The 56,199-nt window shown below is 71.0% G+C and carries 54 protein-coding genes and 2 pseudogenes (1 of these 56 only partly in view); 22 read left to right on the top strand and 34 right to left on the bottom strand.

Features of this window, described 5'->3' with window-relative positions; genetic code table 11:
• From ACWC91_RS23865 to ACWC91_RS23845, 5 genes are all read left to right on the top strand, one after another.
• Nucleotides 1–42, top strand: partial view of a carbohydrate ABC transporter permease gene (locus tag ACWC91_RS23865; RefSeq protein ID WP_225074112.1) — the final stretch only. Its footprint begins 903 nt before the window's first position; 42 of the gene's 945 nt are visible here — the last part of the coding sequence; its start codon lies beyond the left edge, outside the window; the stop codon is at nt 40–42.
• Nucleotides 42–905: a carbohydrate ABC transporter permease gene (locus ACWC91_RS23860; RefSeq protein WP_450643851.1), complete on the top strand. Its 864-nt coding sequence runs from the start codon at nt 42–44 to the stop codon at nt 903–905. Before ACWC91_RS23865 ends, ACWC91_RS23860 begins: the two co-directional genes overlap by 1 nt.
• Entirely contained in the window at nt 902–1,891 is a 990-nt protein-coding gene (locus ACWC91_RS23855) for a zinc-dependent alcohol dehydrogenase family protein (protein WP_141362090.1), read from the top strand. The genes ACWC91_RS23860 and ACWC91_RS23855 overlap by 4 nt, the downstream gene beginning before the upstream one ends.
• A gap of 102 nt (nt 1,892–1,993) precedes the next feature.
• The gene (locus ACWC91_RS23850; protein ID WP_450643853.1) at nt 1,994–3,217 is read left to right on the top strand and encodes a TerD family protein; all 1,224 of its coding nucleotides are present in this window, start codon (nt 1,994–1,996) and stop codon (nt 3,215–3,217) included.
• 47 nt (nt 3,218–3,264) lie between these two features.
• Nucleotides 3,265–3,849 carry a TerD family protein gene (locus ACWC91_RS23845; protein ID WP_225074115.1) on the top strand — a complete coding sequence of 195 codons (585 nt, stop codon included), beginning with the start codon at nt 3,265–3,267 and terminating at the stop codon, nt 3,847–3,849.
• A 229-nt stretch (nt 3,850–4,078) separates the two neighbouring features.
• Here the strand turns inward: ACWC91_RS23845 and ACWC91_RS23840 are convergent, their stop codons facing one another.
• Nucleotides 4,079–5,506, bottom strand: coding sequence for a hypothetical protein (locus ACWC91_RS23840; RefSeq protein WP_450643850.1), 1,428 nt, complete (start codon nt 5,504–5,506; stop codon nt 4,079–4,081).
• Nucleotides 5,507–5,819: 313 nt separating this feature from the next.
• Here ACWC91_RS23840 and ACWC91_RS23835 point away from each other — a divergent pair, with 313 nt between their 5' ends.
• Nucleotides 5,820–7,649, top strand: a complete 1,830-nt coding sequence (locus ACWC91_RS23835) for an endonuclease/exonuclease/phosphatase family protein (protein ID WP_450643849.1) — start codon at nt 5,820–5,822, stop codon at nt 7,647–7,649.
• Between the two features lie 34 nt (nt 7,650–7,683).
• On the opposite strand, the gene ACWC91_RS23830 is transcribed toward ACWC91_RS23835, so the two are convergent.
• The 6 genes and pseudogenes from ACWC91_RS23830 to ACWC91_RS23805 form a co-directional block, all read right to left on the bottom strand.
• Nucleotides 7,684–8,409 (bottom strand): SRPBCC family protein, encoded by a 726-nt coding sequence (locus ACWC91_RS23830; protein ID WP_225074118.1) that lies wholly within the window; start codon nt 8,407–8,409, stop codon nt 7,684–7,686.
• Nucleotides 8,410–8,449: 40 nt separating this feature from the next.
• Nucleotides 8,450–9,082 (bottom strand): ArsR/SmtB family transcription factor, encoded by a 633-nt coding sequence (locus ACWC91_RS23825; protein WP_225074119.1) that lies wholly within the window; start codon nt 9,080–9,082, stop codon nt 8,450–8,452.
• Between the two features lie 186 nt (nt 9,083–9,268).
• A complete protein-coding gene (locus tag ACWC91_RS23820; protein ID WP_225074120.1) occupies nt 9,269–9,742 on the bottom strand; it encodes a DUF3618 domain-containing protein in 474 nt (157 codons plus the stop codon).
• A complete protein-coding gene (locus ACWC91_RS23815) occupies nt 9,739–10,221 on the bottom strand; it encodes a phage holin family protein (RefSeq protein WP_374113884.1) in 483 nt (160 codons plus the stop codon). Before ACWC91_RS23815 ends, ACWC91_RS23820 begins: the two co-directional genes overlap by 4 nt.
• A 128-nt stretch (nt 10,222–10,349) precedes the next feature.
• Nucleotides 10,350–11,076: pseudogene (locus ACWC91_RS23810) on the bottom strand (hypothetical protein).
• Nucleotides 11,073–11,294 carry a hypothetical protein gene (locus tag ACWC91_RS23805; RefSeq protein ID WP_376501680.1) on the bottom strand — a complete coding sequence of 74 codons (222 nt, stop codon included), beginning with the start codon at nt 11,292–11,294 and terminating at the stop codon, nt 11,073–11,075. The pseudogene ACWC91_RS23810 and the gene ACWC91_RS23805 overlap by 4 nt, the downstream one beginning before the upstream one ends.
• An 87-nt stretch (nt 11,295–11,381) precedes the next feature.
• On the opposite strand from ACWC91_RS23805, the gene dapA reads away from it, so the two are divergent.
• The 3 genes and pseudogenes from dapA to ACWC91_RS23790 all read left to right on the top strand — a co-directional run bounded on the left by dapA (nt 11,382) and on the right by ACWC91_RS23790 (nt 13,024).
• Nucleotides 11,382–12,287 (top strand): 4-hydroxy-tetrahydrodipicolinate synthase, encoded by a 906-nt coding sequence (gene dapA / locus ACWC91_RS23800; protein WP_450643399.1) that lies wholly within the window; start codon nt 11,382–11,384, stop codon nt 12,285–12,287.
• 94 nt (nt 12,288–12,381) lie between these two features.
• A pseudogene (locus ACWC91_RS23795) lies at nt 12,382–12,665 on the top strand (glycosyltransferase family 2 protein); the annotation flags it as partial.
• A gap of 185 nt (nt 12,666–12,850) precedes the next feature.
• A complete protein-coding gene (locus ACWC91_RS23790) occupies nt 12,851–13,024 on the top strand; it encodes a hypothetical protein (RefSeq protein WP_450726026.1) in 174 nt (57 codons plus the stop codon).
• A gap of 255 nt (nt 13,025–13,279) precedes the next feature.
• Here ACWC91_RS23790 and ACWC91_RS23785 read toward each other — a convergent pair whose 3' ends face one another.
• From ACWC91_RS23785 to ACWC91_RS23775, 3 genes are all read right to left on the bottom strand, one after another.
• A complete protein-coding gene (locus ACWC91_RS23785) occupies nt 13,280–13,615 on the bottom strand; it encodes a DUF6980 family protein (RefSeq protein WP_450643401.1) in 336 nt (111 codons plus the stop codon).
• Nucleotides 13,616–13,877: 262 nt separating this feature from the next.
• Nucleotides 13,878–14,867 (bottom strand): 2,3,4,5-tetrahydropyridine-2,6-dicarboxylate N-succinyltransferase, encoded by a 990-nt coding sequence (gene dapD / locus ACWC91_RS23780; RefSeq protein WP_225074125.1) that lies wholly within the window; start codon nt 14,865–14,867, stop codon nt 13,878–13,880.
• Between the two features lie 53 nt (nt 14,868–14,920).
• Nucleotides 14,921–16,132: an MFS transporter gene (locus ACWC91_RS23775; protein WP_450726024.1), complete on the bottom strand. Its 1,212-nt coding sequence runs from the start codon at nt 16,130–16,132 to the stop codon at nt 14,921–14,923.
• Nucleotides 16,133–16,261: 129 nt separating this feature from the next.
• On the opposite strand from ACWC91_RS23775, the gene ACWC91_RS23770 reads away from it, so the two are divergent.
• Entirely contained in the window at nt 16,262–17,167 is a 906-nt protein-coding gene (locus ACWC91_RS23770; protein WP_281156269.1) for a winged helix-turn-helix transcriptional regulator, read from the top strand.
• 18 nt (nt 17,168–17,185) lie between these two features.
• On the opposite strand, the gene ACWC91_RS23765 is transcribed toward ACWC91_RS23770, so the two are convergent.
• The 9 genes from ACWC91_RS23765 to ACWC91_RS23725 all read right to left on the bottom strand — a co-directional run bounded on the left by ACWC91_RS23765 (nt 17,186) and on the right by ACWC91_RS23725 (nt 24,220).
• A complete protein-coding gene (locus ACWC91_RS23765) occupies nt 17,186–17,506 on the bottom strand; it encodes a DMT family transporter (protein ID WP_225074128.1) in 321 nt (106 codons plus the stop codon).
• Nucleotides 17,507–17,607: 101 nt separating this feature from the next.
• Entirely contained in the window at nt 17,608–17,940 is a 333-nt protein-coding gene (locus tag ACWC91_RS23760) for a metal-sulfur cluster assembly factor (protein ID WP_100569477.1), read from the bottom strand.
• Nucleotides 17,937–18,404: a Fe-S cluster assembly sulfur transfer protein SufU gene (sufU, locus tag ACWC91_RS23755; protein ID WP_225074129.1), complete on the bottom strand. Its 468-nt coding sequence runs from the start codon at nt 18,402–18,404 to the stop codon at nt 17,937–17,939. Before sufU ends, ACWC91_RS23760 begins: the two co-directional genes overlap by 4 nt.
• 16 nt (nt 18,405–18,420) lie before the next feature.
• On the bottom strand, nt 18,421–19,677 hold the full coding sequence (locus tag ACWC91_RS23750) for a cysteine desulfurase (protein WP_225074130.1): 1,257 nt from the start codon (nt 19,675–19,677) through the stop codon (nt 18,421–18,423).
• On the bottom strand, nt 19,674–20,438 hold the full coding sequence (sufC, locus tag ACWC91_RS23745; protein ID WP_141362058.1) for a Fe-S cluster assembly ATPase SufC: 765 nt from the start codon (nt 20,436–20,438) through the stop codon (nt 19,674–19,676). Before sufC ends, ACWC91_RS23750 begins: the two co-directional genes overlap by 4 nt.
• Before the next feature lie 7 nt (nt 20,439–20,445).
• Nucleotides 20,446–20,769, bottom strand: coding sequence for a non-heme iron oxygenase ferredoxin subunit (locus tag ACWC91_RS23740; protein WP_141362056.1), 324 nt, complete (start codon nt 20,767–20,769; stop codon nt 20,446–20,448).
• Complete coding sequence (gene sufD, locus ACWC91_RS23735; protein WP_450643406.1) at nt 20,766–21,950, bottom strand: Fe-S cluster assembly protein SufD; 1,185 nt, start codon at nt 21,948–21,950, stop codon at nt 20,766–20,768. Before sufD ends, ACWC91_RS23740 begins: the two co-directional genes overlap by 4 nt.
• An 81-nt stretch (nt 21,951–22,031) precedes the next feature.
• Complete coding sequence (gene sufB, locus ACWC91_RS23730) at nt 22,032–23,453, bottom strand: Fe-S cluster assembly protein SufB (RefSeq protein WP_450643407.1); 1,422 nt, start codon at nt 23,451–23,453, stop codon at nt 22,032–22,034.
• Nucleotides 23,450–24,220 (bottom strand): helix-turn-helix transcriptional regulator, encoded by a 771-nt coding sequence (locus ACWC91_RS23725; RefSeq protein WP_225074132.1) that lies wholly within the window; start codon nt 24,218–24,220, stop codon nt 23,450–23,452. Before ACWC91_RS23725 ends, sufB begins: the two co-directional genes overlap by 4 nt.
• A 161-nt stretch (nt 24,221–24,381) precedes the next feature.
• Here ACWC91_RS23725 and ACWC91_RS23720 point away from each other — a divergent pair, with 161 nt between their 5' ends.
• Genes ACWC91_RS23720 through ACWC91_RS23705 form a run of 4 tightly spaced genes read left to right on the top strand, consistent with a single transcriptional unit; the run spans nt 24,382 to nt 27,978 of the window.
• Complete coding sequence (locus tag ACWC91_RS23720) at nt 24,382–25,194, top strand: aminoglycoside N(3)-acetyltransferase (RefSeq protein ID WP_376501674.1); 813 nt, start codon at nt 24,382–24,384, stop codon at nt 25,192–25,194.
• A 31-nt stretch (nt 25,195–25,225) separates the two neighbouring features.
• Nucleotides 25,226–26,149: an ABC transporter ATP-binding protein gene (locus ACWC91_RS23715; protein WP_281156271.1), complete on the top strand. Its 924-nt coding sequence runs from the start codon at nt 25,226–25,228 to the stop codon at nt 26,147–26,149.
• Nucleotides 26,150–26,208: 59 nt separating this feature from the next.
• Nucleotides 26,209–26,925, top strand: coding sequence for an ABC transporter permease (locus ACWC91_RS23710; RefSeq protein ID WP_225074459.1), 717 nt, complete (start codon nt 26,209–26,211; stop codon nt 26,923–26,925).
• 45 nt (nt 26,926–26,970) lie between these two features.
• Nucleotides 26,971–27,978, top strand: coding sequence for a COX15/CtaA family protein (locus tag ACWC91_RS23705; protein ID WP_376501672.1), 1,008 nt, complete (start codon nt 26,971–26,973; stop codon nt 27,976–27,978).
• 60 nt (nt 27,979–28,038) lie between these two features.
• Here the strand turns inward: ACWC91_RS23705 and ACWC91_RS23700 are convergent, their stop codons facing one another.
• From ACWC91_RS23700 to ACWC91_RS23690, 3 genes are all read right to left on the bottom strand, one after another.
• Nucleotides 28,039–29,139: an amidohydrolase family protein gene (locus ACWC91_RS23700; RefSeq protein ID WP_281156273.1), complete on the bottom strand. Its 1,101-nt coding sequence runs from the start codon at nt 29,137–29,139 to the stop codon at nt 28,039–28,041.
• 90 nt (nt 29,140–29,229) lie between these two features.
• Nucleotides 29,230–29,562: a hypothetical protein gene (locus ACWC91_RS23695; protein ID WP_141362038.1), complete on the bottom strand. Its 333-nt coding sequence runs from the start codon at nt 29,560–29,562 to the stop codon at nt 29,230–29,232.
• 101 nt (nt 29,563–29,663) lie between these two features.
• The gene (locus ACWC91_RS23690; protein ID WP_225074137.1) at nt 29,664–30,617 is read right to left on the bottom strand and encodes a heme o synthase; all 954 of its coding nucleotides are present in this window, start codon (nt 30,615–30,617) and stop codon (nt 29,664–29,666) included.
• A 374-nt stretch (nt 30,618–30,991) separates the two neighbouring features.
• On the opposite strand from ACWC91_RS23690, the gene tkt reads away from it, so the two are divergent.
• The 5 genes from tkt to pgl are packed head-to-tail and all read left to right on the top strand — an operon-like array spanning nt 30,992 to nt 37,571.
• Complete coding sequence (gene tkt, locus ACWC91_RS23685; RefSeq protein ID WP_225074138.1) at nt 30,992–33,094, top strand: transketolase; 2,103 nt, start codon at nt 30,992–30,994, stop codon at nt 33,092–33,094.
• 34 nt (nt 33,095–33,128) lie between these two features.
• On the top strand, nt 33,129–34,247 hold the full coding sequence (gene tal, locus ACWC91_RS23680; protein WP_225074139.1) for a transaldolase: 1,119 nt from the start codon (nt 33,129–33,131) through the stop codon (nt 34,245–34,247).
• Nucleotides 34,248–34,252: 5 nt separating this feature from the next.
• Complete coding sequence (gene zwf / locus ACWC91_RS23675) at nt 34,253–35,791, top strand: glucose-6-phosphate dehydrogenase (RefSeq protein WP_225074140.1); 1,539 nt, start codon at nt 34,253–34,255, stop codon at nt 35,789–35,791.
• Complete coding sequence (gene opcA / locus ACWC91_RS23670) at nt 35,788–36,792, top strand: glucose-6-phosphate dehydrogenase assembly protein OpcA (RefSeq protein ID WP_450643408.1); 1,005 nt, start codon at nt 35,788–35,790, stop codon at nt 36,790–36,792. Before zwf ends, opcA begins: the two co-directional genes overlap by 4 nt.
• Entirely contained in the window at nt 36,789–37,571 is a 783-nt protein-coding gene (gene pgl, locus ACWC91_RS23665; RefSeq protein WP_225074142.1) for a 6-phosphogluconolactonase, read from the top strand. The genes opcA and pgl overlap by 4 nt, the downstream gene beginning before the upstream one ends.
• A gap of 102 nt (nt 37,572–37,673) precedes the next feature.
• Here pgl and ACWC91_RS23660 read toward each other — a convergent pair whose 3' ends face one another.
• The 5 genes from ACWC91_RS23660 to ACWC91_RS23640 form a co-directional block, all read right to left on the bottom strand.
• On the bottom strand, nt 37,674–38,513 hold the full coding sequence (locus ACWC91_RS23660) for a carbohydrate ABC transporter permease (RefSeq protein WP_225074143.1): 840 nt from the start codon (nt 38,511–38,513) through the stop codon (nt 37,674–37,676).
• A complete protein-coding gene (locus ACWC91_RS23655) occupies nt 38,510–39,880 on the bottom strand; it encodes an ABC transporter permease (RefSeq protein ID WP_281156274.1) in 1,371 nt (456 codons plus the stop codon). Before ACWC91_RS23655 ends, ACWC91_RS23660 begins: the two co-directional genes overlap by 4 nt.
• A gap of 6 nt (nt 39,881–39,886) precedes the next feature.
• Nucleotides 39,887–41,227 (bottom strand): ABC transporter substrate-binding protein, encoded by a 1,341-nt coding sequence (locus ACWC91_RS23650; protein WP_281156275.1) that lies wholly within the window; start codon nt 41,225–41,227, stop codon nt 39,887–39,889.
• Nucleotides 41,228–41,265: 38 nt separating this feature from the next.
• A complete protein-coding gene (locus tag ACWC91_RS23645) occupies nt 41,266–42,897 on the bottom strand; it encodes a glycoside hydrolase family 13 protein (protein WP_450643882.1) in 1,632 nt (543 codons plus the stop codon).
• Between the two features lie 204 nt (nt 42,898–43,101).
• Nucleotides 43,102–44,376 (bottom strand): ABC transporter substrate-binding protein, encoded by a 1,275-nt coding sequence (locus ACWC91_RS23640; protein ID WP_225074147.1) that lies wholly within the window; start codon nt 44,374–44,376, stop codon nt 43,102–43,104.
• A 160-nt stretch (nt 44,377–44,536) separates the two neighbouring features.
• On the opposite strand from ACWC91_RS23640, the gene ACWC91_RS23635 reads away from it, so the two are divergent.
• From ACWC91_RS23635 to ACWC91_RS23625, 3 genes are all read left to right on the top strand, one after another.
• On the top strand, nt 44,537–45,052 hold the full coding sequence (locus ACWC91_RS23635; protein WP_225074148.1) for a PadR family transcriptional regulator: 516 nt from the start codon (nt 44,537–44,539) through the stop codon (nt 45,050–45,052).
• A complete protein-coding gene (locus ACWC91_RS23630; protein WP_100569501.1) occupies nt 45,049–45,804 on the top strand; it encodes an ABC transporter ATP-binding protein in 756 nt (251 codons plus the stop codon). Before ACWC91_RS23635 ends, ACWC91_RS23630 begins: the two co-directional genes overlap by 4 nt.
• A 109-nt stretch (nt 45,805–45,913) precedes the next feature.
• The gene (locus tag ACWC91_RS23625) at nt 45,914–48,196 is read left to right on the top strand and encodes an ABC transporter permease (protein ID WP_225074149.1); all 2,283 of its coding nucleotides are present in this window, start codon (nt 45,914–45,916) and stop codon (nt 48,194–48,196) included.
• A gap of 172 nt (nt 48,197–48,368) precedes the next feature.
• On the opposite strand, the gene pgi is transcribed toward ACWC91_RS23625, so the two are convergent.
• The 7 genes from pgi to gap all read right to left on the bottom strand — a co-directional run bounded on the left by pgi (nt 48,369) and on the right by gap (nt 55,654).
• Nucleotides 48,369–50,021, bottom strand: coding sequence for a glucose-6-phosphate isomerase (pgi, locus tag ACWC91_RS23620; protein ID WP_225074150.1), 1,653 nt, complete (start codon nt 50,019–50,021; stop codon nt 48,369–48,371).
• 66 nt (nt 50,022–50,087) lie between these two features.
• On the bottom strand, nt 50,088–51,368 hold the full coding sequence (locus ACWC91_RS23615) for an MFS transporter (protein ID WP_225074151.1): 1,281 nt from the start codon (nt 51,366–51,368) through the stop codon (nt 50,088–50,090).
• Nucleotides 51,369–51,539: 171 nt separating this feature from the next.
• On the bottom strand, nt 51,540–51,875 hold the full coding sequence (locus tag ACWC91_RS23610) for an RNA polymerase-binding protein RbpA (RefSeq protein WP_073952427.1): 336 nt from the start codon (nt 51,873–51,875) through the stop codon (nt 51,540–51,542).
• Nucleotides 51,876–52,090: 215 nt separating this feature from the next.
• The gene (gene secG, locus ACWC91_RS23605) at nt 52,091–52,327 is read right to left on the bottom strand and encodes a preprotein translocase subunit SecG (RefSeq protein WP_100569504.1); all 237 of its coding nucleotides are present in this window, start codon (nt 52,325–52,327) and stop codon (nt 52,091–52,093) included.
• A 159-nt stretch (nt 52,328–52,486) separates the two neighbouring features.
• Nucleotides 52,487–53,263, bottom strand: coding sequence for a triose-phosphate isomerase (tpiA, locus tag ACWC91_RS23600; RefSeq protein WP_225074152.1), 777 nt, complete (start codon nt 53,261–53,263; stop codon nt 52,487–52,489).
• A gap of 6 nt (nt 53,264–53,269) precedes the next feature.
• Nucleotides 53,270–54,481: a phosphoglycerate kinase gene (locus ACWC91_RS23595; protein WP_281156280.1), complete on the bottom strand. Its 1,212-nt coding sequence runs from the start codon at nt 54,479–54,481 to the stop codon at nt 53,270–53,272.
• A 165-nt stretch (nt 54,482–54,646) separates the two neighbouring features.
• Entirely contained in the window at nt 54,647–55,654 is a 1,008-nt protein-coding gene (gap, locus tag ACWC91_RS23590; RefSeq protein ID WP_225074154.1) for a type I glyceraldehyde-3-phosphate dehydrogenase, read from the bottom strand.
• Nucleotides 55,655–56,199 lie beyond the last annotated feature (545 nt).

The raw sequence follows: 56,199 nt of genomic DNA, 5'->3' as shown, positions 1-56,199 counted from the left end.
CGCGTGGTGTCGTCGCTGTTCCGTGAGGAGGTGTCCCGCTGATGGCCACCGCCACCACCGCCCCGCGGTACGGCAAACCGCGCGGCCGGTTCCGGGGTGCGGCCCTGGGCGTCGTCGCCTGGCTGGCCGGACTCGTGTTCGTGCTGCCCCTGCTCTGGATGGTACTGACGTCCTTCCACTCCGAGGCGGACGCGGCGACCAACCCGCCGTCGGTGGCCGCCGCGCTGACGCTGGACGGCTACCGGCAGTTCTTCGGGCTGACCGGCGGGGCCAGTCCCTGGCCCGCGCTGATCAACTCCCTGACCGCCTCGCTGGTCTCCACCCTGCTGACCCTCCTCCTCGCGCTGCCCGCCGCGTACGCGCTGTCCATCCGGCCGGTGAAGAAGTGGACCGACGTCCTGTTCTTCTTCCTGTCCACCAAGATGCTGCCCCTGGTGGCCGGTCTGCTGCCGATCTACCTGTTCGCGAAGAACACCGGCCTGCTCGACAACATCTGGGCGCTGGTCATCCTCTACACGGCCATGAACCTGCCGATCGCGGTCTGGATGATGCAGTCCTTCCTGTCCGAGGTCCCGGTCGCGATCATCGAGGCCGCCCAGATCGACGGCGCCCGGCTGCCGACCGTGCTGGGCCGCGTGGTCGCCCCGATCGCCCTGCCCGGCATCGCGGCGACCGCCCTGATCTGCTTCATCTTCAGCTGGAACGAGCTGATGTTCGCGCGGGTCCTCACGGGTGTGGTCGCCGAGACCGCCCCCGTGTTCCTCACCACCTTCATCACCAGCCAGGGCCTGTTCCTGGCCAAGGTGTGCGCCGCGTCGCTCGTCATCTCCCTGCCGGTGCTCGCCGCGGGGTTCGCCGCCCAGGACAAACTGGTCCAGGGCCTGTCGTTGGGAGCCGTGAAATGAAGGCCGCCGTCATCGAGTCCGTGGGCCGCGCCGTCGTCACCGAGGTCCCCGACCCGACGCCGGGACCTCGCGAGGTGGTCGTCGAGGTGGCGGCCTGCGGGCTGTGCGGCACCGATCTGCACATCCTCCAGGGCGAGTTCGCGCCCAAGCTGCCGATCGTGCCCGGGCACGAGTTCGCCGGCCAGGTGGCCGCGGTCGGCACACAGGTCACGGAGGTGTCGGTCGGCGACCGGGTGGCGGTCGACCCGTCGCTGTACTGCTACGAGTGCCGCTACTGCCGTGACGGGCACAACAACCTGTGCGAGCGGTGGGCCGCGATCGGCGTGACCACCGCGGGCGGCGCCGCCCGGTACGCGGTGGCCCCGGTCGCCAACTGCGTCAAGCTGCCCGAACACATCCGCACCGAGGACGCGGCCCTGATCGAGCCGCTGTCGTGCGCGGTCCGCGGCTACGACGTGCTGCGCTCGCGGCTGGGCTCGCACGTGCTGATCTACGGCTCCGGGACCATGGGCCTGATGATGCTGGAACTGGCCAAGCGGACCGGCGCGGCCAGTGTGGACGTGGTCGACGTGAACCCGGCCCGCCTCGAGACGGCCCGGCAGCTCGGGGTGTCGGCGTCCGCGGCGAACGCGGACGAGCTGGACCGGCCGCAGGGCTGGGACGTGGTGGTCGACGCGACCGGCAACGCGGCGGCGATCCAGGACGGCCTGGACCGGGTGGCGAAGGCGGGAACCTTCCTCCAGTTCGGGGTGGCCGACTACGCGACCCGGGTGATGATCGACCCGTACCGGATCTACAACCAGGAGATCACCATCACCGGCTCGATGGCGGTGCTGCACAGCTTCGAGCGGGCCGCGGAGCTGTTCGCGGCCGGGGTGCTGGACCCCGAGGTCTTCATCAGCGACCGGATCCCGCTGGAGCGGTACCCGGAGGCGCTGGAGCAGTTCGCGTCCGGGGTGGGGCGGAAGATCGTGGTGGTGCCGTAGCCAGGACCGGCCACGGCCACCGGGGGCGCTTCACCGCTTCACCCGTCTGCCGGGTAAGGGAACGGTAAAGCGCCCTCGGTCGTTACCTCCCACATGACAGCTATGACCCCCGGCTCGAACATCCCTCTGGCCGCCGCGCGTGTGACGGTGGACGTCGCCGCTCCGGTGCGGCTGGACGTATCGGGCCTGCTGCTCACCGCCGACGGCAAGGTGCGCTCGGACGACGACTTCATCTTCTACAACCAGCCGTCCGGGCCGGGCGTGACCTACCGTTCGGGCGGCGGCGGCGCGCCCGACGCGATCATCGTGGACACCGCCGCGGTGCCGCAGGGCATCGAGAAGATCGTGGTCACCGCCAGCCCGGACGCCGCCGGGCAGACCTTCCAGGGCATCGAGCCCACGGCCACCATCCGTGACGCGGACAACGGCTCGGCGCTGGCCACGTTCACCCCGCCGCGGCTCGGCACCGAGACGGCGCTGGTGGTCGTGGAGATCTACCTGCGGAACGGCCAGTGGAAGGCGCGGGCCGTCGGCCAGGGGTACGCCGACGGACTCGCGGGCATCGCCACCGACTTCGGCGTGACGGTGGAGGAACCGGCCCCCGCCCCGGTGGCCCCGCCGCAGCCGGTCGTCCCGCCCCAGCCGCTCACCCCGCCGGCCCCGGTGCCCGGCGCGCAGTACCCGGCCGCCCCTCCGGCTCCCCCGGCTCCCCCCGCCCCGTCGGCCGCCGTCCCCGCTCCCGGTGCCGGGAAGGTCAACCTGGACAAGGGCCGGGTCAGCCTCCAGAAGAACCAGACCGTGTCCCTGGTCAAGGGCGGCCGTCCGCTGCTCGCCCGGGTCAAGATGGGCCTCGGCTGGGAACCGGCGTACCGCGGCGCCGACATCGACCTGGACGCCTCGGTCATCGCCTACGGCCCGCAGCGCAACCACATCGACAGCTGCTACTTCGGCAAACTCACCATCCTGAGCGGCGCGGTGAAGCACTCCGGCGACAACCTCACCGGCGAGGGCGCGGGCGACGACGAGGTGATCGTGGTCGACCTCGGGCGTCTGCCCCAGGAGGTGACCGGCCTGGTGTTCACCGTGAACTCCTTCTCGGGGCAGAAGTTCACCGAGGTCGCCAAGGCCTACTGCCGCCTGGTGGACGCCACCACCGAGGAGGAGCTCGTCCGCTTCGACCTCACCCACGCCCAGCCGCAGACCGGGGTGATGATGGCCAAGCTCGTCCGGCAGTTCACCGGCGAGTGGGAGATGACGGCCATGGGCGACTTCGTCAAGGCCCGCACCGTACGGAACATGGTGAAGCCTGCGGCCCAGGCGCTGTAGGACAGAATTCGCCTGTCGCAGTCATTTCACCGGAGGATGAACCACACATGATCACGCTGACGAAAGAAGACGGCCCGGCGGACCTGGACGGGGTGACCCACATGTCCATCGGCGTGTCCTGGGACCCCACCGGGGGCACGTCCGGCGGGGTGATGGGCGTGCTCCGCCGCAAGATGGGCACCGACCTCGACCTGATCGCCGTCGCCATGCAGGGTGCGGACCCGGTGCGCCTGGCGGGCCTGGACTCGCTGGACCCCATGGGCAACGGCTCGCTGCTGCACAGCGGTGACAACCAGACCGGCCGGGGCGACGGCGACGACGAGACGGTGACGGTCGAGTTCGCCCGGATCCCGCAGAACATCACCTCGATCGTGTTCATCGCCTCGGCGTTCAAGAAGGGCAGTTCCTTCCAGAAGGCGCGCAACATCAGCTTCAAGGTGTACGACGCGACCGGGGGCACCTCCCAGCAGGTCGCCGACATCTGGCCGAGCCTGCTCACCCAGGACAACGGCTGCGCCGTGGCCAAGGCCATACGGGTCGGCGGCTCCTGGAAGCTCGAGGTGATCAACGAGACGGGGAAGATCAAGCAGGGCGACGAGCACGCCCTGATGCGCTTCGCCGTCAGCAAGTGACACAACGCGGCACATGACCAGACGGCCGCGGCCCGCACGGTGGGCGCGGGTCGCGGCCGGTCCATGACCGCGGAACCCGCACCCACAAGGGGAGGACGGTAGCCGCCCCGGCCGGGATCCACGGCCGCACGGCCGCACGGGCGTACGCTCCGCCGCGCGCACGGCCGCCGAACGCGCCGCGTTCCCCCGCCTCCGGCGCCCCGGGGCGCCGCGTGCCCGGCTCCGCCGCTCAACCGCCGTGCGCGGACCGGGCCTTGAACGCCGCCTTGCGTGCTTCCTTGGCGGTCTTCTTGTCCGGGTGCAGCCGTCCCATCGCCTCCAGCACGTCCGCCGTCTGCGGGTGGTCCACCCGCCAGGCCGCCGCGAAGAAGCCGCTGTGCTGCTCGGCGAGCCCCTCGACGAGGGCGTGCAGTTCCTCGGAGTCGCCCTCGGCCGCCAGTTGGGCGGCCACCGTGTCGATGGTCAGCCAGAAAATCATGTCCTGGGACGGCGCCGGCACGTCGGCCAGACCGTGCTCGGTCAGCCAGACCCGGGCCAGCCCGCCGAGTTCGGCGTCGTCGAGCACTTCCCGCAGCGCCGGCTCGGCCTCGGCGCCGACCAGGGACAGCGCCTGCTGGCAGCGCAGCCGCCGCAGCGGCGCGCCCGCGTCCGTGCCGCGCGCCGCGGTGAGCAACTCCCTTGCCGCGGACAGAGGTTCACGGCTCGACAGCCACTGCTCGGTCTCCGCGTGCGTGGCCGCCGGGGGAAACTCGGCGGTGCCGTCGAGCAACGCGTCGGCACCCTTGTCCGCGAGTTCGCCGATCACCGGCGCCCGGCAGCCGGCCTCCAGCAGCCGGGTCCGCAGCCCGTGCAGTCCGAGCGGGGTCAGCCGCACCATGCCGTAGCGGGCGACGTCCACCTCCTCGACCGGCGTCGACGGCTCGTTCTCGGCCTCCGCCATCAACTCCTCGTCCACCGGCCGGTACTCGACCAGGCCCGCCGGCTCCAGCAGCCGGAACTGGTCGTCCAGCCGCATCATCGCCTCGGAGACCTGCTCCAGTATGTCGTTGGTGGGCTCCCCCATGTCGCTGGGCACGATCATGGAGGCGGCGAGCACGGGCAGCGGCACCGGACCGCCGCCGGACCCGTCCGCGCCGGCCGTCAGCCGGTAGAGGTTGGCGAGCACGCCGTCGAGGAACTCCGCCTCCGTCTCGGGGTCCCAGTCCAGTCCGGAGAGGTCGACCGCGCCGCCCTGACCCACCGCTTCGACCAGCGCGTCCAGATCGGGCACGCTCGCGTCGGCCAGCACGCCCTCGAGGGCGTTCGTCCAGACCGTGAGCACGTCGTGCGGCGAGCCACCGGTCAGCAGGCCCAGGTCCGGGCCGGGCGCTACGGCGGCCTCGTCCTCGTCGACGATCCGGACGAGCCCCGTGTCCAGGGCGACCCGCCAGGCCTCGCTCGCCCCGGCCGCCGCGCCGTCGCCGCTGAGGCCGAGCACCGCGGCCGCGGCGGGCAGTTGCTCCTCGGCCAGTCCGCCGTCGGCGTCGACCCGTGTCCCGTCCCCGGCCCAGCGCGCGAGCCGCGCGGCGCGGGACAGGAGCGGTGTGGCGAGCGCGTCCCGGGCCAGCTCCGGCTCGGAGGCGAGCCGCACCGGCGGGAACGAGGACCTGTCTGACATCGGCTGGTTTCTCCTAGCGGACCGGGGCCCGGAGGGTGGGAAGCCCACGGGCCGGTAAGTCTGACGACTCAACCGCTCAGCCTAGACGGAATTCGACCCATCCCATCCAGTTCATCTTTCCGTCATGCCCCGTACATGGCCGAAACCTTGACAGCCGACCGGGCCACACAGGAGATTGACGCGCGTAGAAAAGCGGAGGCGGCCGTTCCCGTCACGCTCTACGCGCGTGGATCCGTGTGCCTCCGGTCGCGGCCCGCGTCATCGCGTCGCACTTCCCGTCGCCGCGCTCCGTCATGCCCCGAAGGGATCCGCCTTGCCCAGCAAGTCCTCCGCGCGTCTCGCCGCGCTGACCATCGCCGCAGTCTGCTCGGCCGCGTCCACCGTCGTCCTCACCTCTCCCGCGCACGCGGACACCGTGCGCATCCACGACATCCAGGGCACCACCCGAATATCCCCCTACGCGAACCAGCAGGTCGCGGCCGTCCCCGGCATCGTCACCGCCGTGCGCGCCTACGGCTCCACCAGGGGCTTCTGGATGCAGGACGCCCATCCGGACGACAATCCCGCCACCAGCGAGGGCGTCTTCGTCTTCACCAGCTCCACCCCGACGGTCGCCGTCGGCGACTCCGTCACGGTGACCGGCACGGTCTCCGAGTACGTCCCTGGCGGCGCCACCTCCGGCAACCAGTCGGTCACCGAGATCACCAAGCCGACGGTCACCGTCGTCTCCAAGGGCAACCCGGTCCCGGCCCCGGTCGTGATCGACGCCAAGTCGGTGCCCGCCGCCTACTCGCCGGCCGGCGACCCCGCCGCGAAGGGCTCGATCAACGGTCTGACCCTGGAGCCGACGAAGTACGCCCTGGACTACTACGAGTCCCTGGAGGGCATGAACGTCCAGATCGCCGACGCCCGCGTGGTCACCGCCACCAACCCCTACAGCGAGCTGTGGGTCACGGTGAAGCCGGACGAGAACCGCAGCACCCGCGGCGGCACGGTCTACGGCTCCTACGACTCCCAGAACACCGGCCGCCTCCAGATCGAGTCGCTGGGCTCCACCGCCGACTTCCCCGTGGCGAACGTCGGCGACACCCTCGCCGGCACCACCACCGGCCCGATGGACTTCAACTCCTACGGCGGCTACACGATCGTCGCCAACCAGCTCGGCACGCTCAAGAGCGGCGGCCTGACGCGCGAGACGACCGCCAAGCAGTCGCCGGGCGAGCTCTCGGTGGCCACCTACAACGTCGAGAACCTCGACCCGTCCGACGCCACCTTCGACGAGCACGCCGCCGCGATCGTGCACAACCTCCAGTCGCCCGACATCGTGTCCCTGGAGGAGATCCAGGACAACAACGGCGCCGTGGACGACGGCACGGTCGACGCGAGCGCGACCGTCGGCAAGCTGATCGACGCGATCGTCAAGGCCGGCGGCCCGAAGTACGACTGGCGCTCGATCGACCCGGTCAACGACCAGGACGGCGGCGAGCCCGGCGGCAACATCCGCCAGGTGTTCCTGTTCAACCCCGCGCGGGTCTCCTTCACCGACCGCCCGGGCGGCGACTCGACCACCGCGGTCGGCGTCACGAAGGTGAACGGCAACAAGGCGGCCCTGACGGTCTCCCCGGGCCGGATCAACCCCGCGAGCGACGCCTGGAAGAACAGCCGCAAGCCGCTGGCCGGCGAGTTCGTCTTCCGCGGCCGCACGGTCATGGTGATCGCCAACCACTTCGCCTCCAAGGGCGGCGACCAGGCCCTGACCGCGCAGTACCAGCCGCCGACGCGCAGCTCGGAGGTCCAGCGCCACCGCCAGGCGGCCGAGGTGAACTCCTTCGTCAAGGACATCCTGAAGGTCGAGAAGAACGCGGACGTCGTCGTGCTCGGCGACATGAACGACTTCGAGTTCTCCGACACCGCGAAGATCCTCGAGGGTGACGGCGAGCTGTGGTCGGCGATCAAGTCGCTGCCCAAGAACGAGCGTTACACCTACGACTACCAGGGCAACCTCCAGGTCCTGGACCAGATCCTGATCAGCCCGGCGATCAAGCGCGGCGGCAACTTCGACTACGACAGCGTGCACGTCAACGCGGAGTTCCACGACCAGACCAGCGACCACGACCCGCAGGTGCTCCGGTTCCACCCGTAACACCCGCGTGTCCTGAGGACGGGGTCGGCGGCCGTCAGGCGCAGACCCCGTCCAGCCATTCCCGCCAGGCCAGTTCGTTGGCCTTGGCGTCGGCGTCCGGCGCGAAGTCGTGGACGCTGACGCCGACCGGGGCGCCCCAGTGGTTGCGGCCGAAGAGGCGGATGAGGGCGTCGTCGGTGCGCAGCCCGATGAAGTACGGGCTGCGGTAGTCGAGCACGGCCTCGAACGTGCGGGGCCCCCGCACGGTCACGCGCGCACCCGTGGCCGTGTCGTCGGTGAGCCCGAGGGCCCGGCCCACGGCCGTGAAGGCGTCGGGGGCGGTGGACGCCTCCGGTCCGTCCAGGGTCGCGAAGGTCACCGGGCGCGGCGCGAAGTGCGTCAGGTACTCGCGCAGGGTGTGCAGGTAGAAGTCGGTGTGCTTGTTCGCGCCGTCGTACTGGTTGTCCCAGTCGTCGGTGAAGATGCCGCTGTGCACGTACCGCACCCAGGCGCGGCGGCCGTCGTCGCGCGGTTCGATGGTGTGGTCGAGCTGGTTGAGCGACTGGACCGGGAACCCGACGTCCTCGCTGCGGTTGGTGTAGCGGTGCGGCGGGTCCCATGCGGTGACCGTGGACCCGAACGGTCCCGCTCCGCCCACCCGGGGCTCCGGCGGCTCCATCGGCCACAGGTATCCACCGGTACCGGTCGTGATCGCCTCCCACACCTCCTGGGGCGTGGCGTCGACCTCGAACTCACGGACGATCTCGAATTCCTTGGACATGACGGGCTCCTGCTCGATGGCGATCGGGGGTGCTGGGCTGTTACCGGGCTTCGTGTTGCTGGGCTTCGGGTTCCACGGCGGGCGCGGCCTGCTCCTTCACCGTGGGGTGGAAGGCGACGACGATCCGGTGGTCGCGTCCGCCCTCGGCTTCCGGGGCGTCGTATTTGCGGATCAGGGCGGTGACGCCGGCCGTCAGCTCCTCGACGAACGCCGCCCGGTCGGCGGCCGAGGCGAAGCGGACCTCGCCGTCCAGCGCGTAGGTCGCCAGCCGCTTGCGGGCCTTGGCCGCGCCGGTGATCAGCGAGCCGACGTCGCGCACCAGCCGGGCGCCGAGGGCGAGCAGCCAGCGCGCGGAGAGCTGGTCGCGGAAGCGGTCCGGGTCGGGCTGCACGGAGGCCAGGGCCAGCGGGGAGATGACGTACGACGCGGCGGTGGCGCGCATCAGCCGCTCGGTGACGTTGCCCTTGCGGCGCTCGCCGGCCAGCTCGACCAGTCCGTGCCGCTCCAGCGCCTTGAGGTGGTAGTTCACCTTCTGCCGGGGCAGGCCGACCGTACCGGCCAGCATGGCGGCCGAAGCGGGGCCTGCCGCCAGCTCGGCGAGCAGCCTGGCCCTTATGGGGTCCAGGGAGACGGCTGCGGCCTCGGGGTCCTCGATCACGGTGACGTCCAGCATGGGATCCACCCTTCCACCGAAAACTTTTTTTGTCCAGACGGTTTTATTTTTCGGTGACGGACGTGTCGGCCGCCGGCACACGGGAAGGCCGCCCCCACCTCTCGGGTGGGGGCGGCCTCCAGGAAGCCGGTGGTCCCGGTGCGCGGTTCCGAAGCGGACGACCTCGGCGCCGGCGGCCGCGCCGGATCAGCGGTCCGGCTGCCACCAGCGCCGCGCCTGCCGCGCGCGCCTGCCGCGCCGGATCAGCAGTCCGGTCGCCACCAGCGCCGCCCCTGCCGCGAGCGCGAACATCAGCGGGCGCGGATTGCGGCGGTACACCTCGACCGCGTTGCTCACCGGGGTCCGCTCCTGGAGCGTGTGCCCGGCCCGGCTCGCCCTCTCGTGGGCCTGGTGGCCGGCGTGAGTCGCCCTCTCCTGGACGGCATGTCCGGCCTGCGCGGCGGAGCTGCGCAGCTGGACCGTCATGGCGCCGGCCTTGTCCTTCAGGTCGGCCGCGCGGGCCCTCGCACGGCCCTTCACATCCGCCTTGGCGGCCAATTCCTGGACTGTGTCGCCTAGTTGACTCCTGGTCTGTTCAATCTGATGCCTCAGCTCATCGGGGCCCTTCGCGCCGGCGGGCGGGGTGAAGCCGCCGCCGTCGCCCTGTGTCCTGTCCGTCATCGGTGGCGTGCCCTTTCCTTGATCACCTCAACGTCGGCCTTGACGCTGCCGAGCATCTCCTCCGGTACGGGCCGTGCGGCACGGCGCAGCTGGGAGCGGCCGACCAGGGCCAGCACGCCCGCGATCGCGAACAGCACGCCCGTCACGATCAGCGCCGCGGCCCACACGGGCAGCACCAGCGAGAGGGCGGCGGTGGCCGCGCCGGCGAGCGCGATCAGCCCGACATATCCGATGGCGCCCGCCGCGCCGAGCAGTTCGCCGCCGCGCCCCATGCGGCGCCCCTTCTCAGTCAGCTCCATCTTGGCAAGGGTCAATTCCTGCCGTACGAGCTGAGAAAGCTGTTCAGTGGCCCGGTGGACGAGTTCGCCCACCGAATGCTCACCCACCGAAGGTTCGACCTGTGAACGTTCTTCCACAGGAGTTTCGGCAGGCAACCGCTCAGCCACCGAAGGTTCGGCAGGTGAACGTTCGTCCACCATACGGTCGCCCGCCGAGCGGCCGCGCGCTGGGCGGCGCTGGTCGCGCGCAGGCCTCACATCGATCGTCCCGGTCACGGTGTCCGCCTCCTCTCGGTCCGGACCATCCGGGTACCCCGGGTCGTCTGCGGCTATCCCTGGCCCGGACCGCCGGGCCCGCGCTCGCCGAGCCGGGCCAGCTGCGCCGGGAACCAGTCGAGGCGCGCCTGCAACAGGGCTGCCTCCGCGACGAGTTCGGGCACCCCGAGCCCTTCGGGCGCGGCGAGCGGCCCGGCCGGCGGCCCGGACGCGGCAACCGCCGCGGCGACCGGTGCCGGCCCGCCGCCGCCCACGACGACCCGCAGCCCGTCTCCGGCCGGCCGGGCGAAGCCGGCGAGCGTCACGGACGTACGGCCGCGCAGGCAGCCCGCGCAGACGGCGGTCAGCGCGCGCCAGCCGGGCCTGCCCCAGCCCGCGTCGGCCAGGGCGGAGGCGGGCGCCCCGCACGCGCACGGGCCGAGGGCCGCCGTGCGCACCCGCTGGCGGGCACAGCGGAAACCGCGCCGGTAGCGGATGCAGGCGCCGAGGACGGAGACCTCCAGCAGAACGGCGCTCCGGTGCTCGGCCGTGCACAGCAGGGCCTCGGCGGCGGCGCGTTCGTGCACTCAGTGGAACCCGCAGTCGCACAGACGGGCCGGTGGCCGGTGCCGGCGGCCGTAGACGCAGGCCGTGTCCGCGACGACGCCGTAGAAAAGCGCGCCGCCGAGCGACACGCCGGTGAAACGGACCCGGGTACCGTCGTGGGACAGCACCCGGGTGGGCGATCTCGTATCCGGTCGGCGGCTCCGTGGGACGTTCCGCGGGCAGCCGCAGCCTCATCGGGCGGCCGGAGCCTCTTCGGGCGTGGCGGCGGCCCGCGGTTCCTGGATCCGCTGGATCTCCTGGACCGCCTCGGGGAGTCCGGCCTCCTCCTCGCGGACCGGCGACCGCTCCTCCGCGACTCCGGTGGCCAGTGCCTTGCCGAGCAATGACGCCTCCCGTGCCTGCCCCTCGGTGACCTCCTGCCCATGGTGACGCATCACGGGCGACTTCGACACAGGGCACCATCGCTCCAGCTCCACTTACGGATATCCGGTAGAAGAATTAAGTGGAGCTTCACGGTCGCCCCTGTCGACACTGCTTCCATGACGACCACCACAGCCACTCCCGCCCCTCCCTTCGGCCGCGCCCTGTGCGCCATGATCACGCCCTTCACCGACTCGGGCGCGCTCGACCTCGACGGCGCCCAGCGGCTCGCCGACCTGCTGGTGACCGAGGGCTGCGACGGTCTCGTGCTCAGCGGTACGACCGGCGAGTCGCCGACCACGACGGACGCCGAGAAGTCGGCGCTGGTCCGGGCCGTGCGCGAGGCGGTCGGGGAGCGTGCCTCGATCGTGACGGGCGTGGGCACCGCCGACACCCGGCACACCGTCGAGCTGACGCTGGCGGCCGAGAAGGCGGGCGCGGACGGGGTGCTGGTGGTGACGCCGTACTACAGCAGGCCGCCGCAGGACGCCGTGGAGGAGCACTTCCGCACGGTGGCGGACGCCTCCGGGCTGCCCGTGGTGCTCTACGACATCCCCGGCCGCACCGGCACGCGCATCGAGCCGGACACCATGCTGCGGCTGGCCGCACACCCCCGGATCGTGGCGGTCAAGGACTGCTCCTACGACTTCCTCGGCACCCAGAAGGTGCTGTCCCGCACGGAGTTGGCGTACTACGCGGGCTGCGAGGAGCACATCCTCGCGCTGTACGCGGTGGGCGGCACCGGATACATCAGCACGGTCGCGAACCTCGTCCCGCGCCGACTGCGCTCGATCCTCGACGCGTTCGACGCGGGCGACACCGCCCGCGCCGCCCGGCTCCAGCAACAGGCCACCGAACTGATCGAGTCGACGATGTCCGCCGGCCTGCCCGGCACGGTCACCGTCAAGGCACTGCTGAACGACCTGGGCCGGCCCGCGGGCCCGGTCCGCGCCCCCCTGCGCCCCGCCGGCCGCGAGACGGCCGACGGACTGCGGGCGGCGTACGAACGGCTGCGGACGGCGTGATCCCCCGCGCACGCCACCGCCATGACGTGACGTCAGTTGTGGCTGTTCCGAACGGGATGCGGGTCAGCGGGTCAACCGGCCCCGTGGGCCGTTTCGGGGCCGTCCTCGGTGCTGTCCGGGTTCCGGAACGGCCCGCGCGGCGGCGCTCGCCCGGGCCCGTGGCGACCTGGTCGAGGTACCGGACGCCGACGACATGCTCAGCCCCGGCGCACCACGCCGAGGCATCACCGTCCTGACCGAGCAGAGCGAGGTCGCCTGGACTCAGTGCGTCCGGCGACCCTGTGCGCACGGCGTGACCTTGTCACCGCGCCGGGAGGATGGACGGCGCTCCCAGCCCCCGAGGGCACCGGCCTCCTGATGGCCCTGAACGCCGTGAGCACCCATGTCGACATGAACCCCGGGTCGTGTCGCCGGCGCCGCAGGGCCCCCGGACTCCCGCCCGAAGCGTCCCGCGCCTGGCGGGAGATACTTGTTTGCTGTCTTTTGACTCACAACGCCATCCAATTCCCCTGCCGGGACGTATCACCTTCGAAAATGTCTCAGGCATATGCCGGAGGAATGCCATGGCGATTTTCAACGCTCTCTTCCCCGCCCTGGGTCGTGACCGTGGGGACCACGGCCACGGGGGCCACGGGGACCGGGACCACGGCGACCGCGACCACGGGGACCGCCACCACGGCGACCGTGACCGCGACCGCGACCACGGCGACCGCGACCACGGTGATCGCGGTTACTGATTCCGACAACCACCAGTGACTCGAAGGAGCGGAGCGGACCGGAGCCCGAGGGAGCCGGCCCGCTCCGTTCGAGCACCGGGTGAAGTCGCCGGGCCGAGCCGGCCGGCGTGGGCGGGCCGCCGTACCGCCTCCGTCACGGATGCCGCTCTCGCCGAGCTGTACGGCCAACAGTCCACCGTCACCCGGGCGATCGGGGAGATCCGCCCGCTGCCGGCCGAGCGGGGCTTCGCCGTCCCCGGCCGGAACGGGGTGCGGCTACGCGCCCTGGCCGACGTGTTCGCCCAAGGCGAGCCAGCGGCCGTCCTGGAACTCGGCAGGGACCTCGTCCCCCCATGGATCGATCCCGCGGCGCTCCAGCTCGTCGAACCACCGGTCCCGCTGCGACTCGGGGAGGCGTCGTCCGCACCAGGGACAGAACTCGATCGTGATGCTCGACCTGCCGCCGTCATGAATGATCAGCCCGTACTCCTGGAACTCGGCGCTGAAGTCGACCAGCGCGTCCGGGCAGGCGAAGGGGTCGTCGTGCTCGTCGCAGCGCACGTTGACGCGGTTGGTCATCGCCTCGCAGCAGTGACGGGTGTGATGGGTCATGACTTCGGCTTCTCGTTGATCGGCGCCATGGCCAGCAGTAGATCACGGTCCGTGATGATCAGCGGGTGGCACGTGGAGATCTGACGAACGCGCAGTGGGCGGCGCTCGAGCCGCTGTTGCCGAAGGGCGGGAAGCCCGGTCGGCCACCGGTACGGGCCTGCGGATGTCACCCGACGCACGAGCGCCCTCCCCGGCCGTCCTCGGGCCGTGGAAGGGCGCTCAAGTGATCGATTGGGCGGCCGCGGGTCACGGCCGCCGTTGATCAGTTGTGGCTGTGCAGGATCTCGTTCAGGCCGCCCCAGACCGCGTTGTTCGGGCGGGCCTCGACGGCGCCGGTGACCGAGTTGCGGCGGAAGAGGATGTTGGAGGCGCCGGACAGCTCGCGCGCCTTGACGATCTGGCCGTCGGGCATCGTCACCCGGGTGCCGGCGGTGACGTACAGACCGGCCTCGACCACGCACTCGTCGCCGAGCGCGATGCCCACGCCCGCCTCGGCGCCGACCAGGCAGCGCTCGCCGATGGCGATGATCACGTTGCCGCCGCCGGAGAGCGTGCCCATGGTGGAGGCGCCGCCGCCGATGTCGGAGCCGTCGCCGACCACGACGCCCGCGGAGATGCGGCCCTCGACCATGGAGGTGCCGAGGGTGCCCGCGTTGAAGTTCACGAAGCCCTCGTGCATCACGGTGGTGCCCTCGGCGAGGTGCGCGCCGAGCCGTACCCGGTCGGCGTCGGCGATGCGGACGCCCTTCGGGGCGACGTAGTCGGTCATGCGCGGGAACTTGTCGATCGAGGTCACCTGGAGGTGCAGGCCCTCCGCGCGGGCGTTGAGCCGCACCTTCTCGATGTCGTCCACGGCGACCGGGCCGAGCGAGGTCCAGGCGACGTTCGCGAGGTGGCCGAAGATCCCGTCCAGGCTCTGGCCGTGCGGCTTGACCAGCCGGTGCGAGAGCAGGTGCAGACGCAGGTAGACGTCGTGCGCGTCGATCGGCTTCTCGTCGAGCGAGGCGATGACCGTACGGACCGCGACCACCTCGACGCCCCGGCGCGCGTCCGGCCCGATCGCCGCGGCGGCGCCGTCGCCGAGCAGCTCCGCGGCCCGCTCGGCGGACAGCCGCTCGCTGCCGGCCGGGCCGGGCTGGTCCGTCAGCTCGGGGGCGGGGAACCAGGTGTCGAGAACGGTGCCGTCGGCGGCGATCGTGGCGAGTCCGGCGGCCACGGCACCGGTGGTGCGGGGAGCAGTCGTGTCGGTCATGGGGGAAACCTAACCGGCCATAGGCCGGGGAGGCGAACCGGCGGGGCATCGTCTCAGGTGCCGGGCGTGGGCTCGACCGCGCGCTCCGCCACGCCCTGCCGCTCGTACCGCGCGCCACGCGGGCGCGCCGGCAGCCGGCCGGCCGCCAGCACCGCGACCCCGGCCGCCGCGCCGAGCACCGCGCACAGCGGCCAGAGCAGCCGGGGCGCAGCCTCGTACACCGCGCCGCCCAGCGGCGCGGCCAGCACCATGCCGCTGATGGACACGCCGGCGTACAGGGACTGGAAGCGGCCCTGGACGTGCTCGGGTGCCTGGTCGGCGACGTAGGCCGTGGCGGTCGTCTTGTAGAGCAGCTCGCCGAGGGTGAGGAGCGTCATCGTCGCCACGGCGGTCGCGGCGCCTGCGCCGAGGAGCAGTGCGCCGTAGCCCGCGGCCACCAGCAGCAGCCCGCAGCCGACGACACGCAGGGGTGAGCGGCGGCGCAGCGCCAGGGCGGCGGGCAGCTCCAGGCACAGCAGGATGCCACCGTTGATCGCGAGCAGGGCACCGTACAGCCGGGTGCCCAGGCCGTGGTCGGCGAGGAACAGGGGAAAGGTCGAGTACTGCTGCCGGTAGACGAGGTCGACAACGACGATCACCGTAAGCAGCACCAGCACCGCCGGCCTGCTCAGGAGTTCCGGCCACACGCCGCCCGCGCCGCGCGGCGACCGCGCCCGCCGGATGCCGCGTGCGGGCACCACCCGGGCGGTCCAGCAGGCCAGGCCGAGGCTGCCGAGCCCGTCGGCGACGTAGAGCCAGTCGTAGGAGAACCGGGTGGCGACCAGCGCGCCGAGGACGGGCCCGACGGTGAATCCGCCGTTGGCCGCGGCCCGCACCACGGCGAACGCGGGGCGGCGGAGGCCTTCGGGCACGACGGCCGCGACCAGCGCGGAGTTGGCGGCGCGCTGCACGCCGGAGGCGTACTCGCACAGCGGCAGCGCGAGAAAGAGCGCGGCGGTCGGCAGTACCGGCACGGCGGCCAGCAGCAGTCCCGAGGTGGCGGCGGCCACCAGCAGCACACGCCGGTGCCCGAGGCGGTCCCCGTACCAGCCGCCGGTGAAGTTGCCCAGGACGAGCCCGACGCCCCCGACCCCGCTCAGCAGGCCCGCCTCGCGCACGCCGAGCCCGCGGGGCCCGGTCAGATAGAGGAAGAGATAGACGAAGCTGACGCTCACCACCATGTTGACGAACGTCCCGGCGGCCAGCAGCCACACGGTACGAGGCACTTCCCGCAGCGTCCGCACCCGTCCCCCTCCGTAGTCACCCCCTCGACCCGAGTGAGTTCCTTTTGGGAACTGACTATGTCAGCATGGCAGCCTCGGGTCAACGACCGGTGGACGAAGGGACGGAGCGCCATGGCCCGCAGGACGAGCCTGGAGGACGCCACCTGCGCCATCGCGCAGGCCCTGGACGTCGTCGGCGACTGGTGGACCCTGCTGATCGTGCGCGACACGGCGCGCGGCGTGCGCCGCTTCGACGAGCTGCAACGCGAACTCGGCCTGTCCCGCAAGGTGCTGACCGAGCGACTGCACCTCCTGGTCGACGCGGACGTGCTCGCCCGGGTGCCGTACCAGGAGCGACCGGTGCGCCACGAGTACCACCTCACCCCGCGCGGCCGAGCGCTGCTGCCCGTCCTGGTCGCACTCCAGGACTGGGGCGACGCGTGGATCCTGGGGGACGGCGCGACGTCGGCGACGGCCGCGGAGGCGTCCGGACAGGCCCGGCGGGTCCACGAACTACCGGGGACTCGGATCCCGGAGCTGCAACTGATCGACCACAACGGCGAGTTGCGGGATCCGGTCGCCGCGGACACCGCGTACACGGTTCTGTACTGCTTCCCCGGCGCCTACGCCCGCCCCGACGCCTATCCGCCCGGCTGGTCGGACATTCCCGGCGCTCCCGGGTGCACCCTGGAGTCCTCCACCTACCGCGACCGGCTCGCCGAGTTCACCGCGGCCGACGCCACCGTGCACGGCGTCTCCACCCAACGTCCCGACGAACAGCGGGCGTTCGCGGAGAAGGAACGGCTGGAATTCCCCCTGCTCTCCGACGCCGGCCTGTCCCTGATCACCGCCCTGCGGCTGCCGACGTTCCGCGCGGCCGGCGCCACCCGGCTGAAGCGGCTCACCCTGGTCGTCGACCGCGAGCGTGTCGTCCGCAGCGTGCAGTACCCGGTCACGGACGTGGCCGGGAGTGTGGGGGCGGTGCTGGAGACGGTCAGGGGCCTGAACGAGGCTGGGGACATGAGCCGGGCGGACTGACGCGCGCGATGCCGTCCATCAGTGGGCTCCGCCCAGGTTCAGCACCACCACACCGCCGATGATCAGTACGATCCCGGCGACCTTGGCCAGGTCCATCCTTTCCCCGAAGAACACCAGCCCGAGCGCGGCGATGGCCGCGGTGCCGATGCCGGACCAGATGGCGTAGGCGGTGCCGATGGACACCGATTTCAGGGTCTGGGCGAGCAGCACGAAGGACACGACGTAGCCGAGGAGGGTGATCAGCGAGGGCCCGAGCCTGCTGAAGCCCTCGCTGTACTTCATGGCGGTCGTGGCGGCGACTTCGGCGGCTATGGCACCTGCGAGCATCACGTATCCCATGCCGGGGAGCGTATCGAGCGACCCGGCGGCGCCGTCCGGCACACGACAACGAAACGGCGAGGTCCGAGTGGACCTCGCCGTTCGTCGTTCGCTCGTGGATCTCAGACGTTGAAGCCGAGCGCCCGCAGCTGCTCGCGGCCGTCGTCCGTGATCTTGTCGGGGCCCCACGGCGGCATCCAGACCCAGTTGATGCGCAGCTCGTTGACGAGGCCGTCCGTGGCGGACTTGGCCTGGTCCTCGATGACGTCGGTGAGCGGGCAGGCCGCGGACGTCAGGGTCATGTCGATGGTCGCGATGTTCGACTCGTCGACGTGGATGCCGTAGATCAGGCCGAGGTTGACGACGTCGATGCCCAGCTCGGGGTCGACGACGTCCATCAGGGCCTCTCGGAGCTCCTCCTCCGAAGCCGGCTTCATCTCCACGGTCTCGCTCATGCGGTCTTCCTTTCGGCGTCGGCGCCGCCCAGCGCCTGGGCCGTCGCGTCCTTCCAGGCCATCCAGCTCAACAGGGCGCACTTGACCCGGGCCGGGTACTTGGACACCCCGGCGAACGCCACCGCGTCCTCCAGGACCTCCTCCATCGCGTCGTCGGGCTCGATCCGGCCCTTGGACTGCATCAGCTCCAGGAACGTCTCCTGGATCTTCTGCGCCTCGGCCAGTTCCCTGCCGACGAGCAGGTCGTTCAGCACGGAGGCCGAGGCCTGGCTGATCGAGCAGCCCTGGCCCTCGTACGAGACGTCCTCGATCGTCGTGCCGTCGTACTTCACCCGGAGGGTGATCTCGTCGCCGCACGTCGGGTTCACATGGTGCACCTCGGCGTCGCCATCCCTCAGACCACGCCCGTGCGGGTGCTTGTAGTGGTCCAGGATGACTTCCTGGTACATCGAGTCCAGCTTCATCCGATCGCTCGTCCCGTCAGCCGAAGAAGTTCCGTACGTGCTCCAGTCCGTCGACCAGAGCGTCGATCTCGGCCGGCGTGGAGTACAGATAGAACGACGCTCGCGTGGTCGCAGGAATTCCGTACCGCAGGCACACCGGCCGCGCGCAGTGGTGGCCCACGCGCACCGCGATGCCCTGCTCGTCGAGGACCTGGCCCACGTCGTGCGGATGGATGTCACCGAGCGTGAAGGAGATCGCCGCGCCCCGGTCCTCGGCCGTGGTCGGGCCGATGATCCTCAGGTCGGGAACCTCCGCCAGCCGCCGCACCGCGTACTCGGTGAGTGCGTGCTCGTGGGCGAGGATCTTGTCCATCCCGATCGCGTTCAGGTAGTCGATCGCCGCGCCCAGACCGACCGCCTGCGCGATCGGCGGCGTGCCCGCCTCGAACTTGTGCGGGGCGGGAGCGTACGTCGACGAGTGCATCGACACCGTCTCGATCATCTCGCCGCCGCCGAGGAACGGAGGCAGGTCCTCCAGCAGTTCCTGGCGGCCCCAGAGCACGCCGATGCCGGTCGGGCCGCACATCTTGTGGCCGGTGAAGGCCACGAAGTCGGCCTGGAGGGCCTGTACGTCCAGTGGCATGTGGGGCGCGGCCTGCGAGGCGTCGATGCACACCAGCGCGCCGACCTCCTGCGCGCGGCGCACTATCGCCTCGACCGGGTTCACGGTGCCGAGGATGTTGGACACCAGCACGAAGGAGACGATCTTCGTCTTCTCGGTGATGACCTCGTCGATGTTGGACAGGTCGAGACGGCCGTCGTCGGTCAGGCCGAACCACTTCAGCTTCGCGCCCGTGCGCTGCGCCAGCAGCTGCCAGGGAACGATGTTGGAGTGGTGCTCCATCTCCGTGATGACGATCTCGGTCTCGTGGTCCACCCGGTAGGGCTCCTCGGCCCAGCCGAGCATGTTCGCCACGAGGTTGAGCGACTCGGAGGCGTTCTTCGTGAAGATCACCTCGTCGCGGCTCGGCGCGTTGACGAACGCGGCGACCTTGTCGCGCGCGCCCTCGTACAGCGCCGTGGCCTCCTCGGCGAGCACATGCACACCGCGGTGGACGTTGGCGTTGTAGCGCTCGTAGTACTCGCTCAGGGCGTCCAGCACCTGGCGCGGTTTCTGCGAGGTCGCCGCGTTGTCCAGGTACACGAGCTTCCTGCCGTCGTGGACCAGCCGGTCCAGGACGGGGAAGTCCTTGCGGATCGCCTCTGTGTCGAGGAGGCCCGGCAGCTGTGTCACGCGGATGCGCCACCCTTCACGTATGCCTCGTAGCCCTCGTTCTCCAGCTTGTCCGCGAGCGCGGCGCCGCCGGACTCGACGATCCGGCCGCCGGCGAACACGTGGACGTGGTCGGGCTTGATGTAGCGCAGGATGCGCGTGTAGTGGGTGATCAGCAGGGTGCCGACCTGGCCGCTCTCGCGGACCCTGTTCACGCCCTCCGACACGATGCGCAGGGCGTCGACGTCGAGGCCGGAGTCGGTCTCGTCGAGGATCGCGATCTTCGGCTTGAGCAGCTCCAGCTGGAGGATCTCGTGCCGCTTCTTCTCGCCGCCGGAGAAGCCCTCGTTCACGTTGCGCTCGGCGAAGGCCGGGTCCATGGAGAGCCGCTCCATGGCCTCCTTGACCTCCTTCACCCAGGTGCGCAGCTTCGGCGCCTCGCCGCGGATGGCGGTGGCGGAGGAGCGGAGGAAGTTGGAGACCGAGACGCCGGGGACCTCGACCGGGTACTGCATCGCCAGGAACAGGCCCGCGCGGGCGCGCTCGTCGACGGACATCTCCAGGACGTCCTCACCGTCGAGGGTGACGGAGCCGCCGGACACGGTGTACTTGGGGTGGCCCGCGAGGGCGTAGGCGAGGGTCGACTTGCCCGAGCCGTTGGGGCCCATGATGGCGTGCGTCTCGCCCTGCTTCACGGTGAGGTCGACGCCCTTGAGGATCTCCTTCGTGGCGTTGTCGGCCTCGACGGTGACGTGCAGGTCTCGGATTTCAAGCGTTGCCATGGGTGCCTCAGGACTCCTGGGTGAGGGAGACGAGCACGTCGTCCCCTTCGATCTTTACGGGGTATACGGGGACAGGGCGCGTCGCGGGAAGGCCGGACGGCTTGCCGGTGCGGAGGTCGAAGCTGGAGCCGTGCAGCCAGCACTCGATCTGGCAGTCCTCCACCTCGCCCTCGGAGAGCGAGACGTTCGCGTGCGAGCAGATGTCGTAGATGGCGAACACCTCCCCCTCGGTCTTCACGACCGAGACCGGCGTGCCGTCGAGTTCCACCCGCTTCGGGGTGTCCTCCTCCAGCTCGCTCAGCCCACAGACGCGTACGAATGCGCCGCTCATGCGACCGCCGCCTCGAGCTCCTCCTCGATCTTGGCGATGAGGCGCTCCTCGATGTCCGTGACACCGATCTGCTGGACCAGCTCGGCGAAGAAGCCGCGGACCACCAGACGGCGGGCCTCCTGCTCCGGGATGCCGCGGGCCATCAGGTAGAAGAGCTGCGCGTCGTCGAAGCGGCCGGTCGCGGAGGCGTGGCCGGCGCCGACGATCTCGCCGGTCTCGATCTCCAGGTTCGGCACGGAGTCGACACGGGCGCCGTCGGTCAGCACCAGGTTGCGGTTCATCTCGTAGGTGTCCGTGCCCTCGGCCTTGGCCTCGATCAGCACGTCGCCGATCCACACCGCGTGCGCGTCGTCGCCCTGGAGCGCGCCCTTGTAGGCGACGTTCGACTTGCAGTGCGGGGTGTTGTGGGTGACCAGCAGGCGGTGCTCCTGGTGCTGGCCGGCGTCGGTGAAGTACAGGCCGTACAGCTCGGCCTCGCCGCCGGGGCCGGCGTAGGTCACACGCGGGTTCAGGCGGACCACGTCGCCGCCGAAGGTGACCACGACGGACTTGAAGGAGGCGTCCCGGCCGATCAGCGTGTTGTGCTGGGCGACGTGCACGGCCTTGTCGTCCCAGTCCTGGATCGAGACGACGGTCAGCTTGGCGCCGTCGCCGAGCAGGTAGTCGACGTTCCCGGCGAGCACCGCGTCACCGGTGTGGTCGATGACGACGACGGCCTCGGCGAAGGCCCCGAGCTCGATGACCTGGTGCCCGTAGGCGACCCCGCCCTCGCCGTGCACCGCGATGCGGATCGGCTCGGTCAGGACGGCCTCCTTGGGGACGCTCACGACCGAGGCCTTCTCGAAGGCGGAGTAGGCCTGGGCGGCGACGCGGTCCACCGGGGTGCCGGCCTTGCCGAGCCGGGCGTCGTCGCGGCCGACGGTCTCGACGGTGACGCCCTCGGGGGCCTGGACGTCCACCTTGACGCCCTCGCCGGTGGCGGTCGCGGTGCCGTCGTGCAGACCGCGCAGCCGCTCCAGCGGAGTGAAGCGCCACTCCTCCTCGCGGCCGTGCGGGACCGGGAAGTCCGCCACGTCGAAGGAGGGCGGCGCGCTCATGCGCGTGGCCACGGTCGACTCGGCGGCGACCGCGATCTGGCCGGCGGTCGTCGAACCGACGGGGATGTTCTGGGCCTCAGCCATGGCTGTCGTATTGCTCGCTTTCTTGCGTATGGGCTTGACGGCGGACTGCGGGCCGGCGGTTTCGCCGGCCCGGGTCGGTGCTTAACCGACCGCGCCCTCCATCTGCAGCTCGATCAGCCGGTTGAGCTCCAGCGCGTACTCCATGGGCAGCTCCTTGGCGATCGGCTCGACGAAGCCGCGCACGATCATCGCCATCGCCTCGAACTCGGAGAGGCCACGGCTCATCAGGTAGAAGAGCTGGTCCTCGGAGACCTTGGAGACGGTCGCCTCGTGGCCCATGGACACGTCGTCCTCGCGGACGTCCACGTAGGGGTACGTGTCCGAGCGGGAGATGGTGTCCACGAGCAGCGCGTCGCAGAGCACGTTGGACTTGGAGCCCGCGGCGCCCTCGCTGATCTCGACCAGGCCGCGGTACGAGGTACGGCCGCCGCCGCGCGCCACCGACTTGGAGACGATGTTGGACGAGGTGTTCGGCGCCATGTGGACCATCTTGGAACCGGCGTCCTGGTGCTGGCCCTCGCCCGCGAAGGCGATCGACAAGGTCTCGCCCTTGGCGTGCTCGCCCATCAGGTAGACGGCCGGGTACTTCATCGTCACCTTGGAGCCGATGTTGCCGTCGATCCACTCCATGGTCGCGCCCTCGTAGGCCACGGCGCGCTTGGTGACCAGGTTGTAGACGTTGTTCGACCAGTTCTGGATGGTCGTGTAGCGGCAGCGGGCGTTCTTCTTGACGATGATCTCGACGACCGCGCTGTGCAGGGAGTCGCTCTTGTAGATCGGGGCGGTGCAGCCCTCGACGTAGTGCACGTAGGCACCCTCGTCGACGATGATCAGGGTCCGCTCGAACTGGCCCATGTTCTCCGTGTTGATGCGGAAGTAGGCCTGGAGCGGGATCTCCACGTGGACGCCCGGCGGGACGTAGATGAAGGAGCCGCCGGACCACACGGCGGTGTTCAGCGAGGCGAACTTGTTGTCGCCGACGGGGATGACGGTCCCGAAGTACTCCTTGAAGAGCTCCGGGTGCTCCTTCAGGGCGGTGTCCGTGTCGAGGAAGATGACGCCCTGCTCCTCCAGGTCCTCGCGGATCTGGTGGTAGACGACCTCCGACTCGTACTGGGCCGCGACACCGGCGACGAGGCGCTGCTTCTCCGCCTCGGGGATGCCGAGCTTGTCGTACGTGTTCTTGATGTCCTCGGGCAGGTCCTCCCAGGACTCCGCCTGCTTCTCCGTGGAGCGCACGAAGTACTTGATGTTGTCGAAGTCGATCCCCGACAGGTCCGAGCCCCAGTTCGGCATGGGCTTCTTCTCGAAGAGCCGCAGGCCCTTCAAGCGCAGCTTGGTCATCCACTCCGGCTCGGACTTCTTCGCCGAGATGTCGCGGACGACCTCCTCGTCCAGACCGCGCCTGGCAGAGGCGCCGGCCGTGTCGGAGTCGGCCCAGCCGTATTCGTACTTGCCCAGGCCCTCGAGTTCGGGGTGGGCAGTCTCCGTGGGGAGAGTCATGCGGGGTTCCTCCCGGCCGTGCGTGCGGATGCGTTGTGGCTTTGGTGATCGGTCTGGGAAATCTTGGGGATGAACGTCGTGCACACGCCGTCGCCGTGCGCGATGGTCGCCAGTCGCTGGACGTGAGTACCCAGCAGCTCGGCGAAGATCTCCGTCTCCGCCTCGCACAGCTGCGGGAACTGCTCCGCGACGTGGGCGACCGGGCAATGGTGCTGGCAGAGCTGCTCACCCCGCTGCGGGAGGGGCGCGTTGCGCGCCGTAGCAGCGTACCCGTCCACGCTCAGGGCCTTGGCCAGTGCTTCGGTGCGCTCGTCGGGGGTGACGGCCTCGATCGCCTTGCGGTACGCGCCCGCCTGCGCGGCGATCCGGGCCCGGGCGAAGGCGGCGACCGCCTCCGGCCCGCCCTCCCGCTCGGCGATCCAGCGGAGCGCGTCCGCGGCGAGCTTGTCGTACGACTGGTCGAAGGCGTCCCGCCCGCAGTCGGTGAGCGCGAAGACCTTGGCGGGCCGGCCGCGCGTCCGCGCGCCGTACACCCGCTGCTCCCGCGCCTCCACGACGTCGTCGGCGACCAGGGCGTCCAGGTGGCGCCGCACGGCGGCCTGGGTGAGCCCCAGCCGGCCGGCCAGCTCGGCGACGGTCGACGGGCCGTGGTCCAGGATGGACCGCGCGACCCGGTTGCGCGTGGAACGATCCGAGCGCACCCCGGCCGCGAACTCCTCCTGCGGGACCCCCGTGAGGGTCTCCCGAGCCTCGCCGACGTTTTTCACAACGCCATTGTTGCGTAATTCCTCGCGGACTGACAAGCGGCCTTGATCCGGACGGGCGGTGCCCTGCGTCACTTAGGCAAACCTAATCCGACCTGCGGAAACGATCTCCGATCGATCAAACCAGTGGCACCCTCCGGGGCGATGCGCCAGACTCCCCGACCATGCCCACACCGACGCCGACCGGCCCGCTCGTCACCCGGGACACGATCGCCGAAGGACTGCGCGACCTCGGCGTACGCCCCGGCGAGACCCTGCTCGTCCACTCCTCCCTCAGCTCGCTCGGCTGGGTCTGCGGCGGCCAGGTCGCGGTCGTCCGGGGACTGCTCGACGCGCTCGGTCCCGACGGCACGCTCGTGGTCCCCACCCACTGCGGCGACCTCTCCGACCCGGCGCGCTGGAGCAGACCCCCGGTGCCCGAGGAGTGGTGGGACACCATCCGGGCCACGATGCCCGCCTACGACCCCCGCGTCAGCCCCTCCTTCGGGGTCGGAGTGATACCGGAGACCGTGCGCACCTGGCCGGGCGCCCTGCGCAGCGCGCACCCGGACGCCTCGTTCGCGGCGATCGGCCCGCGCGCCGCAGCGATCGTCGACGGGCACGCCACCGACTGCCGGTTCGGCGAGCGCAGCCCGCTCGCCCGCCTGGAGGCGCTCGGGGCCCGGGTGCTGCTGCTGGGCGCCGGATACGGTTCCTGCACCAGCTTCCACCTGGCCGAGTACCGCATCCCCGGACCGCTCGCCCGGGAGGGCCGGCCCGGGCCGCACGGCTGGGAGGTCGTCACCGACGTGTCCATCACCTCCGAGCGGTTCGACGAACTCGGGCACGACTTCGAGCGCGACCGGCCGGTGGTCCGCGGGACGGTGGGCGCCGCCCGGTCGCGGCTGTTCCCCGTGGCGGACGCGGTGGCGTACGCGGAGCGGTGGCTCGCGGTGCACCGGCCCCGGGAGGATGACTTCCCTCACCCGGCCGCCTGAGCCGTCCGGCGCGTCCCTAGACTTTGGCCCCATGCGAAGTGAGCCCGTGGTCCAGGTCCAGGCCTTGGTGAAGCGGTACGGCACGAAGACCGCGGTGGACGGCCTCGACCTGGTGGCCCGGGCGGGCGTGACCGCCGTGCTCGGCCCCAACGGCGCGGGCAAGACGACGACGATCGAGACCTGCGAGGGGTACCGGCGGCCGGATTCCGGCACGGTACGCGTCCTGGGCCTCGACCCCGTGGGACAGTCCGCGCGGCTCAGACCCCGTATCGGCGTGATGCTCCAGTCGGGTGGCGTGTACTCCGGCGCCCGGGCCGACGAGATGCTGCGGCACGTCGCCAGGCTGCACGCCCACCCGCTGGACATCGACGCCCTCATGGAACGGCTGGGGCTCGGCGGCTGCGGGCGGACCTCGTACCGCCGGCTGTCCGGCGGCCAGCAGCAGCGGCTCGCGCTCGCCATGGCCGTCGTCGGCCGGCCCGAGCTGGTCTTCCTCGACGAGCCGACCGCCGGACTCGACCCGCAGGCCCGCCGGGCCACCTGGGACCTGGTGCGCGACCTGCGCGCCGACGGCGTCTCGGTGATCCTCACCACGCATCACATGGACGAGGCCGAGCGGCTCGCCGACGACGTCGCGATCATCGACGCCGGCCGGGTCATCGCCCAGGGCTCCCCGGAGGAGCTGTGCCGCGGCGGCGCCGAGAACACCCTGCGCTTCACCGGCCGCCCGGGACTCGACGTCGCCTCCCTCCTCAAGGCACTGCCCACCGACTCCTCGGCAGCCGAGCTGACCCCGGGTTCCTACCGCGTCGTCGGCAAGGTCGACCCGCAGCTGCTCGCGACGGTGACGTCCTGGTGCGCCCAGCACGGCGTGATGCCGGACCGCATCTCCGTCGAGCGGCACACCCTGGAGGATGTCTTTTTGGAGCTGACCGGCAAGGAGCTGCGCTCGTGACCACCGCCACCGCCACCGGTACGTACGCCCCGAAGCCCGGCGCGGCCCCGCTGACCCGCATGATCGCGGCGCAGGCGGCGCTGGAGACGAGGATGCTGCTGCGCAACGGCGAGCAGCTGCTGCTCACCGTCGTCATCCCCACGCTGCTGCTGGTGCTGTTCAGCTCCGTGGACATCGTCGACACCGGCGCCGGCAGGGCCGTGGACTTCCTCACCCCCGGCGTCCTCGCGCTCGCCGTGATGTCGACCGCGTTCACCGGGCAGGCCATCGCGACCGGCTTCGAGCGGCGCTACGGCGTGCTGAAGCGGCTGGCCGCCTCGCCACTGCCGCGCTGGGGGCTGATGACCGCCAAGACGGTGTCGGTGCTGGTCACCGAGGTGCTCCAGGTCGTGCTGCTGACCGTGATCGCGTTCGCGCTCGGCTGGTCGCCGCACGGCAACCCGTTCGCCGTGCTCCTGCTGATGGTCCTCGGCACGGCCGCCTTCTCCGGGCTGGGCCTGCTGATGGCGGGAACGCTGAAGGCCGAGGCGACCCTGGCCGCCGCCAACCTGGTCTTCCTGCTGCTGCTGGTCGGCGGCGGGGTGATCGTCCCGCTGGACAAGTTCCCGCCCGTCGCCCAGGACGTGCTCGGCCTGCTGCCCATCTCGGCGCTCTCCGGCGGGCTCCGGGACGTGCTCCAGCACGGCGCCGGGATGCCCTGGGGCAACCTGGCCGTCCTCGCCGTCTGGGCGGTGGCGGGGCTCGCGGCCGCCGGGAAGTTCTTCCGCTGGGAGTAGGGCGCGATGGACCCTCGTGAAACGGTGCACAAGCGGACGCCTACGATGGATCGCGTGCCAAACCTGACCCGCGCCGACGCCGTGTCCGCCGTGCGCAACCCGCTCGCCTTCATCGCCGAACGCTGGACCCCGCATCCGAGGACCGTCCAGCGGGCGGCCCTCTCCGCGCTGGTGATGGCGGTGGTCATCGTCGTCACCGGCGGCGCCGTCCGCCTGACCGGCTCGGGCCTCGGCTGCCCGACCTGGCCCACCTGCACGGACGACTCGCTGACCACCACCCGCGAGATGGGTGTGCACGGCGTGATCGAGTTCGGCAACCGGATGCTGACGTACGTGCTGTGCGCCGCCGTCGGCTGGGCGATCGTCGCCGCGCGCGCCCAGAAGCCGTGGCGGCGCGGCCTCACCCGGCTGGGCTGGGCACAGTTCTGGGTGGTCATGGGCAACGCGGTGCTCGGCGGCATCGTCGTCCTCGTCGGCCTGAACCCGTACACCGTCGCGGCGCACTTCCTGCTCTCCTCGGCGCTGATCGCGGTCGCCGCGGTGATGTGGCAGCGCACCCGCGAGGGTGACGCCGAGCCGCGCCCACTGGTCGGCAAGCCGATCCGGCAGCTGGTGGGATTCCTGGTCCTCGCGAGCGTGCTGCTGATCGCGGTGGGCACGGTGGTCACGGGCGCCGGGCCGCACGCGGGCGACTCCCAGGAGGTCTCCCGTATCCCGATCGACTGGCAGACGGTCGCCAAGCTGCACGCCGTGCTGGCGTGGATCGTGGTCACGCTGACGTTCGCCCTGTGGTTCATCCTCAAGGCCGTCGACGCGCCGCGGGGCCCGCTGGCGCGGACCCGCGAACTGTTCCTGATCCTGCTGGGCCAGGGCGCCATCGGCTACGTCCAGTCCTTCACGCACCTGCCCGAGGTCCTGGTCGGCCTGCACATGCTGGGCTCCTGCGTCATGTGGATCTGGGTGCTGCGTGTGCTGCTGTCGCTGCGCGAGCGGCCGGAGGCGGTGGCCGACCTGCCGGGTCCCGCCACCGAGGCGACGCTGGCGAAGGCCTGAGACCGGGGCGCCGGGGTCCAACCGGGCCTGAAGCCGGGGCCCCGGGGTCCAACCGGGGGCTCACCCCAGTCCGTACACGCGCATGGCGTTCTCCGCCGCGACCATCGTCGCCACGCGCTGAGCGTCGGCGCGGCACCAGGCGCCCTCGGCGACCCACCCCCCGAGCACCCGCTCCAGGGACTCCCTGAACAGGTGTGCGCCCAGCACATGCAACTCGGGCAGCCCCTGTGCCCCGCTGGAGAAGAGGACCTTGCCGAACGGGGCCAGCTCCAGGATCTCCGCGAGGACCGCCGCGGCGCGGGCGCCGGTACGGACCAGCGCGGCGCCCGAGTCGGCGTAGACGTGCGGGAAGAGGCCGGCGAGGCGGGCGGCGTGGCGGTGGTACGGATGGCCGCACAGCAGGACGAGATCGGTGCCCAGGCCCGCCGTCGCCCGGACGAAGTCCGTCAGCGGCAGCGGATCCGTACCGGCTGAGCCCGGCCCGCCGAGCCCCGCGTGCAGCTGGAGCGGCCGCCCGGAGGCCACCGCGATCCACAGCAGGTGCCGCAGCAGCACCGGGTCGCTCAGTTCCCCGCCGACCCGCCGCCCGGCCAGCCAGCGGCCCGCGGCGCCCCGCACCTCCCCCGGGCCGGGCGGCTCCGCCGCGAGCGCCGGCCCGTGCCGTACGCCGGCCACGGAGGTGAAGGCGACGGCGTGCGCGGCGGCACCGTGCACCGCCTCGGCGAGGTTGGTGAGGAACGATTCGACGGTGCCGGAGGTGTCGGCGACCTGCTCGGCCAGCGGTTCCAGGCGCACGATCTCGTGTGCGGCCGCGTCGCCCGCGGCCGCCATCTCGCCGGGCCCGGTCAGGTCGCCCCGCAGCCCCGTGTCGACGAGGTAGGTGGTGATGCCGCTGCCGCGCAGCAGGCGGCGGCCGGCCTCCAGCACCCCGAGTTCCCGGCGCCGCGCGAGATAGCGCGCGGGCGGGCAGTGCGGCTCCAGGCCGAGCAGCGGCGGGCACCAGCGGCGCAGGGCGAAACCGGTCTGGGTGTCGAAGAGCGTGGTGCCCGGCGCGGGCGGGCCCTCCGTACGGGCCAGCCGGGCCTCGAAGGTGCCGAGGCCCAGCTCCGTTCTCAGGACTCCGTGGCAGTGCTGATCCACGAGGGACGGCGTTTCGATCATCCGGTTCTCCCGACGCTGGGCCCGCTGCCTCCGTCAGGCCCTAACGGGTGAACCGGCCGTCAGGTGTTGCTGACCGCCGCCCGGATCCGGTCAGCCGTTGGACGGGCCGCCCAGCTGAAGGCCCGCCATGCGGCTCCACTCGTACGGGCCCGTCCGCACCTTGGCCGCGAACTCGCCGTCGAACGCCTCGTGGACGGTGATCCCGGCCTTCTCCACCGCCTGCTCGGCGATGGCGTACGTCGGGGCCACGAGGTCGCCCCAGGTGCCGTCCTCGCCCACCAGGACGATCCTGGCGCCGCGCTCCCCGAGGTACGCGACCTGTCCCTCGGCGCCTCCGTGGGCCTTGGAGAAGGAGCCGATCCGCCGGGCGAGGCGGGCGGCCCTGCGCTCGGCCTTGGGGTCAACCTGCTGCGTGTCTGCCATGGCCAGATGCTACCCACGAGTAGACCGAACGGCGACGGGCGGGGTGCGTGGCCTTGACCACGCACCCCGCCCGAGGGAAACCGCTACGCCCCGTACGCAGGTCAGCGCAGGAACGGATCCACCGCCACCGCCACGAACAGCAGCGACACATAGGTGATGGACCAGTGGAACAGGCGCATCTCCTTCAGCTTCGTGCCGGTCGCCTCGGCCTTGGCCCGGTTCTGCAGCGCGTGCGCCTCCCACAGCCACCAGCCGCCCGCCGCCAGCGCCACCGCCGTGTAGAACCAGCCGGTGTAGCCGAGCGGGGTCAGCAGCAGCGAGACCGCCACCATCACCCAGCTGTAGAGCACGATCTGGCGGGCGACCACCTTGTTGGACGCGATGACCGGCAGCATCGGCACGCCCACGCGCGCGTAGTCCTCCCGCACCTTCATGGACAGCGGCCAGTAGTGCGGCGGCGTCCAGAAGAACATGACGAGGAAGAGGATGACGGGCGCCCAGGACATCGAGTTGGTGACCGAGGACCAGCCGATCAGCACCGGCATGCAGCCGGCGATGCCGCCCCACACGATGTTCTGCGAGGTACGGCGCTTGAGGATCATCGTGTAGACGACGACGTAGAAGAGGAGCGCTCCGAGCGACAGCCACGCGGACAGCCAGTTGACGGTGAGGCCGAACAGCAGCGTGGAGACGACCGCCAGCGTGATGCCGAAGGCCAGGCACTCGCGCGGGCTGACCATGCCGGTGACCAGCGGGCGCTGGGAGGTGCGGTCCATGAGCGCGTCGATGTCGCGGTCGATGTACATGTTCAGCGCGTTGGCGCCGCCCGCGGACAGATAGCCGCCGACACAGGTGAGCAGGACCAGCCCCAGGTCGGGCACGCCCCGCTGGGCCAGGAACATCACCGGAACGGTGGTGATCAGCAGCAGCTCGATGATCCGCGGCTTGGTCAGCGCCACGAACGCCTTGACACGGGCCCCGAACGGCCGGTGGCTCGGGCTCTGGCTCGCACCGAGTACCCCCGCTGGACGGGATTCGACGGCCGTCACGCACACCCCTGACAGAGACTCCCAGCGAGCCGCCCGTGTGAACCGACGGTAAGGACTCGCGCGTACCACGCCACTGTAGACGTTGCCCAGACCCGGACATTCGCGGGGGTCGGGTCGTGTTGGCGAGGCCCTCCGGACGGGCACGATCCGGCTCGATTGAGCGATCGGATGAGCAGCCCCGTATTCATGTGCCGAATGCGATTCCGACCAGCGGGGAGGCGGATCCCGGAGAGTCCCGCCACTCTGGAACGACGCGGAAAAACGCACGTTCTGACGGGATAGGCTCGACAACGTCCGGCCGACGCCGAGAACGCCGGCAACCGGTGCGCGGTCCCCCCGTACGCCGGCATCCGACATGTGGAGAGGAGCCCTGACCCAGGGTGAGCACCAAGCCGACCACCACAGACCTCGAGTGGACCGAGTTGGACCAGCGTGCCGTGGACACCGCGCGCGTCCTGGCCGCCGACGCCGTACAGAAGGTCGGCAACGGCCATCCCGGTACGGCGATGAGTCTGGCTCCCGCCGCCTACACCCTCTTCCAGAAGGTGATGCGGCACGACCCGGCCGATCCGCAGTGGGTGGGGCGCGACCGCTTCGTGCTGTCCGCCGGCCACTCCTCCCTGACCCTCTACACCCAGCTGTACCTGGCCGGTTTCGGGCTGGAGCTGGACGACCTGAAGTCCTTCCGCACCTGGGGCTCGAAGACGCCCGGCCACCCGGAGTACGGGCACACGGCGGGCGTGGAGACCACGACCGGCCCGCTCGGCCAGGGAGTCGCCAACGCGGTGGGCATGGCGATGGCCGCCCGCTACGAGCGCGGCCTGTTCGACCCGGAGGCCCCCACCGGCGCGTCCCCGTTCGACCACTTCGTCTTCTGCGTCGCCGGTGACGGCTGCCTCCAGGAGGGCATCTCCGCCGAGGCGTCCTCGCTGGCCGGCCACCAGAAGCTCGGCAACCTGATCCTGCTGTGGGACGACAACCACATCTCGATCGAGGGCGACACCGAGACGGCCGTCTCCGAGGACACCGTCAAGCGGTACGAGGCCTACGGCTGGCACGTGCAGCGCGTGGAGGCCAAGGAGGACGGCGACCTCGACCCGCAGGCGATCCACGCGGCCGTCGAGGCGGCCAAGGCCGTCACCGACCGGCCGTCCTTCATCGCGATGCGCTCGATCATCGCCTGGCCGGCCCCGCACGCGCAGAACACCGAGGCCGCGCACGGCTCTGCCCTGGGCGAGGAGGAGGTCGCTGCCACCAAGCGCGTCCTCGGCTTCGACCCCGAGCAGCACTTCGAGGTCTCCGACGAGGTGCTGAACCACACCCGCGCCGCCCTGGAGCGGGGCCGCCGGGCCAAGGCCGAGTGGGAGAAGTCGCTCCAGGTCTGGCGCGAGGCCAACCCCGAGCGGGCCGCCGAGTTCGACCGGATCGCCGCGGGCGAACTGCCCGCCGGCTGGGACGAGAAGATCCCGGTGTTCGAGGCGGGCAAGGGCCTGGCCACGCGTGCCGCGTCCGGCAAGGTGCTCCAGGCGCTCGGCGACGTGATCCCGGAGCTGTGGGGCGGCTCGGCGGACCTGGCCGGCTCGAACAACACCACCATCGACAAGACCTCGTCGTTCCTGCCCGAGGGCAACCCGCTGCCGGAGGCGAACCCGTACGGGCGCACCATCCACTTCGGCATCCGCGAGCACGCGATGGCCGCGGCGATGAACGGCATCACGCTGCACGGCAACACCCGCGTCTACGGCGGCACCTTCCTGGTCTTCTCCGACTACATGCGCAACGCGGTGCGCCTGTCGTCCCTGATGCACCTGCCGGTGACGTACGTCTGGACGCACGACTCCGTCGGCCTGGGCGAGGACGGCCCCACCCACCAGCCGGTCGAGCACCTGGCCTCGCTGCGCGCCATCCCGGGCCTGAGCATCGTCCGCCCGGCCGACGCCAACGAGACCGCGATCGCCTGGCGCGAGATCCTGCGCCGCTGGACCAAGGAGTTCGGCAAGGGCACCCCGCACGGTCTGGCGCTGACCCGCCAGGGCGTGCCGACGTACGAGCCCAACGACGACGCCGCGCGCGGCGGTTACGTGATGTTCGAGGCCGAGGGGCCGGAAGGGCAGAACACCGCGGCACAGGTCGTCCTGATCGCCACCGGCTCCGAGGTGCACGTGGCCGTGGAGGCCCGCGAGCGGCTCCAGGCCGAGGGCATCCCCACCCGGGTGGTGTCCATGCCGTCCGTGGAGTGGTTCGAGGAGCAGGACCAGGGGTACCGGGACAGCGTGCTGCCCCCGGCCGTGCGGGCACGCGTCGCGGTCGAGGCAGGTATCGGTCTGACCTGGCACAAGTACGTGGGAGACGCCGGCCGCATCGTTTCCCTCGAGCACTTCGGTGCTTCGGCCGACGCCAAGGTGCTCTTCCGCGAGTTCGGCTTCACCGCGGAGAACGTGGCCGACAAGGCCCGGGAATCCATCGCCGCCGCCCAGCGCTGACGCTCATATACGACCCGTAGGAGATGTAATTTCCATGACAGACGCACTGAAGCGCCTTTCCGACGAAGGCGTCGCGATCTGGCTGGACGACCTGTCGCGCAAGCGGATCACGTCCGGCAACCTCGCCGAGCTGATCGACCAGCAGCACGTCGTGGGCGTCACCACCAACCCGACGATCTTCCAGAAGGCGATCTCGCAGGGGGACGGCTACGAACAGCAGGTCTCCGACCTGGCCGCCCGCCGGGTCACGGTGGAAGAGGCCATCCGCATGATCACCACGGCGGACGTCCGGGACGCCGCCGACATCATGCGCCCCGTCTTCGACGCCACCGGCGGCAAGGACGGCCGGGTGTCCATCGAGGTGGACCCCCGCCTGGCGCACAACACCAGGGCGACGGTCGCCGAGGCCCGCCAGCTGGCCTGGCTGGTCGACCGGCCCAACACGCTCATCAAGATCCCGGCCACCAGGGCGGGCCTGCCGGCGATCACCGAGACCATCGGCAACGGCATCAGCGTCAACGTCACCCTGATCTTCTCGCTGGAGCGCTACCGCGCGGTGATGGACGCGTACCTGAGCGGCCTGGAGAAGGCCCGGGAGCGCGGCCTGGACCTGTCGAAGATCCACTCGGTGGCGTCCTTCTTCGTGTCCCGCGTGGACACCGAGATCGACCGGCGGATCGACGAGCTCGGCACCGCCGAGGCCAAGGCGCTGCGCGGCAAGGCGGGCGTGGCCAACGCGCGTCTGGCCTACGAGGCGTACGAGGAGGTCTTCGCCTCCGACCGGTGGAGCGCGCTGGAGCGGCAGGGCGCCAACAAGCAGCGTCCGCTGTGGGCGTCCACCGGGGTGAAGGACAAGGCGTACAAGGACACCATGTACGTCGAGGAGCTGGTGGCGCCGAACACGGTGAACACCATGCCCGAGGCCACACTGGAGGCCACCGAGGAGCACGGCGCGATCCGCGGCGACGCGGTCACCGGCACCTACGAGCAGGCCCGCGCGGACATCGACGCGCTGGAGGGGATCGGGATCTCGTACGACGACGTGGTCCAGGTCCTGGAGGACGAGGGCGTCGAGAAGTTCGAGTCGTCCTGGAACGACCTGCTCAAGTCCACCGAGGCGGAGTTGGAGCGCCTCGCTCCCGCGGAGGGCTGAGAACCTTGGCTCCCCTTTCCGTCACCGGAGCGAACCCGCTCCGTGACCCCGCCGACCGACGGCTCCCGCGTATCGCGGGGCCGTCGGGCCTGGTCATCTTCGGTGTCACGGGTGACCTGTCGCGCAAGAAGCTCATGCCCGCGGTGTACGACCTCGCCAACCGGGGTCTGCTGCCGCCGGGCTTCTCGCTCGTCGGCTTCGCCCGCCGCGACTGGGAGCACGAGGACTTCGCCCAGGTCGTGCACGACGCCGTCAAGGAGCACGCGCGCACGCCGTTCCGGGAGGAGGTCTGGCAGCAGCTCATCCAGGGGATGCGCTTCGTGCAGGGCACCTTCGACGACGACGACGCGTTCGAGCGGCTGCGCGGCACGATCGAGGAACTGGACAAGGCACAGGGCACGGGCGGCAACTTCGCCTTCTACCTGTCGGTGCCGCCGAAGTCCTTCCCGGTGGTCATCCAGCAGCTGAAGAAGCACCAGCTGGCCGACCAGAGCCACGGCTCGTGGCGGCGCGCGGTCATCGAGAAGCCCTTCGGCCACGACCTGAGGTCGGCCGAGGAGCTCAACGCGATCGTGCACGAGGTCTTCGCCCCGGACCAGGTCTTCCGCATCGACCACTACCTGGGCAAGGAGACCGTCCAGAACATCCTGGCCCTGCGCTTCGCCAACACGATGTTCGAGCCGATCTGGAACCGGTCCTTCGTGGACCATGTGCAGATCACCATGGCCGAGGACATCGGCATCGGCGGCCGGGCCGGCTACTACGACGGCATCGGCGCCGCCCGCGACGTCATCCAGAACCACCTGCTGCAACTCCTGGCCCTGACCGCGATGGAGGAGCCCGCCTCCTTCGACGCGGACGCGCTGGCCGCGGAGAAGACCAAGGTGCTCGGCGCGGTGAAGCTGCCCACGGACCTGGGCAAGTCGACCGTGCGCGGGCAGTACGCGGCGGGCTGGCAGGGCGGCGAGAAGGTCATCGGCTACCTCGAGGAAGAGGGCATCGACAAGAAGTCGAAGACCGACACGTTCGCGGCCGTCAAGCTGGAGATCGACAACCGCCGCTGGGCGGGCGTCCCCTTCTATCTGCGCACCGGCAAGCGCCTGGGCCGCCGGGTCACCGAGATCGCGGTCGTCTTCCAGCGGGCGCCGCACTCCCCCTTCGACACCTCGGCCACCGAGGAACTCGGGCAGAACGCCATCGTCATCCGCGTCCAGCCGGACGAGGGTGTCACGGTCCGCTTCGGCTCCAAGGTGCCCGGCACGTCGATGGAGATCCGGGACGTGTCGATGGACTTCGCCTACGGCGAGTCCTTCACGGAGTCCAGCCCGGAGGCGTACGAACGCCTGATCCTGGACGTGCTGCTCGGCGACTCCAACCTCTTCCCGCGCACCGAGGAGGTCGAGCTGTCCTGGCGGATCCTCGACCCGATCGAGACGTACTGGGACAAGCACGGCAGGCCCGCGCAATACCCGTCCGGGACGTGGGGCCCCGCCGAGGCGGACGAGATGCTCGCACGAGACGGACGGAGCTGGCGCCGGCCATGAAGATAGACCTGACCGACACCACGGCCAGCAAGATCAACAAGGCGCTGGTGCGGGCCCGGCGGGCGATCGGCACCCCGGCCGTGGGCATGGTGCTCACGCTGGTCATCGTCACCGACGAGGAGAACGCCTACGACGCGCTGAAGGCCGCCGGAGACGCCTCGCGGGAGCATCCCTCGCGCCTGCTGGTGGTCATCAAGCGGCTCGCCCGCACCCTGCGCGACCGCACATCCTCGCGGCTCGACGCCGAGGTGCGGGTGGGCGCGGACGCCGGCACCGGCGAGACGGTGGTGCTGCGTCTGCACGGCGAGGTGGCCGACCACGCCCAGTCGGTGGTGCTGCCGCTGCTGCTCCCCGACGCGCCGGTCGTCGTCTGGTGGCCGGTGAACGCCCCGCTCGAACCGGCCAAGGACCCGCTGGGCGCCCTGGCGCAGCGCCGGGTCACCGACACGTACGCCGCCGAGCAGCCGGTGCGGGAGCTCTCCGCGCGGGCCGAGGCGTACACGCCCGGCGACACGGACCTGTCCTGGACCCGGATCACTCCGTGGCGCTCGATGCTGGCCGCCGCCCTCGATCAGGTCACCTGCGAGGTCAGGGCCGTGGAGGTGGAGGGCGAGGAGTTCAACCCGAGCTGCGAGCTGCTGGCGATGTGGCTCGCGGACCGGCTGGACGTCCCGGTCAAGCGCTCGCAGTCCGCGGGTCCCGGTCTGACCGCGGTCCGCATGGACACCAGCTGCGGCCCGATCGCCCTGGACCGGGCCGACGGCAGGCTGGCGACCCTGTCCATCCAGGGGCAGCCGGAGCGGGCGGTGGCACTGAAGCGGCGGGAGACCGCCGAGCTGATCGCGGAGGAACTCCGGCGGCTGGACCCGGACGACACGTACGCGTCCGCGCTGCGGTTCGGCGTGGACCGGCTGGACGGCGTCAGGGCGTCCGGCGGTTCGAAGGCGTCCGCGAAGGAGCCGGTCGCGGTGCCCGTCCCCCAGGAGGAGGCCGCCGAGTGAGCACTCCGCAACTGGTCGTCCACCACGACAAGGAGCTGATGGCGCAGGCCGCCGCGGCCCGGCTGATCACCCGGATCGTGGACGCGCAGGCCTCGACGGGCTCGGCGTCCGTGGTCCTCACCGGCGGCCGCAACGGCAACGGGGTGCTGGCCGCGCTGGCGGCCGCGCCCGCCCGCGACGCGATCGACTGGGGCCGGCTGGACCTGTGGTGGGGCGACGAGCGGTTCCTGCCGGAGGGCGACCCGGAACGCAATGTCACGCAGGCCCGCGAGGCCCTGCTGGACTCCGTGCCGCTGGACCCCGAGCGCGTGCACGCCATGCCGGCGTCGGACGGTCCCTACGGCGCGGACGTCGAGGCGGCGGCGGAGGCCTACGCCGAGGAGCTGGCCCGCGCGGCCGGCCCCGAGAACCACGGCGCGGTCCCGTCGTTCGACGTCCTGATGCTGGGCGTCGGCCCGGACACCCATGTCGCGTCCCTCTTCCCGGAGCACCCGGGGGTGCGCGAGACGGAGCGTACGGTGATCGGCGTGCACGGCTCCCCCAAGCCGCCGCCCACCCGCGTCTCCCTCACCCTGCCCGCCATCCGCTCGGCCCGCGAGGTGTGGCTGCTGGCGGCCGGCGAGGACAAGGCCAACGCGGTGGCGATGGCCCTCTCGGGCGCGGGTGAGATCCAGGCTCCGGCAGCCGGCGCCCAGGGCCGCGCCCGCACCCTGTGGCTCCTGGACACGGCGGCGGCCTCACAGCTGCCGCGGTCGCTGTATCCACCGGCCTCGGCGTGAACGGCAAGGTGCGGCGGCGGTGAGGAACACCGCCGCCGCACCTTCTTCCGGCCCGTCCGGCGTTCGGGGAGGAGGCCGTTCGGGCCGGACCAGGGGTCGGCGTCACTTCACCGACCCAGCCATCACCCCCTGCACGAAGTGCCGCTGGAAGGCGAAGAACACGACCACCGGCACGACCAGCGACAGGAACGCCCCCGGCGCCAGCACATCGATGTTGCTGCCGAACTGCCGGATCTGCGACTGGAGTGCCACCGTCAGCGGCTGCGAGGAGGTGTCGGCGAACAGCAGCGCCACCAGCATGTCGTTCCACACCCACAGGAACTGGAAGATGGCGAGGCTCGCGATCGCGGGCCGCCCCACCGGCAGCACCAGCCGGGTGAAGATCCGCCACTCGCTGCCCCCGTCCATGCGGGCCGCCTCCAGCATCTCCTTCGGCATCTCGGCGAAGTAGTTCCGCAGCAGGAACACCGCGAACGGCAGTCCGTAGGCCACGTGGAACAGGACCACACCGGGGATCGTGCCGAACAGGCCGAGCTGGCCGAAGAGTTTGGCGACGGGCAGCAGACCGATCTGCACCGGCACCACCAGCATCGCCACCACCAGCAGGAACAGCGGCTCACGGGCCGGGAAGTCCAGCCAGGCGAAGGCGTATCCGGCCAGCGCCGCGATGACGACGACCAGGACCGTCGTGGGCACCGAGATCAGCACCGTGTTCCAGAAGGCCTTGGTGATGCCCGAGTTCTTCAGCAGTGCCGAGTAGTTGTCGAAGGACAGCTGCCCGGGGCTGGCCAGCGCCGTCCACCAGCCGCCCTTCGCGGTGTCCTGGGCCGAGCGCAGCGACGACAGGAAGAGTCCCGCGAGCGGGGTCATCCAGACCAGGCCGATCACCACGAGGACGGCCTGGACCAGCCCGTTGCCCAGGCCCCGCCTGACCGCGTTCATCGCTGACTCCTTCGGAAGCGGCGGACGTTGAACACCATCGCCGGGATCACCAGGAGCAGCAGGAGCACGCCGAGCGCACTGCCGAGGCCCTGGTTGTTGCCACCGCCGAAGGACACCAGCCACATCTGGGTCGCCAGCACGGTGGCGTCCTGCTGCACCGGGCCGGGCGCGATGATGTAGACGAGGTCGAAGACCTTCATCACGTTGATCACGAGGGTGACGAAGACGACGGTGAGGACGGGGGCGAGCAGCGGCACGGTGATCCGGCGGAAGATCTGCCACTCGTTGGCCCCGTCGATGCGCGCAGCCTCCAGCGCGTCGCGCGGCAGCGCGGACAGTCCGGCGCCGATCAGCACCATCGCGAACCCGGTCCAGATCCACAGGTAGGCACCGATGATCATCGGGGTGACGAGCGTCGGGCCGAGCCAGGAGACGCCCTGGTAGGGCTGCGCGAAGTTGGCCTGCGGCAGCTTCACCTCGTACGAGCCCGCCGTCAGGCCCGTGAAGCGGAAGGAGCCGTCGGAGCCCGTGGTGGTGGTCGCGACCGTCCGGCCGTCGCGCACCGCCTCGACCTTCATGCCGGGCAGGCCGCTCTCGCCGCGGTCGACCTTGCCCTGGGTGCCGCCTCCGCCGGGCGCGAAGTCCAGGTAGACGACTCCGCGCAGTTCGTCCCCGGCGGCCTTCCCGCCCTCCACCGGGCGGGCGGGCGAGGCGTCGCCGGGCAGGTCCTTGGGCAGCACGCCGACCATCGGCAGGGTCACCGTGGCGCCGGGCGAGAGGCCCGCGTCGGTGAGGTACGAGCCGTCCCGGCCCTGGGTCAGCCCGAATCCCTCACGGGCGCGTGCGCTCGGGTAGGACGGGGATCCCTTGAAGGCGTCGTGCACGGAGACCACGGCGGCGTTGAGGACGCCCTTGTCCGGGTCCTCGTCGTAGGCGAGCCGGAAGATGATGCCGGCGGCCAGGAAGGACACGGCCATCGGCATGAACAGCAGCAGCTTGAACGCCGTCGCCCAGCGGACCTTCTCCACCAGCACGGCGAGGATGAGTCCGAGCCCGGTGAGCAGCGCCGGGGCGACGACGACCCAGATCGTGGTGTTCCGGACGGCCTTCAGCGTCGCCGGGTCGCGGAACATCTCGGTGTAGTTGTCCCCGCCGACGAACCGGGTGCCGGAGGCGTCGAAGAAGCTCCGGCCGACGGAGAACAGCACCGGGTAGACGACGAGCGCGCCGAGCAGCAGCAGTGCGGGGAAGACGAACAGCAGCGCGACGACCCGCCCCCGCCGCCGCGCGCGCCGAGCACGTTCGGCGCGCGCGGCGGGCGTCGGGGGGCCCGCTCCCTTCTCCTTCGCGAGCGTGGTGGCGGTCATGGCGCGTCAGCCCTGGTTCTTGTACGCCTTGGCCGCCGCGGCCTCCAGCTTCGCCGCGGTGCCCTTCGGGTCGGACGGGTCGCGCAGGAAGTCCTGGAGCAGCTTCCACTCGCCCACGCCGCTGGTGCCGCCGAAGGACGCCGGGGCCTGGTCGGACATGTCGAAGCGGACCGCGTCGGAGTCGCCCGCCGCGACCAGGGACTTGGCGGTGGCGCGGGTGACGTCGTCGCCGTACGAGGCGAGGTCGAGGTTCTTGTTCGGGGACAGGAAGCCGCCGGCCTTGGCCCAGACGGCCGCGGCCTCCGGGGTGGCCAGGTACTCGAGGAGCTTCATGCCGGCCTTGGCGTTCTTGCCGTCCTTGAGGACGGCGGCCGCGTCGCCGCCGCTGACGACCGGCGCGTTGCCGCCGTCGACCGGCGGGAACGGGAAGAAGTCCGCGTCCTTGCCGATGGTCCGGTCGAACTGGTCGTGGGCGACACCCGCGACGAAGTCGCCCTCGTAGACCATGCCGGCCTCGGGCTTGGGTCCGAAGACCTTCTCCACCGAGCCCGGGAAGTCGGTGTTGAGGGCGCCCTTCTGGCCGCCCGCGATCAGCTGCTTGTCCTTGAACAGCTTGCCGAGCGTGGTGAGCGCCTTGACCACGCTGTCGTCGCTCCACTTCAGCTGGTGCGCGGCGAGGGCGTCGTACTTCTCGGGGCCGGCCTGGGAGAGGTAGATGTTCTCGAACCAGTCGGTCAGGGTCCAGCCGTCCTGTCCGGCGACCGCGAAGGCGGCGAGCCCGGAGTCGGAGAGGGTGTGCCCGGCCTTGAGCATCTCGTCGTACGTCGCCGGCGGCTTGACGCCGGCCTGGTCGAGCGCGTCGGGGCTGTACCAGACGGTCGACTTGTGGGCTGCCTTGAAGTACAGGCCGTACAGGGTGTCGTCGACGCTGCCGTACTTCTTCCACACCGGCGCGAAGTTGGCGTCCACCGACTTCTGGGTGGTGTCGGACAGCGGCTCCAGCCAGCCCTTCTTGGCGAACTGCTGGAGCACGCCGACCTGCGGGACCATCACGACGTCGGGGGCGTTGCCGCCCTCGATCTTGCTGCCGACGACGGTGGAGACGTTGTCGCCGGTCGACATGAACTGGGTCTTGGCGCCGGTCTTCGCGGAGAACGCGTCCAGCACCTTCTGGAAGTTCTTCTGCTCGCTGCCGGACCAGACGCCGGCCACGGTGACCGTCTGGCCGTCGAGCGTCTTGTCGCCGCCGCCCGCGGAGACGGGGTCGTCGCTGCCGCAGGCGGTGGCGCCGAGGGCGAGGACGAGGGCGGTGCAGCCGGTGAGCAGGGTGGTACGTCGTCGCATCATCGTTGATGTCCCTTCGGAAGGTGGGGAATTGACGAGGTTCAGAGGTCGGTGCCTTCGGTGATCCACCAGGCGGCGGTGGACCCGGCGAGCACTCCGGGCGGGCAGTCGCCGCTGGCCAGCAGCGGGGTGCCGGGGACCGGCGCGGTCGTGGGCGAGGTACCGAAGTTGACGGCGCAGACCAGGCCGTCGCCGCGGACGAAGGCGAGGACGTCCGGCGGGGTGTCCAGCCAGCGCAGCGAGCCCTCCCCCAACTGGGGCAGTGCGGAGCGCAGTTGCAGGCCGTCGCGGTACAGGTGCCAGAAGGAGCGGGTGTCGGCGAGGGCGCGTTCGGTGACGTGCTCGGCGAAGTACGAGGGCTGCGGCAGCCAGGGCTTGGCGCTCTGGGTCCCGGAGGTGAAGCCGAACGGGGAGACCTGCCCCGACCAGGGCAGCGGCACCCGGCAGCCGTCGCGTACGCGGGCGCGGCTTCCGGTGCGGCGGAAGATCGGGTCGGTGAGCACGTCGTCGGGCAGGTCGACGACCTCGGGCAGGCCGAGTTCCTCGCCCTGGTAGACGTACGCGGCTCCGGGCAGCGCCAGCATCAGCAGCGCGGCGGCGCGGGCGCGTGCGGCACCGAGTCCGCTGCCCTCCACGGCGGCCTCGCCGTAGCGGGTGACGGTGCGGACCTGGTCGTGGTTGTTGAGGACCCAGGTGACCGTGGAGCCGGTGCCGGCGATGTCCAGCATGGCCTCGGAGATGACCTTGCGGAAGGCGTCGGGGTCCCAGGGGGCGCCGAGCAGGTCGAAGAAGAAGGCCTGGTGCAGTTCGTCCGGGCGGACGTACATGGCGTGTTCGCGGGCGCTGGGCACGGACACCTCGCCGACCAGCAGGCGTTCGCGGCCGTCGCGGGCGGTGTACTCCTCGCACACCGCGCGCCAGTGCCGCCACACGTCGTGCACCTCGGGCTGGTTCCAGGCGAGCGGGTTGACCGAGTCGCGGGTGCGGGCGTCGGCCTCCGGGTCCGGGGAGTCGGGCAGTTCGGGGTGCTTGAACAGGCCGGCGGCGACGTCGATGCGGAAGCCGTCCACGCCCCGGTCCAGCCAGAAGCGCAGGACGCGCTCGAACTCGGCGGGGATCTCGGGGTTGCGCCAGTTCCAGTCGGGCTGCTCGGGCGTGAACATGTGCAGGTACCACTGGCCGGGGCGGCCGTCCGCCTCGGTGATCCGGGTCCAGGCGGGGCCGCCGAACATGGCGTGCCAGTTGTTGGGCGGCTCGGCGCCGTCCGGGCCGCGGCCGTCGGTGAAGTGGAAGCGGGCACGGGCCTCGCTGCCGGGTTCGGCGGCGAGCGCCTCGCGGAACCACGGGTGCTCGCTGGAGCAGTGGTTGGGGACGATGTCGAGGAGCACCCTGATCCCGAGCCGATGGGCGGTGGCCATCAGCAGGTCGAACTCGGCGAGGTCGCCGAAGAGCTGATCGACTCCGCAGTAGTCGGCCACGTCGTAGCCGTGGTCGTGCTGCGGGGAGGGGTAGAAGGGACTCAGCCAGATGCCGTCGACGCCGAGCTTCTTCAGATACGGCAGCCCGGCCCGGACCCCGGCCAGATCGCCGATGCCGTCGCCGGTGCTGTCCAGGAAGCTGCGCACGTAGACCTGGTAGATCACCGCGTCGCGCCACCAACCATGCCTGTTCAATCCATTGACCTGTTCCTGTGAAGGCAGCCGTTATGCATGCATGTTAGGTATCGGTGTCACGAAGGTGTCAACGAACGAAACAGAAGCTACTGGGCAGTTGACTTCTCATGTCCGGACTTGTCCGGACGGGATGGCCGTAGATGTGATGGCGGCGTTACCTAACAAGTAACTACAACCGCGCTTCCGCCGTGAGCGGCGCGAGCGCTACGAGCGCCCGGCGATGGCGTCGAGTTCGCGCGCGAGGCGCCGCACGGCCGCCTCGGGGGTCTGCCGCCCGGCCAGCGTGTCGTGCACGACCGCCTGAACCACCAGGCTGACCTGGTCGTAGTGCGGACTCTTGGGGCGCGGCGCGGCGGCCAGCACGGAGGCACGCAGGGTCGGCAGGTACGGGAACCGCCGTACGAGTGCGGGGTCTTCGTACAGCGCGGCGCGCACGGGCGGCAGCGCGCCCTCGGTGAGCACCTGGCGCTGGACGGGCTCGCTGGTGAGGTACGCGATGAGGCGCGCGGCCGAGTCGGGGTGCCGCGCGTGCGTGTTGACGGCCAGGTTGGAGCCGCCGAGGACGCTGGTCCCCGGCCCGTCGGGTCCGGGCAGCGGTACGGCCCCGATCTTCCCGGCGACCGCGGAGCCCTCGGCGGAGGCGACGGCGTACGCGTAGGGCCAGTTGCGCAGGAAGAGCAGCCGGCCGTCCTGGAAGGCCTGCTTGGACTCCTCCTCCTTGTACGTCAGCGCCTCCTCGGGGATCCAGCCCTCGGCGAAGCCGCGCGCCAGGAAGCCGATGCCCTCGCGGGCCGCGCCCGAGTCGACGGTGACGCGCTCGCCCTCGTCGCCGAGGATCGTGCCGCCCGCCGAGTACACGGCTTCGGCCGCGTTGACGGTCAGCCCCTCGTACGGCAGGAACTGGCCCGCGTAGCCGTCCAGTCCGTACTTCGGCGCGATGGTCCGGGCGGCGTGCTCCAGCTCGGCCCAGGTGCGCGGCGGCGGGACGCCCTCCTTGGCCAGGACGTCCTTGCGGTACAGCAGCAGGCCGGCGTTGGTGACGTACGGGACCGCGTACAGCCGTCCGTCGTAGGTGGCGGTGTCGACGACCGGGGGCAGGAACGTCTCCAGCGGGAAGCGCTCGCGCGGCAGCGGGCGGATCCAGCCGGCGGCGGCGAACTCCGAGGTCCAGTTGACGTCGATGTTGAGCACGTCGAACCGGCTGCGGTTGCCGCCGCGCAGGTCGGTGGCCATCTGCTCGCGGGTCTCGTCGGCGGCGTCGGGCAGCTCGACGAGGGTGACCCTCTCGGCGGGGTGGGTGCGGTTCCAGCCCTCCAGCAGCGGGCCGAGGTAGCCGGTCAGGTCGCCCGCGGTGGCCAGGGTGAGCGGGCCGCGGCCCTCACCGCTCCCCTCGGTCGCCCGGGCACCCGAGGAGATACAGCCGGTCATGACCACGACCAGAACAAGGAGGCCCCTACCGGCGGCGTGGATCCACCGCATAGGTTCCTCCTTGCACACCGGCGCCGGGCACCTTCGCCCGGCTCAGGCCATGTATACCTGTTAGGTATGGGCGATACTAGGGCCCGGCGTCAATCTCACGTCGTCCACCCGGAGACACCCCGCATGACGCGTCTGACGAGGACCTAGGAGGAGAGCACGCGTGCGCCTGCCCCTCCTGGCACTTCTCGCGCGCGGTCCCGCCCACGGCTACGAGCTGAAGCAGGACCTTGAGCAACTGCTGGGCTCCGCGTACCCTCAGCCGAACGTCGGCCAGATCTACGTGACCCTCGGCCGCCTCGAGAAGTCGGGACTGATCGAGGGCGAGGAGGTCGAGCAGTCCAGCCGGCCCAACAAGAAGATCTACCACCTCACCGACGCCGGGCGGGAGGCGCTGCGCGCCTGGTTCGAGGAGCCCGAGGACGAGCCGCGGGTGCGGGACGAGTTCTTCATGAAGCTCGCCCTCGCCCCGCAGACCGGTCTCGCCGACCAGATCGCCCTCATCAACAAGCAGCGGCGCCAGTACCTCAACACCATGCGCAACCTGTCGAAGCTGGCCGCCGCCGAGAACCGGGACAACCGAATCGCCCAACTGCTGATCGAGGGCGCCATGCTGCACCTTCAGGCCGACCTGGACTGGCTGGAGCGGTGCCAGGAGGAACTGGAGGGGCTGGAGTGAGCGACGTCCGAGCTCCGGCGCTGCTGCGGGCCGAGGGCCTGGTCAAGACGCACCACGGCCAGGGGGCGCCCGCGCGGGCCGTGCGCGGGGTGGATCTGTCGGTGACCCGCGGCGAGTTCGTGGCGGTCACCGGCCCGTCCGGGGCGGGCAAGTCGACGCTGCTGCACCTGCTCGGCGGACTGCAGCGGCCGGACGAGGGCAGCATCTGGCTGGACGGCCGGTGCACCGACTCCTACGGCGAGGCCCGCTGGGCCGAGGAACGCCGCAACGGCATCGGGATCGTGTTCCAGTTCTTCAACCTTGTCTCCAACCTGTCCGTCGCCGACAACGTCGAACTGCCCGCGCTGCTCGCCGGCCGCTCGCCGCGGCAGGCGCGTGCCGAGCGGGAGGAACTGCTGGCCGAGCTGGGCCTGGAGGGCAAGGAGCGCAGCATGCCGGGCGAGCTGTCCGGCGGTGAGCAGCAGCGGGTCGCGCTGGCCCGCGCGCTGGTCAACCACCCTCCGCTGCTGCTCGCCGACGAGCCCGCCGGCAGCCTCGACAGCAAGGGCACCCGCGAGGTGATGCGGCTGCTGTCCCGCTTCCACGGGCGCGGCCAGACGATCGTGCTGGTCACTCATGACGCCCGGCTGGCGAGCGCCGCGGACCGGGTGATCAGTTTCTTCGACGGCCGGATCGCCGACGACGCGGAACTGGACGGGACGACGCCGTCGCGGAGCACGGGGATCTCGGGCGTGCTGGAACTGAGGGACTGAGTGCGGTGTACGACCACCTGATGTGCCCGGGACGCGATTACCCGGCGTGCCCGGGGTACGGCCGCCCGGCGTGCCCGGGTCCGCGTTCCGGACCGAGGGACTGAGGCCGGTGCGAGCCACGTTGCGCTGGGCGCACTCCGATCTGCGCGCCCACCGGGGAGAGGCGCTGTTCATCGTGCTGGCCACGGCCGGCATCGTCGCCTCGCTACTGCTGGCCACCGCGCTGTTCGGCTACGCGACCAATCCCTGGCAGCGGGTCTTCACCCAGTCCCACGGGGCCCATGTGTGGCTGCACACGGCGCGGTCCGCCGAGACGGGGCGGCTCGCCGCGCTGGACGGCGTCGAGTCGGTCACCGACGCCTACCTCGTCGAGTCCGCCACCGTCGTCTCCCGCGGCACCCGCGCCACCGTGGAACTGCGCGGTACGCCCTCGCTGCCCGCCGTGGGACGCCCGCTGCTCACCGCCGGGCACTGGCTGGACGCCGGGGAGCCGGACGGCGTGGTCCTGGAGAGCCGCCTCGCCACGGCCCTGCTGGCCGAACCCGGGGACACGCTCACCCTGCCCGGTACCGGGCGCGCGCTGAACGTGGTGGGCATCGCCGACAGCGCCGAGCCCCGCTACGGCCCCGGCGAGCAGCCGGGGCTGGTGTGGGCGCAGCCGTCCGCGGTGCGCGAGCCCGGCGGACGGGTGGTCGGACTGCGGCTGACCGATCCCGACGACACGGACTACGCCGTGCAGCGCGCCGTCACCGTGCTGGGCGCCGGCGTGGTCGGCGAGGTGTCCACCTGGCAGCAGGCGCGGGCCGAGGCGCAGAGCGACAACCGGCTGCTCGGGCAGGTGCTGGGCCTGTTCGGGCTGGGCGCGCTGATCGCGGCCGGGCTGGCGGTGCACGGCGCGATCGGCACCCGCATACGGGGGCACCTGCGGGACATCTCGGTGCTGAAGGCGATCGGTTTCACGCCCGCCCAGGTGGTCCGGATCTTCCTGCTCCAGCATGTGGCGTACGCCGTGCTGGGCGCCGTCGCCGCGGTGGTGCTGACCGAGGGGCTGGGCGCGCGGATCCCGGGCCGGCTGGGCGACGCGGTCGGGGTGTGGCAGGGCCTGCCGGGCCACACGGTGACGATGGGCGCGGTCCCGGTGGGCGCGGTGCTGTTCATCGGCGCGGTGACCGGGCTCGCGGCGTGGCGGGCGGGACGGGTGCCGCCGGTCCCGGTGCCGCACCCGGCGGCGGTGCCGGGCGGCGGCCTGCCCGGGGTCGCCCGCAGGGCGCTGGGCCTGCGCCTGCCGCCCGCGCTGGTCCTGGGGTGGCACCGGGCCTTCACCCGCCGCCCGCGCACCTTCGCCACGGTGGGGCGGCTGGCGCTTCCGCTGCTGCTGATCGTGGTGGCGATGAGTGCCTGGACCACGATCGACCGCTTCCACAACCGGCCGGAGGAGCTGGGGCTGCCGGCCGCGCTGACCGTCCGTCCCGACAGCACCCTGAACGACGGCGGCACGCGGGGGCTGCTGGATCGGGAACCCGGGGTCGCCGCCGTCTACCCCGGTGTGGAGGTGGCCGCCCTGGTCCCCGGCCAGACGGCCACGATCGCCCTGCGGGGCCTGGGCACCCGCGAGGCTCCCTACCCGTTCGCCCTGGCCGAGGGCCGCCGCGCCGACGGGCCCGACGAGGCGGTCGCCGGGCAGGGCCTGCTGGACCTGCTCGACGTCCGGGTCGGCGACTGGGTGCGCATGACGGTGGGCGACCAGCCGCAGATCCTGCACATCGTCGGCCGCAGCATCGAACCGGAGAACGCCGGCCGGGTCATCTCCACGTCCCTGGACACCCTGCACGAGAACGACCCGAACCTCAGCCCCACCTTCTACCAGCTCCGCCTCGATCCGGGCACCGATCCGCGCCACGTCGCCACCGCCCTGTCCGCCGCAGCCCACGGCCACCTCGACGTCCATCCGGTGACCAACCCGGCCGACGGCCTGTCGTCGATGCGCGCGGTCATCGTGGGCCTGACCTGTGTCCTGGCCCTGATCGGCCTGATCGAGCTCCTCTCCGCGATCGGCGGCACGATCCGCGAGGGCGAACGAGACCTCCTGGCCCTGAAGGCCATCGGTCTCTCTCCCCGCCAGATCACCGCGATCACGGTGACCGCGACCGGTTGCACGGCCCTGGCCGCCGCAGCCGCCGCCACGGCCCTGGCGCTCCCCCTGTCCAACTGGTTGATCAACGCCCAGGGCCACTCCAGCGGCATAGGCGCCGGCATCGCCAGAACGCCCTCCCCGCTCCTGCTGCTCCTCTTCGTCGCCTCGGCGGCCCTGGGCGCCGCGGCCCTCTCCGCCCTCCCCGCCACCAGAGCCTCCCACCGCCGCCTGGCGGACACGTTGTCAGCGGTGGCCTGAACGCCCACGGGTCCGGGCGGGGGCTGGGGCGGAGCCCCGGGTTCGATCCGGATAGCCCGGGGGGCCTGGGGTCCGGGGGTCCCGGGGGGCCTGGTCCGGGGGTCCCGGGAGGTCCGGGGGTCCCGGGGGGCCTGGGGGCTCCGCTCCAGCGAGACGGGTGAGGGAAGAGGGATCAGCGGGAGCGAAGGGCGCGGTACTTGGCGACCAGGGTCGTCGTGGAGGGGTCCAGCCCCTCCACCTCCGCGCCCTCCGTCAGAGCCGGCTCCACGCGCTTCGCGAGGACCTTGCCCAGCTCGACTCCCCACTGGTCGAAGGAGTCGATGTTCCAGACGGCACCCTGTACGAACACCTTGTGTTCGTACAGCGCGATCAGCTGCCCCAGCACCGACGGAGTCAACTCGCGCGCGAGGATCGTGGTCGTGGGGTGGTTCCCGCGGAAGGTCTTGTGCGGCACCAGCTCCTCCGGCACCCCCTCCGCCCGTACCTCCTCCGGCGTCTTGCCGAAGGCCAGCGCCTGGGTCTGCGCGAAGAAGTTGGCCATCAGCAGATCGTGCTGCGCCCGTAGTTCACCGCTCAGCTCGGCCACCGGCTCGGCGAAGCCGATGAAGTCCGCCGGGATCAGCTTCGTACCCTGGTGGATCAACTGGTAGTACGCGTGCTGCCCGTTCGTGCCCGGCGTCCCCCACACCACCGGACCGGTCTGCCACTCCACGGGTTCTCCGTCCCGCTGCACCGACTTCCCGTTGGACTCCATGTCCAGCTGCTGAAGATACGCGGTGAACTTCGACAGATAGTGCGAGTACGGCAGCACCGCATGCGACTGGGCGTCGTGGAAGTTGCCGTACCAGATCCCCAACAGGCCCATCAGCAAGGGCACGTTGGACTCGGCCGGCGCGGTCCTGAAGTGTTCGTCGACGAGCCGGAAGCCGTCCAGCATCTCCCGGAACCGGTCCGGCCCGATCGCGATCATCAGGGACAGGCCGATCGCGGAGTCGTACGAGTACCGGCCCCCGACCCAGTCCCAGAACTCGAACATGTTCTCGACGTCGATGCCGAACTCGGACACCTTCTCCGTGTTCGTGGACAGCGCCACGAAGTGCCGGGCGACCGCCTCCGGGCCGGCCTTCAGCTCTCCCAGCAGCCAGTTGCGCGCCGACGTCGCGTTGGTGATCGTCTCGATCGTGGTGAACGTCTTGGACGCGATGACGAACAGCGTCTCCGCCGCGTCCAGATCCCGCACGGCCTCGTGCAGGTCCGCGCCGTCGACGTTCGACACGAACCGCACCGTCAGACCACGGTCGGTGTAGGCCCGCAGCGCCTCGTACGCCATCGCGGGGCCCAGGTCGGAGCCGCCGATGCCGACGTTGACCACATTGCGGATCCGCTTGCCGGTGTGCCCCGTCCACTCCCCCGACCGCACCCGGTGCGTGAAGTCGCTCATCTTGTCGAGGACCGCGTGCACCCCCGGCACGACGTTCTCCCCGTCGACCTCGATCACCGCGTCCCGCCGCGAGCGCAGCGCCGTGTGCAGCACGGCCCGGTCCTCGGTGACGTTGATCTTCGCACCGCGGAACATGGCGTCCCGCAGCCCGAACACGTCCGTCGCGGCGGCCAGCTCCCGCAGCAGCCGCAGGGTCTCGTCGGTGACGAGGTGCTTGGAGTAGTCGACGTACAGATCACCGACCTGGAGGGCGTACGCCTCGCCGCGCTCCGGGTGGGCCGCGAACAGATCCCGTAGACCGGTGCCGGCGAGCTCCTCACGGTGCCTGGCCAGAGCGGTCCACTCGGGCCTCTGGTTGAGCCTGGTACGGGCGTCTGCGTTCATTCGGACCTCAGCCTTCTTTCCTAGCTGTCCTGCGTCCTTGCCCCGCTGCCGGTCCAACCTAGTTGATCAGCGGGAGACATGAGTCGTCGTCACGCCGTCGTCCGGCGTAACAACGAGTACGTCGGCACGGCGCGCGGGTATCAGCGCGGCCACGGAAAGCACGAAGAACGCGGCCGTGAGCAGCGCCGGCCAGTTCGGGCCCCACACGGCCGCGACGGCCCCGCCGAGCACCGCGCCCAGCGGCGCCCCGGCCACCGCGAGGGTGCGGAAGGCCGCGCTGACCCGGCCCAGCATCCCGGCGGGGCTGCGCTGCTGCATCAGAGTCGTCGTGTTGACGTTCCACACCATGCCCATCAGCCCGAACACGGCCAGCGCGGCCACCGCGAAGGCCAGGCTGGGCACCAGTCCCAGGACCACCAGGGCGGCGATCTGCACCCCGCCGGCCAGCACCACGGCCCGCATCCGCCCGAGCCGGGCCACGATCCGCCGGTTGACCGCTCCCCCGGCCAGGCTGCCGAGCGTGTACGCCGTCAGCGCCGCCGCGTATCCCTTGGTGCCCGCGCCCAGCCAGCCGGTCACGACGACCACCAGGGTGGCGATGAGCGCGCCCATCCCGACGTTGCACAGGGCCGTGGCGGCGCACAGCCCGCGCAGGGCCCTGTCCCGCCCGAGGGCGCGCAGTCCCTCGGTTATCTCCCGCCGCAGCGTGCTGCCCGCCGGTCTCGGCCGGCGCTCGGGCGCCGGGACCCGCACGGAGGCCACGAGAGCGGCGGCCACCAGGAAGGTGGCGGCGTCGGCCGCGAAGGGCGCGGCGGCCCCCGCGGCGAACAGCAGGGGCACGACCGGGCCGCCCAGCAGCCCGCCCGCGAGGCGCTGCCCGGTCATCAGACGGGCGTTGGCGCTGCCCAGCGCCTCGGACTCCACCAGGGCGGGCAACAGGGCCGTGGCCGCGTTGTCGAAGAGTGTCTGGAGCGTGGTCAGCGCGAAGGCCAGGGCGATCAGCAGGCCGATCGAGGCGTGCCCCAGGGCCACCGCCAGGGCGAAGCCGCCGACCAGGAGGCCCCGTACCGTGTCCGCCGCCCACATCGCGCGCCGCTGGTCCACACGGTCCGCGACGGCGCCGCCGAGCAGCCCGAAGACGATCCAGGGGAGATAGCCGCAGGCCGTGACGGAGGCGATGAGCAGCGGGTCGTCGGTCAGGGACAGGGCGAGCAGCGGCAGCGCGGCCGTACGCAGCGCGTCGCCGAAGCTGGACAGCACGGCGGCGCTCCACAGCCGTCCGAATCCGCCACGCCACGCCGGCGCACCCGTGTCGACGGCTTCGCGCCCGGCCTCGACCCCCGTCATGGTTTCCCCTCCGCCTCACGATTCACCGATACGCAAACCGTAGAGGGCACCACTGACAACCGGTCCGCGGCGGCCGGTCCGCCCGGATACGCAACAGGTCCGGTACGCAGCAAGTCCGGTACGCAACAGGTCCGGCCCCGCGCCCGAAGGCGGCCGACCGGACCTCAAGTCCTAGATCTCGCCCCGCAGTTTGGCGAGCGCCTCGGCGAGGATCGCCTCACCGTCCGCGTCGCTGCGGCGCTCCCGCACATAGGCCAGGTGCGTCTTGTAGGGCTCGGTCCGCGGCGGGGCCGGCGGGTTGTCCTGGTCCTGACCGGCCGGGAAGCCGCAGCGCGGGCAGTCCCAGGTGTCGGGAACCTGCGCGTCGCTGGCGAAGCTCGGCTGGGTCTCGTGTCCGTTGGAGCACCAGAAGGAGATGCGCAGACGCGGCGCGGACTCGCCGCGCTCGGCCTCGCCCATCGGCCCCGCCCCGACCCGGCTTCCTCGGATCGCGTTGCCACTTGCCACGGTCGTAACTCCCTGCGTGATGGTGCCGCGAAACGGGTCGGCCTCCGCTCCGCCGCGAGCGCCTCAGTCTACGTAAGGCCCAACGCGCGTCCAGTGATGGGAGTTACCGCTCCCACACAGACGCAAGCCCCATGATAGGCCGCGCTCAGGAGCGCGTACCGACCATGGGGCCTTACGTACGGAATGTGCGGTCCCGACCGAAGGGCAGCCGCTCGTCAGCTGCTCGTCTTCATCAGGATGCCGAGCACGATGATGCAGGCGAGCCACAGCAGGCCGATGACCACGGTGATGCGGTCGAGGTTGCGCTCGGCGACCGAGGAGCCGCCGACGGAGGACTGCATACCGCCACCGAACATGTCGGAGAGGCCGCCGCCCTTCCCCTTGTGCATCAGCACCAGCAGCATCAGCAGCAGGCTGAAGACGATCAGGGCGATCGAGAACCCCAAAACCACGGCTGGACCAACTTCCTCGGATTCGGATGGACGACGGGGTGTGGCAGGTCATGCCTACCATGCCCCCGCAAGGGTACGACGGATCGCCGCCCGCGCATACTCACAGCCCGGCCCGCCACTCACGGCGGGCCCGGCCCAGTGCCCGCGATGGGCCCCGGCTCACTGCTCGCCGAAGCGCACGATCTTGACGAACTCGTCCGTGTCCAGCGAGGCACCGCCGACCAGGGCGCCGTCGATGTCCTTCTGCGCCATGATCTCGGCGACGTTGCCCGACTTCACCGAGCCGCCGTACTGGATGCGCACCTGGTCGGCGACCTCCTGCGAGTACAGCTCGGCGAGCTTGCCGCGGATGGCGCCGCAGACCTCCTGGGCCTCCGCCGCGCCGCAGACCTTGCCGGTGCCGATGGCCCAGACGGGCTCGTAGGCGATCACGATCGACTCGGCCTGCTCGGCCGGGAGGTCCTTCAGACCTCCCTCGACCTGGGTGAGCGTGTGCGTGACGTGGTTGCCCGCGTCGCGGACCTCCAGTTCCTCGCCGACACACAGGATCGGCGTCAGGCCGTGCTTGTAGGCGGCCTTGACCTTGGCGTTCACCAGCTCGTCGGTCTCGTTGTGGTACTGCCGGCGCTCGGAGTGGCCGATCACCACATAGGTGCACTTCAGCTTGGCCAGCATCGCACCGGAGATCTCGCCGGTGTACGCGCCGGAGTCGTGCGCCGAGACGTCCTGGGCGCCGTACTTGATCTTAAGCTTGTCGCCGTCGACCAGCGTCTGCACGGAGCGCAGGTCGGTGAAGGGCGGCAGGACGGCGACCTCGACGGCCTCGTAGTCCTTGTCGGCGAGGGCGAAGGCGAGCTTCTGGACGTGCGCGATGGCCTCGAGGTGGTTGAGGTTCATCTTCCAGTTGCCCGCCATCAGCGGCGTGCGCGTGCTCATACGGTTTCAGTCCTCCAGTGCGGCGAGGCCGGGGAGCGTCTTGCCCTCGAGGTATTCGAGAGAGGCGCCGCCGCCGGTCGAGATGTGGCCGAATGCCGACTCGTCGAAGCCCAGCGTACGGACCGCCGCGGCGGAGTCGCCGCCGCCCACGACGGTGAAGCCGTCCGAGTCGACCAGGGCCTGGGCGACCGCCCTGGTGCCCTCGGCGAAGTCGGGGTGCTCGAAGACGCCCATCGGACCGTTCCAGAAGACGGTGGCGGCGTCGGCGAGCTTCGCGGCGTACAGCTTGCGGGACTCCGGGCCGATGTCCAGGCCCTGCTGGCCGGCCGGCATGGCGTCCGCGGCGACGGCGGTGGGGTGGACCGGGGCCTTGGCCTTCAGGTCCGGGAACTCGGGCGCGACCAGCGTGTCCACGGGCAGGACCAGCTCGACGCCGGTCTTCTCGGCCCGCTCGATGTACTCCTTGACGGCGGAGAGCTGGTCCTCCTGAAGGAGGGAGGTGCCGATCTCATGGCCCTGGGCCTTGAGGAAGGTGTACGCCATGCCGCCGCCGATGAGCAGCCGGTCGGCCTTGCCGAGCAGCTCGTCGATGACGGCGAGCTTGTCGGAGACCTTGGCGCCGCCGAGCGCGACGACGTAGGGCCGCCGGACGTCCTCGGTGAGCTTCTTCAGGACACCGACCTCGGTGGCGATGAGGTAGCCGGCGTAGTGCGGAAGGCGGGCCGGCAGGTCGTAGACGGAGGCGTGCTTGCGGTGCACGGCGCCGAATCCGTCGCCGACGTAGACGTCCGCGAGGGCGGCGAGCCGGTCGGCGAACTCGCCGCGCTCGGCGTCGTCCTTGGACGTCTCGCCGGGGTTGAACCGCAGGTTCTCGATGACCGCGACCTGGCCGGGCTGAAGGCCGTCCACGGCGGCGTGGGCGGCCGGGCCGACGGTGTCCTGGGCGAACGCCACGGAGGCGCCCAGGAGTTCACCGAGCCGCTCGGCGGCGGGCAGCAGCGAGAAGGCCGGATCCGGGGCGCCCTTGGGGCGGCCCAGATGGGAGGCGACGACCACCTTGGCGCCGGCCTCGGCGAGGGCCTTGACGGTGGGCAGGACGGCGCGGATGCGGCCGTCGTCGGTGATGACACCGTCGGCCAGCGGCACGTTGAGGTCGGCGCGGACGAAGACCCGCTTGCCGTCCACGCCTTCGGAGAGAAGTTCGTCGATCGTCTTCATTGGGTGGGACTCCTGAGGAGGGGGCTCTTGATCGTACGAGGGCTGATCGATCCGCACGTGGGCGGGTTGTGGTCGTTCGGCCCGCTGTACGTGCGTCAGGGCCCGGACGGCGCGTCGGCGCGCCGCCCGGGCCCTGCTCTCACATCGAGGTGCCTGCCCTGCCGGTCAGAGCTGGTTGCCGACGAAGACCGTGAGGTCGACGAGGCGGTTGGAGTAGCCCCACTCGTTGTCGTACCAGCCGATGATCTTCACGTTCTTGCCGTCCTGAACCATGGTCAGGGAGGAGTCGAACGTGCAGGACGCCGGGGCGTTGACGATGTCCGAGGAGACGATCGGGTCCTCGGTGTAGTCCAGGAGGCCCTTCAGCTCGCCCTCGGCGGCCTTCTGGAAGGCGGCGTTGACCTCTTCCTTGGTGACCTCGCGGGAGAGTTCGACGACGAGGTCGGTGACCGAGCCGGTGGGAACCGGCACGCGCATGGCGATGCCGTCCAGCTTGCCCTTGAGCTGCGGCAGCACCAGGGCGGTGGCCTTGGCGGCGCCGGTGGTGGTCGGGATGATGTTCTCGGCGGCGGCACGGGCGCGGCGCAGGTCCTTGTGCGGGAAGTCCAGGATGCGCTGGTCGTTCGTGTACGCGTGCACGGTGGTCATCAGACCCTTGACGATGCCGAAGTTCTCGTCGAGGACCTTCGCCATCGGCGCCACGCAGTTGGTGGTGCAGGAGGCGTTGGAGATGACGTGGTGGTTGGCCGGGTCGTACTTGTCCTGGTTGACGCCCATCACGATGGTGACGTCTTCGTTCTTCGCCGGGGCGGAGATGATGACCTTCTTGGCGCCGCCGGCGATGTGCTTCTCGGCGTCTTCCTTCTTGGTGAAGATGCCGGTGGACTCGATGACGATGTCGACGCCGAGTTCACCCCAGGGGATGTCGGCGGGGTTGCGCTCCGACAGCACCTTGATGGTGTGGCCGTCGACGGTGATGGTGTCGGCGGTGTGGGAGACCTCCTGCTTGAGGCGGCCCAGGATGGTGTCGTACTTCAGCAGGTGAGCGGTGGTCGCGGTGTCACCCAGGTCATTGACAGCCACGATCTCGATGTCTGCACCCTGCTCCAGCAGCGCGCGGAAGTAGTTACGACCGATGCGGCCAAAGCCGTTGATGCCTACGCGGATCGTCACGAACCGATCTCCTCGTTGGTACGCCGGTTTCGACGCCGGCGAGCTGTATTGGGATGTCCCCGACCACCCACGACCCTACCCCTCCAAGGCCTCCGAAGTGACATCCGGACGCGTCCTGGACAGCACGGCTTCGACAAAGACCCGAACCCCTCGCGCAGGCTGCCTGGATCACCCGATTTCGCTATGGATTGCCCATACCAATTGACCGTGTTGGTCACTCGTTCGTGAGCACCTCAGCTCACTTGTGAAATGCCACGATCTCCGACCAATCCGGACTTCCGGCAAACCCGTCAATTCCCCCACGGGGGTGCCGCGGCGGCGGACCGTCCCCACCGCCCCGGCCACACCCCGGCCACCTCCCCGCGGTGGCCGAAGCAGCCTGTCAAGCACCGTCACCGGCCCGCGGCCGCCCGGCCCGGGCCGGTCACTGTCGGTAGTTGCATACCAACCGACCGGCCGCCATCGGCCAACCAGCCGGTGCTGGTTGGCGCAGATGCGGAACGCGTGGGGTGGGGTAACAGTGTTCAGATGCGCGTGTAGATATA

The organism is Streptomyces sp. NPDC001204 (genome assembly GCF_053598035.1).
Note: the sequence above shows the minus strand (reverse complement) of the source record. Positions and strands in the feature narration are given on the sequence as shown.

Bases quoted from the DNA above. Each gene is read 5' to 3' on its own strand.
- ACWC91_RS23855 (WP_141362090.1), top strand. From the start codon at position 902: ATGAAGGCCGCCGTCATCGAGTCCGTGGGCCGCGCCGTCGTCACCGAG.
- ACWC91_RS23655 (WP_281156274.1), bottom strand. From the start codon at position 39,880: ATGACCGCCACCACGCTCGCGAAGGAGAAGGGAGCGGGCCCCCCGACG.
- tpiA (WP_225074152.1), bottom strand. From the start codon at position 53,263: ATGAGCACGCGCACGCCGCTGATGGCGGGCAACTGGAAGATGAACCTC.
- ACWC91_RS23830 (WP_225074118.1), bottom strand. From the start codon at position 8,409: ATGTCCAAGGAATTCGAGATCGTCCGTGAGTTCGAGGTCGACGCCACG.
- ACWC91_RS23700 (WP_281156273.1), bottom strand. From the start codon at position 29,139: ATGATCGAAACGCCGTCCCTCGTGGATCAGCACTGCCACGGAGTCCTG.
- ACWC91_RS23850 (WP_450643853.1), top strand. From the start codon at position 1,994: ATGACCCCCGGCTCGAACATCCCTCTGGCCGCCGCGCGTGTGACGGTG.
- sufB (WP_450643407.1), bottom strand. From the start codon at position 23,453: ATGACTCTCCCCACGGAGACTGCCCACCCCGAACTCGAGGGCCTGGGC.
- ACWC91_RS23785 (WP_450643401.1), bottom strand. From the start codon at position 13,615: ATGACCCATCACACCCGTCACTGCTGCGAGGCGATGACCAACCGCGTC.
- ACWC91_RS23845 (WP_225074115.1), top strand. From the start codon at position 3,265: ATGATCACGCTGACGAAAGAAGACGGCCCGGCGGACCTGGACGGGGTG.
- ACWC91_RS23815 (WP_374113884.1), bottom strand. From the start codon at position 10,221: ATGGTGGACGAACGTTCACCTGCCGAACCTTCGGTGGCTGAGCGGTTG.
- sufD (WP_450643406.1), bottom strand. From the start codon at position 21,950: ATGGCTGAGGCCCAGAACATCCCCGTCGGTTCGACGACCGCCGGCCAG.
- ACWC91_RS23860 (WP_450643851.1), top strand. From the start codon at position 42: ATGGCCACCGCCACCACCGCCCCGCGGTACGGCAAACCGCGCGGCCGG.
- ACWC91_RS23820 (WP_225074120.1), bottom strand. From the start codon at position 9,742: ATGACGGACAGGACACAGGGCGACGGCGGCGGCTTCACCCCGCCCGCC.
- pgi (WP_225074150.1), bottom strand. From the start codon at position 50,021: ATGAACGCAGACGCCCGTACCAGGCTCAACCAGAGGCCCGAGTGGACC.
- ACWC91_RS23695 (WP_141362038.1), bottom strand. From the start codon at position 29,562: ATGGCAGACACGCAGCAGGTTGACCCCAAGGCCGAGCGCAGGGCCGCC.
- opcA (WP_450643408.1), top strand. From the start codon at position 35,788: ATGAAGATAGACCTGACCGACACCACGGCCAGCAAGATCAACAAGGCG.
- tal (WP_225074139.1), top strand. From the start codon at position 33,129: ATGACAGACGCACTGAAGCGCCTTTCCGACGAAGGCGTCGCGATCTGG.
- ACWC91_RS23720 (WP_376501674.1), top strand. From the start codon at position 24,382: ATGCCCACACCGACGCCGACCGGCCCGCTCGTCACCCGGGACACGATC.
- ACWC91_RS23760 (WP_100569477.1), bottom strand. From the start codon at position 17,940: ATGAGCGAGACCGTGGAGATGAAGCCGGCTTCGGAGGAGGAGCTCCGA.
- ACWC91_RS23660 (WP_225074143.1), bottom strand. From the start codon at position 38,513: ATGAACGCGGTCAGGCGGGGCCTGGGCAACGGGCTGGTCCAGGCCGTC.
- ACWC91_RS23640 (WP_225074147.1), bottom strand. From the start codon at position 44,376: ATGCGGTGGATCCACGCCGCCGGTAGGGGCCTCCTTGTTCTGGTCGTG.
- dapA (WP_450643399.1), top strand. From the start codon at position 11,382: ATGACGACCACCACAGCCACTCCCGCCCCTCCCTTCGGCCGCGCCCTG.
- ACWC91_RS23770 (WP_281156269.1), top strand. From the start codon at position 16,262: ATGGCCCGCAGGACGAGCCTGGAGGACGCCACCTGCGCCATCGCGCAG.
- ACWC91_RS23765 (WP_225074128.1), bottom strand. From the start codon at position 17,506: ATGGGATACGTGATGCTCGCAGGTGCCATAGCCGCCGAAGTCGCCGCC.
- ACWC91_RS23825 (WP_225074119.1), bottom strand. From the start codon at position 9,082: ATGCTGGACGTCACCGTGATCGAGGACCCCGAGGCCGCAGCCGTCTCC.
- ACWC91_RS23615 (WP_225074151.1), bottom strand. From the start codon at position 51,368: ATGACGGGGGTCGAGGCCGGGCGCGAAGCCGTCGACACGGGTGCGCCG.
- dapD (WP_225074125.1), bottom strand. From the start codon at position 14,867: ATGACCGACACGACTGCTCCCCGCACCACCGGTGCCGTGGCCGCCGGA.
- ACWC91_RS23595 (WP_281156280.1), bottom strand. From the start codon at position 54,481: ATGAAGACGATCGACGAACTTCTCTCCGAAGGCGTGGACGGCAAGCGG.
- ACWC91_RS23710 (WP_225074459.1), top strand. From the start codon at position 26,209: ATGATCGCGGCGCAGGCGGCGCTGGAGACGAGGATGCTGCTGCGCAAC.
- ACWC91_RS23715 (WP_281156271.1), top strand. From the start codon at position 25,226: ATGCGAAGTGAGCCCGTGGTCCAGGTCCAGGCCTTGGTGAAGCGGTAC.
- ACWC91_RS23740 (WP_141362056.1), bottom strand. From the start codon at position 20,769: ATGAGCGGCGCATTCGTACGCGTCTGTGGGCTGAGCGAGCTGGAGGAG.
- ACWC91_RS23840 (WP_450643850.1), bottom strand. From the start codon at position 5,506: ATGTCAGACAGGTCCTCGTTCCCGCCGGTGCGGCTCGCCTCCGAGCCG.
- ACWC91_RS23790 (WP_450726026.1), top strand. From the start codon at position 12,851: ATGGCGATTTTCAACGCTCTCTTCCCCGCCCTGGGTCGTGACCGTGGG.
- sufC (WP_141362058.1), bottom strand. From the start codon at position 20,438: ATGGCAACGCTTGAAATCCGAGACCTGCACGTCACCGTCGAGGCCGAC.
- sufU (WP_225074129.1), bottom strand. From the start codon at position 18,404: ATGAAGCTGGACTCGATGTACCAGGAAGTCATCCTGGACCACTACAAG.
- ACWC91_RS23650 (WP_281156275.1), bottom strand. From the start codon at position 41,227: ATGATGCGACGACGTACCACCCTGCTCACCGGCTGCACCGCCCTCGTC.
- ACWC91_RS23705 (WP_376501672.1), top strand. From the start codon at position 26,971: ATGGATCGCGTGCCAAACCTGACCCGCGCCGACGCCGTGTCCGCCGTG.